Below are 57671 nucleotides of genomic sequence, written 5' to 3'. Positions count from 1 at the left end.
GCATCGACTTACAAGTTCAACAGGGCGATTTCTTTGCTTTACTTGGTCCGAACGGTGCCGGTAAATCAACTACCATTGGTGTTATCTCATCGTTAGTGAACAAAAGCGCTGGCCGTGTCCAGGTGTTTGGGCATGACATTGATACAGATTTGGAAGCCGCTAAGTCTGAACTAGGTTTAGTGCCGCAAGAGTTTAATTTTAGCCAATTTGAAACACTGAACCAAATTTTGGTTAACCAAGCGGGCTATTATGGTGTACCAAGAAAGCTGGCGCATGAGCGTGCTGAAAAGTATCTAAAGCAACTAGGTTTATTTGAGAAAAAAGATAAGCAAGCGCGTACGCTGTCAGGTGGTATGAAGCGCCGTTTAATGATTGCTCGTGCACTGATGCATGAACCTAAATTACTTATTTTAGATGAGCCAACAGCCGGTGTTGATATTGAGCTACGCCGCTCGATGTGGGACTTTCTTCGCGAGATTAATAAGCAAGGTGTGACCATCATCTTGACTACTCACTACCTAGAAGAAGCTGAGCTGTTATGTAAAAACATCGCGATTATCGACAGTGGCGTGATTGTTGAAAACACCACTATCAAAGCGCTACTTGCCAAACTTGATAAAGAGACCTTTGTACTTGATTTAAAGCAGCCAGTGCAGCCAATTAGCATTGAAGGTTACCAATACACACTAACTGATGACCACACTTTAGAAGTTGAAGTGGCGAAGTCTCAGGGCTTAAACCAAGTATTCAGCGCGTTGACCGAACAAGGTAATACCGTGCTCAGTATGCGAAATAAAGCAAATCGTTTAGAAGAACTTTTTGTAGGCTTATTAGAACAAGGGCGAGGCGAATAATGTTTAAATATGGAGTAGCGCTAAAAAGTATTTGGATCAAAGAGTGTATTCGCTTTTTACGTATTTGGGTGCAAACCTTAGTTCCGCCAGCAATCACGATGAGCCTTTATTTTGTTATTTTTGGTAACCTGATTGGTTCGCGTATCGGTGATATGGGTGGCTTTACTTACATGGAGTTTATTGTACCGGGTCTGATTATGATGTCGGTGATCACTAACTCTTACTCGAATGTAGCTTCAAGCTTTTATTCGACCAAGTTCCAAAAGAGTATTGAAGAGCTATTAGTTGCACCAGTGCCAAATTACATTATCGTACTTGGCTACATGGGCGGTGGTATGACCCGCGGTATGCTAGTTGGCTTAATTGTTACCTGTGTATCATTGCTGTTTGTTGATATACAAATTCATAATATTTTTGTGATCATGGCGACGGTTATTTTAACCTCAGCGGTATTTGCTTTAGGTGGCCTTATTAACGCAATTTATGCAAATAGCTTTGATGATATTAGTATTATTCCAACCTTCATTCTTACTCCACTAACTTATCTCGGTGGAGTGTTTTACTCAATCAGCTTGTTGCCAGAATTTTGGCAAGGTGTATCGCAAGTAAACCCAATTATTTATATGGTGAATGCATTTAGATTTGGCTTTTTAGGTGTGTCTGATGTCGATTTATCGGTAGCATTTGGTGTACTTGGTTTATTTATTGTGGGTTTATTTACTTTAGCGTTAACGCTTATTAAACGTGGTGTGGGGCTTAGACACTAATGACGGATGCAAATTCGAGAAGTATTGTATCGAATCAGCCTGGCTTACATGAAAAGTTAGACGAAATAGTTTTAAAGCACTTAAGTGCGGATTTTAAGAAGCCGATTGCACAACATACGCAAGCGGCTTTTGATGAGGTAAATGAAAAGGTTCAAGCGTTTAACGGGCCTATAATCCTTGATTCGTGTTGTGGTGTAGGTGAAAGTACGGCTAACTTAGCTAAGCGTCACCCTGATGCGTTGGTGATTGGTATCGATAAGTCATCTCATCGCTTAGAGAAGCATGAGATAGAGTACAAGCAAACCGATGCGGGCCAGTATATTTTAGTGCAAGCAGACTTAAACGACTTTTGGCGTTTAGCGGTAGCTGCTAATTGGCAACCGACGCATCATTATTTGCTATACCCAAATCCATGGCCGAAAGCAAAGCACTTGCAAAGGCGCTGGCATGGCGCTGCTATTTTTCCGTTTATCATTAAATTAGGCGGTCGTTTAGAGCTCAGAAGCAATTGGGATATTTACGTGAAGGAATTTGCCCGCTCGCTCGAGCTTGCAGGACATCCTTGTGATGTTCAATTATATGAGAGCGATACAGCAATCACGCCATTTGAACGTAAATACTGGGCTAGCGGTCAGCAAAGCCACCGTTTAGTGATCAACCTTTAATGAATGTAGGGAGCTGGCGATGAAAAGTGGCTCCCCTGCATTAAATTAATCCCCGCACGAGACAGCGCGTCAGCAATTTGTTCGTTATCGACTTGCTCAGCGATAACTTGCAGGTTTAGCTGATTAGCGTACTTTACTAAATTCTCAATAAACAAAAAGTTATCATTATTACTGTGAATTTGACTCACAAGGTTTTTATCGAGTTTTAAACCATCGATCTCTAATTTTAGAATATGCGGTAAGTTTGAAAAGCCTGAGCCAAACTCATTAATAAACACCTGCGCTCCCTTGTTTTTTAAAAGGCTAATAAAGGTTTTTACCTCACTAAAATAAGCAATAGCATCGCTTTCATGAAATTGAAAAATAATGTTATGAGGCTGTGGGTAGCGTCTTAGTTGCTGTTCGAAAAACTCACTTAAGCTTGGATCAAGAATATCTTGCGCGGTGATGTTAATGCTCCAGCTTAGGTTGGTTTTTCTAAAATGCTCAACACAACGGGTAAACATGGTACGTCTTAACAGCCCATCCATACGTGAGCGTTTGAGCACCGTCATAAAATAGTCAGGACTATGAATACGGCCTTGGGCACTGGCTAATCTCGCTAGACATTGGTAGTGCTCAATCTGCTCAGTGTTGGTATCATAAATAGCTTGAAAGTAAGGCACAATGCGATTGTTATCAAATGCTTCTTTCACCTCTTTGGCAAGCGTTACATTATTTCTAAAGCGCTCTTCGACTTGTTTAAAAACATTTTCATAGCGAACAACTCGCTGATTATTAAACTTTGCTTGCTGTAAGGCTATGTGGGCATTTTCGATAAGCATAAGCTTGTTGCCAGATGCAATGCCTGCATACAAGCTAACGTAAATGAACGGTTCTTTTAACACCGGGATAGCATTGTTGAAGGTGTTAATTATTTCTTCTAATTCTTTGTCAGAGCTGCGCGTTTGCAACAAAGCTATCTTATTCGTGGCAAGGCGATAGGCAAAGCAGTCATTTGGCAAACGTGCTTGGAAGTAGCCAAGTAAACTTGCCATAACTTTATCGCTGACTTCGGTACCGTAAAAGCTACTGATATCGTCTAATTCATTAATGACGATAACCGCGAGCTCCATGCGATATTTTGTTGTCTTTTTTAAGTAATACTCTAGCGCTACATGATTGGCAAAGCCTGTGCGAGCATCTGTTGATAGTGAGCGTTTGAGTTGTAAAAAATAGAGGCCTGCAATTAATACTGCTATAAAGAAAAAGAAACAGGCTGTAATTGCTGCGCGAGTAACACTGTATTGCAGTTGCTGATTAAAATCGCTAAGTGTTATGTCTGCACCGGTGATGTAGGTCTGGCCGTTGTTATCGACAAAGGTTACGAAAATACTTTTAAAGTAGCCCCATTGATCTTGTGAAATTTCATAAACAGGTTCTGTTGAATTAAAGGCTTCTTTATTTAATTCTGTTGCTTCAGAGTAGATGTCAAAAAACTCGGTAACTTTGCCTGTATTTTGATCTTTTTGAGTATAGCTTGAAGCACTGAAGTAGACGGTATCATCACGCTTAACCATGGCATAGACATAGGCAAGTTGCATTTGTTTTGCATACTCAGAGAGTGCGCGACTTTTTTCTTTGTATACAGCAGGAGAGATAGCTAAACCAGCATTAACTCGATCATGGTAATCATCACCTAAGATATGTTTTACACTCACAGCAGCATTAAATAATTTGTTATCAACATGCGTGATTATTTCATTGCGAGTGGTTTCATAGGTATAGTAAATGTAACCAAATAAGCTAACAAAAAAAGCGGCAAAGCCATAAAGTAGCCAGCTGGTTTTTTGCATTCCTTTGGGCATAAGTGCTCCCTTAGCTGTTATTACTTGATTATACTGAAAAAAGACTTAATCGATAGTATAAAATTACCGCAAATGTCATTTTTAGATCACTTTTTTGTCATCGAAGACGTGGCTTTTTTGCTTTAGACGAGACATTTTCGTGATATTCCAGTAAAGTTAGCCAATTTCGTAGCAACAGTGCCGCAAAAGTGAAAACGGTGATGTTTCAACATCTAATTCATTTTTAGCTGCTTAGAATGGGTATTAGGATGGATCAAAAGCGTTGTGCCGTCGCCTCTAAAGAAAGCTTGATTCGTATATTTACGGTGCCAGAGGCACCTGACTCAACCTTGAGTAAAATCGAATCAGAAATTTCAAGCAATCTTGCTGGGTTCTTAAATGAGAACATAGCGGCGATTGAGAAGCCCTTGCACGAGATTGAAAAAGATTTTCAGTCGGCCACTATCCCTGAAGAGCCAACTTTCGTCTCTGACTATGCACAAGACATTATGGAGCAGTTAGTTGCGCATTCTGTTCATACTGCAGCACCAAGCTTCATTGGTCATATGACCTCGGCATTGCCGCACTTCGTTTTGCCATTATCAAAATTGATGGTGGGCTTGAACCAGAACCTAGTTAAAATTGAAACATCAAAAGCGTTTACACCCCTTGAAAGACAAGTGTTAGGCATGATGCACCATCTAGCCTATAGTGAAGACGATGCTTTTTACAGCAAGTGGATGCATAGCGCTAAAACCTCTCTTGGGGCGTTTTGTTCAGGTGGCACAGTAGCCAATATCACCGCATTATGGATTGCCCGCAATCGGCTATTAAAAGCCGATGGTGATTACAAGGGAATTGCAGCACAAGGTTTAATCGCCGGTATGTTGCACTACGGCTATAAAGGGTTGGCTGTGCTTGTTTCTGAGCGGGGTCATTACTCTTTGGGGAAAACGGTCGACTTATTAGGTATTGGTCGCGATAACATTATTGCCATCGAAACTGATAAGAATAATAAAGTTGACGTTAATGCCATGCGTAAGAAGGCTTATGAACTCGAAGCGTCAGGCATTAAAGTGATGGCATTAGTAGGGGTTGCTGGCACTACAGAAACCGGCAGTATAGACCCACTCAATGAAATGGCTGATTTAAGTGCTGAACTAGGCTGTCATTTTCATGTCGATGCTGCATGGGGTGGAGCCACATTACTATCAACGAATTATCGCCACCTTCTAAGCGGTATAGAGCGTGCTGATTCGATCACTATCGATGCGCATAAGCAAATGTATGTGCCTATGGGGGCGGGCTTAGTGTTATTTAAAGACCCTGCTGCTACAGATGCGATTGAACATCATGCCGAGTATATTCTTCGTAAAGGCTCGAAAGATTTAGGTAGTCATACACTTGAGGGAAGTCGCCCAGGTATGGCGATGTTAGTGCATGCTTGCTTACGTGTTATTGGCCGTAAAGGCTATGAAATGTTGATTGACCGCGGCATAGTAAAGGCGCGTACGTTTGCACAGATGATTAAAGAAGATGAAGACTTTGAGCTTATTTCTGAGCCTGAGCTTTGTTTATTAACGTACCGCTATGTGCCTAAAGAAATTCAGGCCAAAATAAAAGACGCCGACGAAGAGACCAAGCTCGACATCTATGCGTCATTAAATCGCTTTACTGCAAGTATGCAAAAGCGTCAGCGTGAAGCCGGTCGTTCTTTTGTATCGCGTACTCGTTTGACACCTGCAAAATATGACCATCAACCAACTGTGGTATTTCGAGTTGTATTAGCAAATCCGCTCACTTCTAAAGCCATCCTTAAAGATATTTTGGCGGAGCAAAAAGAGCTGGCGAAAACCGATCCGGTATTTAAAAAGTACTTAAGTAAGTACATGGATTAAAAAAGGGAGCGTGATGCTCCCTTTTTATTATACCCAAGCCACCTCAAGATGCAGAATTCAGCGTTTCACAGGTGCTTAATATCAAGGCGTTACTTTGCAAGAATGGTAGTCCCTTTTAAGAAGTAACAACGATGAGAGTAAGTGCCTGTGAAGCGCCCGAAGGGTTGGTTTAAAAGCGATTTATACTGCGTTATTGATTTTAACAATAGAACCACTATTACTTGCAATCAATGCCTTGTCTAAATCGCTTTTAATTCCAACTGAAACTCGCATCTTGAGGTGGTTTGGGTATATTCACTAAAGCAGCTTGCTTTAATCATCTTGCTAATTATCTCTTGTGACGGTTTTATTTTTTCCATCGCTAAAAACTCATCAGGCTGGTGGGCTTGATTAATTGAACCTGGCCCCATCACAATCGTTTCGCAACCTAGTTGTTGAATAAAGGGAGCTTCAGTGCAGTAGTTTACAGCAACAGCAGGTTGTCCTGAGATTTTTTCAGCTAGTTTTACAAGCGCAGTATCTGTGCTGCCACTAAATGCAGGGATAGGTTCATGCATGTCGATAACACTCACTGCATTTGGGTATTGGGTATTTATTTCTTCAGCAGCACTTAGCAAAATCGCCTGCAGTTCTTGCACGCTCAAACCGGGCAGTGGTCGCATATCGATGTGCATTTCACAGCAGCCACAAATACGGTTGGCGTTATCGCCACCATGAATATGACCAAGGTTCAAAGTAGGGTACGGAATTTCAAAGTGGTCAACTGAATATTTATTCTTTAATTCTTCTTTAATGATTAACAATTTTGTAATCATTTTATGCATCACTTCGATGGCGTTTAAACCACGTTCAGGATCAGAGCTATGGCCTGAGCGACCAATTACCCGAATGGCTGTACTCATATGTCCTTTATGAGTGAAAACAGGAGTCATATCGGTTGGTTCACCAATAATACAGCGCGCTGGTTTCAAGTTAGGGTGGCGGCAAATTTGTTGCGCCCCCGCCATTGTGGTTTCTTCATCGGCGGTTGCTAAGATTAATAAAGGCTCTGTTTGCTTTGTTGCATCAAGCTCACTAATCGCTTGTAAAACAAAGGCAAAAAAGCCTTTCATATCAATACTGCCTAAGCCATATAATTTATTGTTATGCTCGCTGAGTTTGAAGGGATCATAATTCCAGCGGCTATCATCAAATGGCACTGTATCGGTATGACCTGCCAACATTAATCCACCGTCACCTTCCCCGCGTTTTGCCAATAAATTATAACGGCCTTTACCTTGCTCCAGTTCTGTTATTTCGCAAGTAAAACCGAGGCTTTCACACCAAGAGGCAAGCAAGGAGATCACCTCTTTATTGCTCATACATAGTGAATCTTCAATTGCACTGATTGAAGGCGCTGCAATCAATTGCTGGTACATAGATAAAAAAGACGGTAAAGACATAAAAAATCCAAAAATAATTATTCAATCTAATTGCATAACAATATAAAAGTATTTATGATGAATATCAATTCACTTTTTAAGCATAAATATTAGTGTAACTGTACTATGAACACAAAACGACGATAACCTGATTTCATTACTTTAGACAGTGTTTTTATTCGCTTTTCAGCGAGAAGTTTTAGGCGTATCGATAAATAGATTTAATAGGTAAAAGTAAGCAATGAATGTAGTGATTATTGGCGCAAGTGGTTACAGCGGCGCAGAGCTAGCAAGTTTAGTTGCTAAGCACCCTAAATTAACCCTACAAGCATGTTATGTCTCAGAGGGCAGTTTAGATAAAGGTAAATTATTAAGTGATTTATATCCTGAGCATTTAGGGCTGTTAGAGTATCCTTTACAAGCACTAACAACAGCTGCTTACAAAGATATTGAAAATAATGCTGATTATGTGTGCTTGTGTACTGATCACAAAGTAAGTGTCGACCTTGCGCCACAATTTTTAGCTATGGGTAAAAAAGTATTCGACCTTTCAGGTGGTTTCCGTTTAGCTGGGAATGAGGATTACCAAACTTATTACGGTTTCGCACATGAACACCCTGAGCTTTTAGCACAAGCTGCATATGGTTTAGCTGAATGGAATAGTGATGCGATCAGTAAAGCAAACCTTGTTGCTGTAGCGGGTTGTTATCCGACAGCAGCGCTTAACGCATTAAAGCCCCTTAAACAAGCGAACTTACTTGCTGAGCAGCCTGTTATTGTTAATGCTGTGTCAGGTGTGACAGGCGCTGGTAGAAAAGCCAGTGTTAATACGCATTTTTGCGAAGTATCACTTGCCCCTTATGGTTTATTTAATCATAGACACACGCCGGAGATTGAGCAGCATCTTGGACATCCCGTGTTATTCACCCCGCATTTAGGTAATTTTCCACGCGGCATCCTAGAAACCATTTATGTGCAGCTAAAGCCAGATGTTACCCCTGAACAGGTTAAAGAGGCATATCAAGTTTTAGCCGATGAGCCATTGATCCGCTTATTAGGTAATAAGATCCCAAGTATAAAAGGTGTTGCAAAACAACCTTATGTAGATATTGCATGGCAACAAAAAGGTCAGCAATTAATTGTAATGTCTGCGATTGATAACCTATTAAAAGGTGCTGCAGGCCAAGCGTTGCAATGTATTAATTTAGCGATGGGTGAACCTCATCATACAGGCCTTAGCGGAGCACTATGATGAAAACATGGGTTATTAAAATTGGTGGTGCAGTATTAAACACTGCCGATGCAGCAAAAGCATTGTTCGATGTTCTAGCATCGCAAGAACACGCTAATTTTGTGATTGTGCATGGCGGTGGAGCGCTTGTAGATGCATGGTTAAAAGAGGCGGGTTTTGTAACTGCAAAGCACCAAGGATTACGCATCAGTCCTAATGAACAAATGCCTTATATTGTCGGGGCGCTTGCAGGTTGTGCTAACAAACAGCTTATGAGTCAAGCTATCGGTGCGGGCCATAAGCCTGTTGGTTTGAGCCTTTATGAGGCGGGCGTTGTAGCTTCAGAAAAACTCAAAGTATTAGGCCAAGTTGGTCAATGTAGTGGAAGCTGTCATAGCGTTTTACCGAGCTTATTAGAACAAGGTCGCTTACCCCTTGTTAGTTCAATAGGCTTTGGAGAGGACGGTCAGTGGTATAACGTAAATGCCGATGAAGCAGCCGCAGCCATAGCGAAAGAGCTCAATGCAGAGCTTATTTTTATGACTGATGTAGAAGCTGTACTTGACGCAAATAAGCAGCCATTACATCAATTAAATACGCAGCAAATCGATACACTTATCCTTGAAGGAGTTATTCAGGGCGGGATGGAGGTCAAAGTAAAGACCAGCCTTCTTGCTGCCCAACATTTACGACGTGGTGTGTATATCTCAAGCTGGCTAAAGCCAGAAAACTTAGTCGCTTTATTACAAGGCGAGCACGTAGGAACGAAAATTACACCATAGGTATTTCATGTTAAATCATTTTTTATCGGGTCTAGAGTTAGACCAAAAAGGCGCACTTAAACTTCTTAACTTAGCGCAAAAAATTAAAGCAAATCCTGCAGATTTTAGCCAAGCGCTTGCAGGTAAATCAGTGGTTACTTTATTTGAAAAACCTAGTTTACGTACCCGCTTATCATTTGATATTGGTATTAATAAGCTAGGTGGTCATGCGGTCTATCTTGATTCACAAAATGGTGCCATGGGCGCACGTGAATCAGTTAAAGACTTTGCACTTAATATCTCAACGTGGGCAGATGGTATTGTTGCTCGTGTATTCGAACACAAAACACTTACCACTTTGGGTGAGTTTTCAAGCGTACCTGTTGTTAATAGCTTGTGCGACTTATATCACCCATGCCAAGCTTTGGCTGATTTCTTGACTCTTCAAGAAGTACATGGCGATGTTAGTAAACTTAAGCTAGCTTACTTAGGTGAGGGGAATAATGTAACTCACTCACTGATGCTGTTAGCAGCCACTTTAGGCACTGATTTTGTTGCAGTTTGCCCTAAAGGTAGCTCACCTGATTCGCAAATTCTTAAGCAAGCTGAGCAAATTGCAGCGATGAATGGCGCCTCTGTAATGGTCAGTGACCGAATTGAAGCGGCAGTTGGTGCAAATGCAGTCTATGCTGATACGTGGGTTTCGATGGGTGATAAAACACCGCTTGAGCAAGTTAAAGCTAAGTATATGCCGTATCAGCTAAATCAGGCATTGCTTGAGAAGACTGGCGCACAAACTGTGCTGCACTGTCAGCCGGCTCATCGAGAGTTTGAAATTACCTCTGAGGTAATGGAAGGCCCGGCATCAAAAATTATTCAACAAGCAGAGAACCGTATGCATGCGCAGAACGCTCTTCTTGTGACATTACTAAATCCAAATTTTGTTTAAGGAACACCAATGAGTTCAATTAAAAAAGTCGTATTAGCCTATTCTGGTGGTCTAGATACATCGGCAATCGTGCCTTGGTTAAAAGAAAACTATGGCTGTGAAGTAATTGCCTTTGTTGCTGATGTAGGTCAAGGCGCTGAAGAACTAGAAGGCGTTGAAGCAAAAGCGATTGCTTCAGGTGCGTCTGAGTGTCATATAGTTGATTTAAAAGATGAAATGGTAAGTGATTATATTTACCCAACATTAAAAACTGGCGCTATTTACGAAGGTACGTACTTACTAGGTACGTCTATGGCTCGTCCGATTATTGCTAAAGCACAAGTTGAAATTGCTCGTAAAGTAGGAGCCGATGCGCTTTCGCATGGTTGTACGGGTAAAGGTAACGACCAAGTGCGTTTTGAATCATGTTTCGCAGCCCTTGCGCCAGATCTAAAGGTGATTGCACCGTGGCGTGAGTGGGACTTATCAAGCCGTGAATCATTACTTGATTACCTTGCAGAGCGTAATATTCCGTGTTCTGCTTCTGCGACAAAAATTTATAGCCGTGATGCAAACGCATGGCATATTTCACACGAAGGTGGTGAGCTTGAAGATCCATGGTGCCAACCAAGTGATCAAGTATGGACTTGGACTAACTCTCCTGAACAAGCTCCTAATGAAGCTGAATATGTGACATTAAATGTTGTTGAAGGCGAAGTGGTTGCTGTGAATGGTGAATCACTAAAACCGTATGACTGCTTAGTTAAATTAAATAACATTGCTGCGCCACATGGTGTTGGTCGTGTTGATATCGTAGAAAACCGTTTAGTAGGCATGAAGTCGCGTGGTTGTTATGAAACGCCAGGAGGCACTGTGATCATGGCTGCATTACAAGCTGTTGACGAACTAGTGCTAGATAAATCAAGCCGTAAATGGAAAGAAGTACTTGGCGGTGAGTTTTCACACTTAGTGTATGACGGTCGTTGGTTTACACCGTTAAAAGACTCAATTTTAGCGGGTGCGGAGTCTCTGGCTAAATTGGCAACAGGTGAAGTAGTACTGAAGCTTTATAAAGGCCAAGTAACTGCGGTACAGAAGAAATCTCCAAACAGCCTTTACAGCGAAGATTTTGCAACCTTTGGTGAAGATGATGTTTATGATCAATCACATGCAGAAGGCTTCATTCGTTTATTCTCGCTTTCTAGCAGAATCTCAGCACTAACGAAAAAGTAATTTTATTATCGTCCCGCTTTGCGGGGCGATAGCCCAATTTGGAGACAGTTCAATGGCATTATGGGGCGGACGTTTTTCTTCGGGTCCAGATGAAGCGTTTAAACAATTTAACGACTCACTTCCTTTCGATTATCAGCTTGCAGAGCAAGATATTATTGGCTCAGTTGCATGGGCAGGTGCTTTAAAGCAAGTTGATGTTTTAAATCAGCAAGAGTATGACGATCTTGTTGCAGCACTGAATACTTTGTTAGAAGAAGTTAAAGCTAATCCACAAGCTGTAGCAGTTGCAGGTCATGAAGATATTCATTCATATGTTGAGTCAGCACTGATTGACAAAGTAGGTGATTTAGCAAAGAAACTGCACACCGGTCGTAGTCGTAACGACCAAGTTGCTACAGACTTCCGCTTATGGTGTCGTGACACCGCAGAGCACATCTTAACAGCAATTAGTGACTTAAAAGCGGAGTTTGTTGCCTTAGCTGAACGTGAACTCGGTACGATTTTACCGGGCTACACACACTTGCAGCGTGCTCAACCTGTGTTATTTAGCCATTGGTGTATGGCTTATGTTGAAATGCTTGAGCGTGATGAAAGCCGGTTAAATGATGCCAAAAACCGTATGAATTATTGCCCATTAGGTAGTGGTGCATTAGCAGGTACTGCGTACCCAATTGACAGGCAGATTCTTGCCGAGGGGCTAGGTTTTACCGGGGCAACACGCAATAGCCTTGACGCTGTATCTGACCGTGACTTTGTGGTTGAGCTATTAAGCTGTGCATCAATTTCGATGATCCACTTATCGCGTATGGCTGAAGATCTGATTTTTTATAATTCAGGTGAAGCGGGCTTTATAGAGCTTTCAGATGGCGTAACCTCTGGCTCATCATTAATGCCACAGAAAAAGAACCCTGATGCATTAGAATTGATCCGTGGTAAAACAGGCCGTGTTTTTGGTGCATTTAGCGCCATGATGATGACATTAAAAGCGTTGCCACTAGCCTACAACAAAGACATGCAAGAAGATAAAGAAGGCCTGTTTGATGCAATGCCAACTTGGCTTGCTTGTATTCATATGGCGCAAGCATGTATTAAAGGTATCAAAGTAAAAGCTGATAAAACGCTTGCAGCAGCTAAAGGTGGACACTCAAATGCGACCGAGCTTGCAGACTATTTAGTTGCTAAGGGAATTCCATTTAGAGAGGGTCACCACATTGTAGGAACCTTAGTGCAAATGGCTATTGCCCAAGGGAATAACTTAGAAGATTTAAGTTTAGAAGAATTTAAGTCTGTGCATAGTATTTTTGAGTCAGATGTTTATCCTGTACTAGAGATAGATGCTTGTATTAAAGCCCGTCGAGCTCTTGGTGGCACTTCATTAGAGCAAGTGTCGAGTGCAATTAAGCAGGCAAAAAAAAACAGCAAATAACGGTTCGTGATGCAAACTTAGGTGATGTTGAATCGATAGCAAAGCTTATCCAATATTGGGCTGCGGTAGGTGAAAACCTTCCGCGAGCTAAAAGTGATATGGTTCATTCAATCAACGAGTTTGCTGTTACACAATGTAATAACAAAATTACTGGCTGCGCATCACTATATATCTATGATACCGGTCTTGCCGAGATCCGCTCGTTAGGCGTTGATCCACAAGCAAAGGTGTCGGGACAAGGTAAGCTACTTGTTGAGCACTTACTTGTAAAAGCCAAAAAATTGGCGCTTAGCAGGATCATTGTACTTACGCGTGTGCCAGAATTTTTTGCAAAGCAAGGGTTTAGCCACTGTAGTAAAGACAGCTTGCCCGAGAAAGTTATAAAAGACTGTGAGCTTTGCTTACGAAAAGATAATTGCGATGAAGTTGCAATGGAATTCATTTTAAAGCCAAGTACTAAAGCGGTGATCCCGTGTAAAAGCGTGGCTTAAATTCCCTGGATAGAAAAAACGCACGGTTACCCCTGTGCGTTTTTTTATGTCTAATAATAAGCTGAAGATCAAAAAGATCATATGTTAACGAAAAGTTGGATCGCTAATTGCTTTTAGATTAGTGTGGTGGCAACATCACATTAATGCACAAAAAAGCGTCAAAAAAAATGAGAACGCTTAACAAGTTACATATTTCATGTAAACCTTGGTGCAACAACAATTAACTTAAAGGAATTATCTTATGCAAATTTCAAATAATAGCCAATTGCAAATGCAAGCATACAGCCAAATGCAACAAACTAAGCCAGCTTTGGAACAAACTACTAGTAATAAAACCCTGCAATCTGATACAGTAACTTTATCAAGTGAAGCACTGTCTTTATCAGGTGGTGCAGAGATTCAACGTGGCGGTGGTGCAATGCTTCCACCTAGCAAGAAAGAGTACTAGGAACTGAATGTCTTTTATAGAGCAACTAGGTTTTTTTTCCCTGTCTGCAATGAGTGCATGGGGATTTTTAATGGCGTTCTTTTTTAATATTTTTGTCTATTGCATAGACGAAAATAAAAGAAAAACCACGTTGCTCTTTAGTTCTTTTATTATGATGCTCTCTTATTTAGGGGGAGATTACTTTTTTAATTGGATAACTTACACTGCAACAACATTTCTAGATTGGGCTCTTTACGATCTGGCTACGCTAATATTCTTAGCTATTTCTTTCTTTGTTATTAAACGAACGACTCCTTCATTCATTTATCTTATTGTAGGCTTGATAATAAACACTATTTTATTCCTTGCAGTTTACTTGGACGTTGAAGTTTATAAAAATACAACTCATTGGATACTCTGGGATATTTATTCGCTTGGAGTTAACATTGTCGATTTTACGATGATTATTGCTTTAATAGTTGATCGTGACTTTCTCTTGTTAAACAAGTTAAAAAACGCAGTTTTTTCTGCTTCAAATACCCAAAGCTTAGCTTAAATATTTTCAATATGTACATAAGTGATGTTGTTGGAAGCTTGATAGGCTCCTTTATTGAGTGGGGGTTTTTGATGGCTTTTCTTTGCAATCTAGTGACTCACATAAATAAACCAGATAAACGCCTTGTTATCTTGGCATTTATCATGATGGTTTCGTACTTTTTAAGCGGTATTTTTAATTTTTCAGTTTATAGCTATATGAACTGGTTTTATTTTGACCTACTTACAATAACAGTCATATTTTCTTGGGGTTACTTTGCAAAGATCAGCTCTTTTTGCGCTCTTTATTACGCAATATTGGGATTATTTTTGAATTCCCTTTTGATGCTCTCAATTTATGTAGATATTGTACTTCTCGAAAACCGGACTCCATGGGGACTTTGGAGTATTTACTCTTTTGGTGTCAACATTATAGACATTACAATGATAATTGCATTGATAACAAACCGTGACTTTTTGTTTATTTTTAAGTTAGGTAAAGCTATAGAGAGTAAAGTTATTTTCTTTTCTAAAGAGTTTTCAAAAAGTGGTGCTAACGTTTCATAATGCCTTTTGTAAATTGAAGTCAAAAAGTTTGACGTTTGTATAATGCTTAAATTAATCCAAGAAAACTTTGGGGTCTATCTCGCCGCATTTATTATGTGGGGGTTTCTGATGTCTTTTTTATATAACATGGTGAAGAAGTCGTCTACGCCAAATGGTGACAAAACACTAATGTGGATGTCGCTGGCACTGTTTATCTCTTATATGATGAGTGATCCATTACTAAATATAGCGCTAGGCTATAATATTCTAGACTCGAGCTTTGCTTATATGATCTGGGCTGTTTCGGATCTACTAATACTTTTAATTATTAGCTTAATTGCTCGTGGCAGAAAGGTAACTTTGGTGCCAGCAAAGCTCTATATTTTTACTGGGCTTTTGATCAACACATCGCTTTTTTTAGGTATGTATTATGACATCAATTATGCCTATACGGGTGATTGGTGGTTCTGGAGCTTTTATACGGTTACAGTCAATGTCATGGACATCATGATGCTCATTGCACTTTTCTCTAATAAAGACTTTTTGGGGCTGGTGCGGCTCTATAAGGGTTTAACAGGTCAAGCTAGGCTAGCTTGACCTCAATAAGTTAAAAGCGGTATTCCCAACTGGTTCTGAGGGCCGTGTTGGTTTCGTTGTTATCGTTTAATTCATCTCTTGAAATTAATCCAGTTACTTTCCAAAGACCGTTGAGTAATGCTTGTTGATAGCCTACTTCTAACTGCAATTGGCTACTCTTAATGATATTTTCACTATCAATCCAGCGTAGTTTAGCATGTCCGCCATAGCCGTTAAGGGTGTGATAATATGCCCCAAGCACTGCTGATTTACTTTGCTCTGGTGTTGAGCTGCCAATTAAACGCGAGCGCTGGGTATAGCTGCCTGAGCCATACACACAGTCACTGGCAATATTACATTGTTGCTGAGTATTCGAGTATTCGAGATACGTTTTTAGCAAGCTATCAGTTGTACCAAAGTAGCTTTCAAAGCCAACGGTGTAAAACGGCTCACTTGGTGCCAAACCGCTTTCGTTGCGGCCCATTAATTCACCATATACGGCAATAGGAACTGACATTAAAGTGGTTGAGTATTTAACATCAATCCCCGTTAAACGATGCGTTTGCTCGTTATTCTCAAGATTAATAGGAGCTAATTCTGGAGTTGTTAAATAGTCAGAGCCAGCTGTATTAACTGCCACTTCTAAACCATTTAAAGGGGTACTAGCAAACCTCAACGCCCAATAATCACCTTTGTCGCTTGTATTCAAATATGGCTTTTGTTTGGCATAAATACCAGTCAGTTGCCAATTACCAATAAATGATAACCAACTTGGGCCTACATATTGAGTATTCGCTCTTGTGAAACGCAAACCTTTCATGGGAGCTGCATTATTTGATAGTAGTAACGCATTATCGTTACTTGGTCCCCACCAATGACTGACTTGCTCGGCACTGAGTGACCAATTACCAACCAACACCGCTAAATAGCTATCTTGGTAGTTTACATGCTGTTCGTCGAGTGCATCATCTGCGTAATTAACACTCACTTTTGCACTTACACGTTTACCCGTTATTGAACCGTAGCTATTAACACCGCTTTGCTGTTGATGGCGTTTACCAAACCCTTGTTGAGTATCAGTGCTGCCATTGTAGTTTAGTCGAACCCCTGAATCTGTTTTTTGCTTGGCAATATTTAACGCGTGTTTCACATGTTGATAAGCAAATTGAGACTGTTCATCAAGTTGATTGCTATCTACAAGGCTAAGATCGCGAGCAATACCTTGCCACATCAAAGGGTAGCTATTTATAGGCTGTTTAATCACACCTTGATTAAATAACATCTCGATTGAGGCGCGTAATAATGGATCGTCACTTTCAACCCAAGGGCCTGCTATAGTCGGTGTCGAGACCATAAAAAAGGCCCCTAGGGTAAGTATTTTTTTTAGCTTCATCCGCGAATTTTTTCCTGTAAAGCTTTAGCAACAATAGGATCAACAAACTCGCTAACATCACCATTGTGTCTTGCTACTTCTTTTACTAAGGTTGATGAGATAAACGAATTTTTTTCGGCGGGTGTTAAAAATACACTTTCTAAATCAGGGTTAAGTCGACGGTTCATATTTGCTAATTGAAACTCGTAATCAAAGTCAGAAACAGCTCGAATACCGCGAATGAGCACTTCAGCTTTATGGTCGCGAGCTAAATCTGCTAATAGTCCAGAAAAACCAATTACACTCACATTATCTAGGTGTGCCAAGATGTTATTAGCAAGTTCAACGCGCTCATCAAGCGTAAAACACGGCTGTTTACTTGGGTTGTGCGCAATAGCAACGATGACATGATCGAACATTTTCGCTGCTCGGTGAATTAAGTCAGTATGGCCATTTGTAAGTGGGTCAAATGTACCCGGGTATATTGCAGTAACGTTCATAACTATCAGCGATTTAGAAATTTGCCTGCTATATTAACAGTGTTTTAGCCTGTCTGCAGCTTAGAAAATACGCGTATCTTATTAGATTGTAAAACCCATCTAAGGTACTGCACCGATTGAGGTTATTATTTTTCAAGGTAGTATTTAATTGTCACGCATTTGTTTATACTGCTTGGCTTAGCAGGGCAATAGAATGCAATAACCACAACAACAGAGTAAACAGCATATGAGTACAAAGGATAAAATCATACACACCAGCATCGAGTTATTTAATCGCCACGGTGAGCGTGCTATTACAACCAACCATATTGCTGCACATATGGGCATTAGCCCTGGTAACTTGTATTACCATTTTAAAAATAAAGAAGACATTATCCGTCATATCTTTGCTTTGTATAGTGAACATTTACATACGCATTTTAAACCCTTGTCTCCTGATGATGATGCACTTGAAAACCTAGCTGGTTACCTTGATTCGCTGTTTGAACTGATGTGGCGTTATCAATTTTTTTATGACAACTTGGGCGATATTTTATCTCGCGATGAAGTATTAAAAAAAGATTACATTGATTTTCAAGCGGCGTTGCTAGAGCAAGTGAAAGAAGTTTTATTAGCACTTCGTGCTGGCGGTATCATCTGTATTGAAGATGATGATGTCACAGAGCTTGCACACATGTTAAAAATGACGGTTAGCTTTTGGACCCCGTATATAAAGGCGCGTCGCTTAAGTGGTGAGTTAGCAAGAGAAGATATCTACAATGGTATTTTAAAAGTGCTATTGCTATTAAAAGCGCATTGCACAGAGCAGCATTTACCACAGGTAAATCAGCTAAGGGCAAAATATTTAGCGCTCAGCGAAGCCTCAGATCCTGAACAATAACTCCAGCCAAGCAGTTTATTTCCTAGACGCTATAATTTTTGTTATAATCGCGCGCCCTTGAGGTTGGTATGCCTCGGGGCGTGTGAATCCCACAGTCTAAGAGTGAACTATGCTTAAATTTATCGTCAAATTACACCCTGAAATCGCTATCAAGAGTAAATCTGTTCGTAAGCGTTTTACCAAGTTATTAGAAAATAACATTAAGATCGTCTTACGTCGTGTTGACGAAAAAGTACAAGTTAGAAACAACTGGGATAATATTTCGGTTGTGAGCCTTTTAGATTCTGAGCAAGTTCGCCTAGATATCATCGATGGCTTAAAACGCATTCCGGGTATTGTGCAATTTATCGAAGTTACAGAAACAGACTTTGATTCGTTAGACGATATTTATCAAAAAGCCCTTGAGCTAATTGGCCACACAATCGAAGGTAAAACATTCTGTGTGCGTTGTAAGCGTTCGGGTAAACACGATTTCACTTCTAGCGATGTAGAGCGTTATGTTGGTGGCGGCTTAAACCAGCATGTTGCAGGTGCAAGCGTAAAACTATCCCATCCTGAAGTAACCATTCGTTTAGAAGTGCGAGATGATAAAGCGTATATCGTTACTGAAACTCACTTAGGTATGGCAGGCTTCCCGTTACCAACACAAGAAGATGTACTGTCGCTTATGTCGGGTGGCTTTGACTCAGGTGTAGCAAGCTACCAGATGATCCGCAAAGGCGCGCGAACTCACTTCTTATTCTTTAACCTAGGTGGGGCAGCTCACGAAATCGGTGTTAAACAAGCCAGTTATTATATCTGGAAACAGTTTAGTTCTACCCATAAAGTAAAGTTTGTCACTGTAGATTTTGAACCTGTTGTAGCTGAAATCTTAGAAAATGTAGAAAACAGTCAAATGGGTGTGGTGCTTAAGCGTATGATGATGCGTGCAGGTAGCCAAGTTGCAGAAAAGTTAGGTGTGCAAGCATTAGTAACAGGTGAAAGTATTGGCCAAGTATCAAGCCAAACACTGGCTAATCTAAGTGTGATTGACCGTGTAACTGAAACTTTAATCATTCGCCCGTTAATCCAACACGACAAGCAAGATATTATTAATATTGCTCGTAAAATTGGTACCGCAGAAATGGCAGAAAGCATGCCTGAATACTGTGGTGTGATTTCTAAAAAGCCAACGGTTAAAGCCAAAATTAAAACGATTCTTGCCGAAGAAGCTAAATTTGATTTTGACGTGTTAAATACGGTTGTTGAAAATGCCCGTGTGATGGATATCCGTGATATCGACACCGAAGCTAAGCAAGAAGTAAAAGAAGCCGAGTCTGTATCTGATTTACCAAAGGGAGCGGTTGTTGTTGATATTCGCTCACCTGAAGAAGAAGACGCAAATCCACTTGAGCTTGAAGGTATTGAAGTTGTGCATTTACCTTTCTTCCGCTTAGCGACTAAATTTGGTGACTTACCAAAAGATAAAGAATATTACTTATACTGTGCTAAAGGTGTGATGAGTCAGCTTCAAGCGCTGATCTTACACGAAGAAGGCTTCAGCAACGTCAAAGTGTATCGTCCGTAAGGGATGGTGATAAAAGCGCGACAGGTTTGCGCTTTTTTAATGCCTGAAATAATTGTCAGAAGCTAGTAACTTTACTCTTTCTTCTAGTAGCTAGCTTTTTATTTTTATCATACTCAGCATGGCTTGGTTATACGGTGTTTTTACACCTAGCTTAGCGCCTTGTTCACACACATAACCACAAATTGCATCTATTTCTGATTGTCGGTTATGGCTGATATCTTGCTGCATAGAAGAAAAGTTTTCTGCAGTTGCAGTCATCACCGAGTAGGCTTGATCAAGTGCCTCGCAGAGCTTTACATCAACACCTTGTTTATTGGCTACCAGACACGCTTCACTCAGTAAATTAATGATGCGAGTGCTAAATTGCGGTGCACGGAGTTGGCCATTTTTAACGTTATGGATTGCTGTTAACGGGTTAATGGCAATATTGACTAACAGTTTTTGCCAGCGCAATGAGTGAATATCATCACTCACTGAAAAGTGTGGCAGGCTGCTAAATAGATGGTCAAGTTCATTGAGCTTTTCAGTTGCTGCTGCATTACATGCGCCAAGCACACTTTCGCCATTTCCTGTGTGGTTTACACTATAGGGCGTTGCTTTAAAGCCAGCTAAACGAGTTGTTAGAAACGATAACCCTTGAGTGTCTAACAGTTGGGCATTAAGTTCATCGACATTACCCATACCATTGTGAGAAATAACAAGTTGGCAGTTTTTAGTAAGGTAAGGTTTTATTTGTTTAAAAGCAGCTTGCACCTGAAATGCTTTAACAGTAATTAATACCAAGTCAAAGGGCGGCGATTGATTTAATTCTGCATAATTAATAAGGCGCGCTTTAATAGGATGTGATTTGCCATTACTTGCTTGATAAAAACGCGTGGTCAGGGTTGGCTTACGAGTCAGTAATGTGATGTCATGTTGTGCAGATAAAAAATGGCTAAATAGCAGGCCTATTGCGCCATCACCCACTACTAATAAATTAGCCATTACGTTGCTTACTACCTAAATGAAAGCCAAGCTTTATAGCAAAATAGCTTACAGCACCAATAAAGTCAGCGATAAAGTCACCAACTGAGGCTTGGCGATAAGGCAGCATATCTTGCATAAATTCAATGGCGGCTCCGTAGCCTGCTAACAGTAAAATTTGTACCATTAGAGGTAACTTAAATGCCTTGTCCATCACCAAAGCGAGTATGAAGAAGATACCAAAGTGCGCTACTTTATCGACGTGAGGAAACAGGTTGCCAACCCCTTTAATTTCTTTGGCAAATAAAATCGTAAAGCCAATAATGCTGGCTAAAAAGATAACTTGGTAAACACGCCTTGTCACAATAACCCCTAAAAATGCCGAAATTGAATGGCCAGTATATCAAACAATTTTTGCATCGCACCTGAACAAATCGGATAAAAATAGAAAGAATCGACAAATAAGCGTTATAATTGCCAACCATAAACGAATTTAAAAAAGACTATGTTAGGAGAACCCCATGCCTTCATTTGATATTGTTTCTGAAGTAGAAATGAACGAAGCGCAGAATGCAGTAGATAATGCAAAGCGTGAACTAGAGACGCGTTTTGATTTTCGTGGTGTTGATGCATCAATCGAACTAAGTGACAAAGTAATTAAGTTAAAAGCTGAAGCACCACAGCAAGTGATGCAACTTTTTGACATTCTTGCAGCAAAAATTTCAAAGCGTGGTTTGGATGTATCTAGCCTTGAATTAAGAGACGAGTCACGTAGCGGCAAATACGTAATGCGTGACGTTGCACTTAAGCAAGGTATCGAAAAAGACGTAGCGAAGAAAATCGTTAAGTTAATTAAAGACTCAAAAATCAAAGTACAAGCCGCGATTCAAGGTGAAGAATTACGTGTAACTGGTAAAAAACGTGATGATTTACAAGAAGCAATGCAAGTTGTTCGTACTGCTGATTTAGGTCAACCATTCCAGTTCAAAAACTTCCGCGATTAAAACTTATAGCTTTAAGCTGTAAGCCAGTAAGTTTCTGAGCTTTACAAGGAGCGTATCATGAGACGAATATTAGGTTACAGAGAAAAAGATATCTTCTAGCTATTTTCAGCTAGAGGATATTTATGTCAGTAAAAAACAAAACAATTGACCGTAATAAATACGGTAAAATAAACAGAAAATACACAGGTCCACACAGTACTTATTTTTATCAACAAACACCAAGTTGGTGGGTAAAAATGACGATGACTAAGCCAAGAAGACGCTTAAATAAAGCACTTTGCAAGCGTGTGATGAATGGTGCTGACCCAGAAGGAATTGTTTTTCCGTTAGGAAACTCAAAACCTCATGAGTATTTCTGGTAATTATTTGTTTGATAAAAGCCAATCACCGTGTGATTGGCTTTTTTACTTTCGGCTTACGGCTTACAGCTTAAAACTTGTCTTTAGCGGTATAGCCGTCCATTGACATTCTTTCCTAAAATCATCACAATAGCAGCCTATTTTCAAGGTGCTTGCTGTATCTACAAAGATACGTGTTATTTCAAAGGGTGAAATAGTCGCAAGATAATCGGGAAGTTGGTGCGTTTTCAGGGAGAAAACAATGCCAACACTGCCCCCGCAACGGTAATGTGTATGCCATACATACGCAGAGTCCGGAGACCGGCCTTGAAGTAACTTACTATTTGCGTGTGCGGTGGGCACAGGCTAGGGGATATCATGCTAAATAAATCTGCGTTAGGCGTAGCGATTGCTGCTGCGTTGTCTTTTTCTGTATCTGCTGACGAGCAATCAATCGAGCACATCACAGTTACTGCCAATAAATTCGAACAATCAATTAATGATGTATTAGCTAGTGTTACAGTTATTGACCGTGCTGATATTGAGGCAAGCTATGTTCGTGACTTACCAAGCTTACTGGCAACTCAAGCTGGCTTTCAAATTAATGCCAATGGTGGTTTTGGGCAAAGCTCAGGTGTTTCATTACGTGGTGCAAGCTCTCGCCATACGCTTATTTTAATTGATGGTGTACGTACAGGATCAGCAACACTTGGCTATAAAAGTATTAGCAATATTCCTTTAAACAGTATTGAACGTGTTGAAGTAGTAAAAGGCTCACGTGCTGCTGTATATGGTTCTGATGCGCTAGCGGGTGTGATCAATATCATTACGCGTAAAGCACAAAATACGACTTTAGATGTCACTTTTGGCTCAGACTCTTACCAAGAGTACCAAGTAGCGACAGGCGGTCAGTTTGCGGGTGTTGATGTGGCCGTTAATGCCGGTTATGAAAAAACAGATGGGTTTGATGTCCTTCAAGGCTTAGCGCCAGATGAAGACGGCTACGAGAACAAAAACCTTGGCTTTAACCTAGGTTATCAAAATGAGCAGTTAGGTGAGTTTTTAGCGCAAGCACAATACTCAGAAGGCGAAGCAAAATACGATAGCGCTTATAGCCCTGCAGACAGCACTGTAGAAAAAGGCGAGTTCGAAAATTACCAAGCTTCACTAGGTTGGAAAAAAGCTTTCGACAAACAAAGCCATGCCATTGATATTGCCATATCAAGTGATAGTTCAGATGACTCACGTATTGATTACACAGGCGCAACGGTGGTCGATAAGTTTGAAACTGAGCGTGAGCAAATTGATTACAATGGCCAATACTTTTTCAATCAAGCGCTGACTCTTAGTGGCGGTTTGAATTGGTATAAAGATGAAGTGAACACTAACTCAGGTACTTACTTAAAAGACAGCCGTGAAGTATTCGCTGCGTTTGTTGGCGCTTATTATGATGATGAACAAGTACTTGCAAACCTAACTGTTCGCCAAGATGATGACCAGCAGTTTGGTGATGAAACCACTTACACAGCCGCTGTTGGCTATCACTTAAATGACATCGCCACATTCCGTGTAAGTCAAAGTACTGGTTTTAAATCTCCAACTTTTAATGACCTATATTATCCAGGCTCGGGTAATCCAGAGTTAAACCCTGAAACATCAGATAACCAAGAGCTAGGCCTATCACTCAATGTGAATGATATTAGCCTTGATATTGCGATTTTCCGCAGCGAAATCGACAACAAAATCGCCTGGGCGCCAAATGCAGCAGGGCAGTGGATCCCAACTAATATAAACGAAGCTCGCCATGAAGGTGTTGAGTTTAGCTTTAAAAACCAAGTGTTTGGCTTTGATCACAGCTTTAACTTCACTTACCTCTCTGCTGAAGATACCGAAACCGGTCAGTCACTAACCTATGTGTCAAACCACAGTGTGAATTGGTCATTACATAAAGCATGGGGTGATTTTGATGCCGGTATTGATATGCAATACCGTGGTGACCGTGATGGCAAGCTAACTCACTTACCTTCGTATACGTTATGGAATTTAGTCGGTCACTACCAAGCGACTGACAACTTAACTGTGTCTTTACGAGTAGAAAACCTATTCGATAAAGAGTATAACGCCGTTGATGCCTATGGCACTGACTTAGATGGTGACTTTATCAACGACGAGTTTTATTACTACAACACGGCCGAGCGCCGCTTGTTTGTAGGTGCCCGTTATCAGTTCTAATAATAAGGAAAATTATTAGTTCTGCGTCTAAAAGCTCGCTACCTACTTAGCGAGCTTTTTTCATTTTAGTTTATCAGCGAAGTATTGACCGAATTTCTCAAGTTTAGGCGCGATAAGGATACTGCAATAACCTTGATTCGGGTTTTCATTGTAATAGTCTTGGTGATATTGCTCTGCTGGGTAAAAGTTCGATATTGGGCTAAGTTCAGTGACAATTGGCTCACGAATTTGCTTCTGTAAAGCTGCTATCATCGTTTGCGCTTCAGCTTTTTGTTGCTCAGTATGATAATAAATAACACTACGATACTGTGTGCCTACATCGTTGCCTTGTCGATTTAATTGTGTGGCATCGTGTAAAGTAAAGAACATTTCAAGAAGGGTATTATAGCTCACAATACTGCTGTCAAAATCGAGCTGAACAACCTCAGCATGACCCGTTAAGCCAGTACATATTTGCTGATAACTTGGGTTTTCAATTTCACCGCCTGCATAGCCAGAACTGACATTAAGCACGCCTTTCACTCGTCTAAATGCAGCATCAATACACCAAAAGCAGCCACCGCCAAAAGTAGCTATTTGTATGTTGTTATCCATCGTTTATTCCCTCACTGTTTTGCTGACTATAGCTGAAAAAACAAAACGCCGTAAAGACGGCGTTTTATTGTTGCTTAAAGACAGTTCTAAATTTCTTCCAACGGTTTGTCTTTAGCTTGTTGTTCTAACTTGCTTTGTAAATACTCAGGCGACTGAGTATTACGGGCTAGGGCAGTATATGCTGCTGGCACAACAAATAGAGTTAGTAAGGTTGCCACTATTACACCTGTAAATACCACCACACCAATTACCATACGGCTCTCTGCACCCGGGCCACTTGCAAGTACCAGTGGTACCGAGCTCATAACTGTGGTCAGTGAGGTCATAATAATCGGGCGTAAACGCTGCGTTGCCGCTTGGGTAATCGCTTCGTTAAATTCAACGCCTTTATCACGCAGTTGGTTGGCAAACTCAACGATTAAGATACCGTTTTTCGCGCTTAAACCAATCAGCATTACGATACCAATTTGGCTGTAAATGTTCAGAGTGAGATCTGTGTACCAAAGGCCAAATAATGCGCCAACTAAGCCAAGCGGAACAGTCAACATAATCACAAATGGGTGAATAAAGCTTTCAAACTGTGCAGCAAGAACTAAGAAAGTTACTGTGAGCGCAAGAATAAACACATAGGTCATTGCTGATGCGCCTTCATAGAACAGTTGCGACTCACCTTTATAGTCAATTGCACCATCGATGTCGTTTTCTTCAGCGGCAACTTGATTTAAGAAATTAAGCGCTTCTTCTAGGGTATAACCATCGGCTAAGTTTGCACTTAACGTAATTGCGCGCATACGGTTATAACGATTTAAACGTGAAGCGGTGGCTTCTTCTTTTAAGGTAATTAAGCTATCTAGCGGCACTAATTCGCCACTGCGTGATTTTAAGTAGATATTTGAGATATCGGTCGGGTTCGCAAAGTCTTCTTTAGTACCTTTAAGTATCACATCGTATTCTTCACCACGGTCAATAAAGGTTGTTACGCGGCGCTGCCCCAACATGGTCTCGAGAGTGCGGCCTACATCAGACACCGAAACCCCTAAATCCGCTGCTTTGTTTTTATCAATGTTGATTAAAAACTGCGGGAATGTTTCTTTATAATCATGGTCGATTCTTACCAAGCCTGGGTTTTTCTCTGCACGCTTAATAATGCGGTCTCGCCAATCGGCTAGTTGGTCGTAATCATTACCTTGCAGTACAAACTCAATAGGACGTGATGAGCCACCGCCGCCAATACCACGGCGCATAATTGCAAACGCACGCACATCAGTTACTTCGGTCATTTTACTGCTTATCTCGTCCATTACTTCCCAGGTTGAGCGCTTACGCTTATCCCAGTCAGCCATGCCAATGATAGCAACACCACCTTGACCACCCCAGCCAGGCACACGAACAAGCACTCGGCTTAATTCGCCAGACTCAGAGTAAGGCATTAAACGTTCTTCAATTTTCGCCATGTTGGCTGCGTTATTTTCATAACTTGCACCCTCAGGGCCACTCATCATGATAAAGAAAGTACCACGGTCTTCTTTTGGCGTAAGCTCTGATGGCACTTTTTGGAATAGCATAAAGCTGGCAACACCGGCCAAAATCATGGTTAGTAGTAAGCTCCACTTACGGCCCATATTAGAAGTAAGTGAGTTACGATAAGCATTTTCGATTTTGGCGAAGGTTTTATCCATCCACTGGCTAAATTTACTCTCTTTTTCAGAAGCCTTGAGTACTTTTGAACACAGTGCCGGAGAAAGTGTTAATGCCGTAATACTAGAAAAGAATACAGCAGCACTAACAGCCATCGCAAACTCGGTAAATAAAGCACCAATACGGCCATCCATAAACACCAGCGGTACGAACACAGAGATGAGGACGAGGGTAGTGGCAATAATCGCAAAACCAACTTCACGAGCACCACGGAACGCAGCCAATAAAGGTGGCTCGCCTAACTCAATGCGGCGGTGAATATTTTCTAGCATAACAATCGCGTCATCTACCACTAAACCGATAGCCAATACCAGTGCTAGCAGAGTTAATAAGTTGATTGAGTAGCCCATAGCAAGCAAGAACATAAAGCTACCCACTAACGCAACAGGTACTGTCACAGCAGGGATAAGCGTTGCGCGAATATTACCTAAAAATAAGTAGATAACTAACACAACCAGCGCCATTGAAATCGCAAGCGTTCTATATACTTCGTCAATCGATTCTTTGATGAAAATTGATGAGTCGTAGCTGTCTTGAATAGTGGTGCCTTCTGGCAAGTTACGCTTAATTTTTTCGAGCTCAGCACGGGCGTTATCAACTACGGTAAGCGTGTTCGCTTTGGCTTGTTTTACAATACCCAAACCAATCATGTTACGGCCATTACCACGGAACAGGCTTTCGTCGTCAGCAGCTTCTAAATGAACATCAGCTACTTCACCTAAACGCACTAAATAGCCATCTTCACCACGTTTAATTACTAAATTTCTAAAATCTCGCTGATCTTTATAACTACGCGCAGTACGTACTGTAAAATCACGGTCGATAGATTCAATTTCACCGGCGGGTAATTCAACGTTTTCTGTACGTAATGTATTTTCAATATCGCTACTGGTAATGCCGCGTGCAGCCATCGCTTTACGGTTTAACCAGATTTTCATAGCGTATTTACGCTCACCACCAACGCGCACGTTAGAGACACCATCAACAACGGCTAATCGATCAACAATAAAGCGTTGTGCGTAATCAGATAACTGCAATGAATCCATGGTGGTACTGTTTAGTACGAACCATGCGATTGGGCTTTCATCACTGTTTGATTTAGAGACCTCAGGCGGGCGAACCTGCTCTGGTAAGCTATCAAGAGCACGGGCTACACGTTCGCGTACATCGTTAGATGCGGCATCAATGTCGCGGCTGATATTAAACTCAATGGTGATGTTAGAGCGACCATTACGGCTTGATGAGTTAATGCTTTTGATGCCCTCAATACCCGAAATGCGATTTTCGAGTACTTGGGTGATTTTAGTTTCGATAATTTCTGCACTGGCACCGGTATAGTCAGTGCTTACACTAACTATTGGCGTTTCAATATCAGGGTATTCACGCAGTGGTAGCATTGAAAATGCCACCAAACCAAAGGTGAGTAATAACAGGTTTATTACGATCGCAAAAACCGGGCGTTTAACGCTAGTATCTGTAATTTTCATGGTTTATCCCTTGATACTAACTTTACTGCCGGTACGAATTTTAATAATGCCCTCGGTTACAACTTGTTGACCATTTTCAAGACCTTTATCAATAGCAACCCAACCGTCATGACGACCAGCAACATGTACTTCTACTTTGTTTGCTACACCGTCTTCAATTTGGAATACGTAGTGTTTGTCTTGTTGAGGGATTACGGCTTTTTCTGGCACCATTAATGCCTGACTTGAGCTTAGCTCCAATGCGGTGTTTAACAGCATACCAGGTCGTAATAAACCGCTTTCGTTAATAAAGCTTGCGGTGACTTCAACGCTGCGAGTAACAGAATCTATGCGCGAGCTAATATGCGTCACTTTACCTGTGAAGGTTTTATCAGGATAAGCATCATTTTGCGTCATCACTTTCATACCCAGTTGTAATTGCGCTAAGTACTTTTCAGGTACTTTAAAATCAACTTTAATGATGCTGATGTCATCAAGGGTGGTGATGTTGGTAGTGTTGTTAACGTAAGTACCGATAGAAATTTCGCGCTTGCCAAGTAATCCTGTGAAGGGCGCTTTGATGGTCATTTCAGCAAGCTTTGTTTTTGCACTTTCAAGTTGTGCTTCGGTTGCGTCTACACGTGAAAGTTGCTCTTCTAATAACGATTTAGCGGTTGCTTGCGAGCGTGAAAGCTCGGTTAGACGGTCTAATTGGCGTTTTTCTTCGCGTAGGTTGATACTTAACTCTTTAACGGCGAGTTCTTCTTCTTGTGCTTGTAATTGTACGAGTTTTTGACCTTTACTTACTAAGTCGCCATCATTGAAAAAGATGTCAGTAACATAATCGTTTTGAGCGCTTCGTATGTAAATAGCCTGATTGGCACGTGCGCTGCCTATTGCTTCAATAAGCACTGCGTTTTCTTCAGCGGTGACTGTGTGTGCTTTTACTTGCGTTGTGCGATCGCCAAAATTTGATTGCTCGCCTTGACTTGAAGGTAAGTACAAATAAATACATAACCCTAGCAATAGTGTGATAATAAAAGGAAAAAGAGCTTTACCGGATTGTGTAGAATACATCATCGTGTTACCAGAAAATTAGTTGAGAGTAGTGTACAAAATTAGTACGTGCCACGTATGTCAGATATCTCGTTTATTTGTGAATTTGGCGTAAAAGTTAAAAGTTCGGCAAATTTGTTCCTTTTATGAGATGAAAAGAGAGGTTTTGGTGTGGGTAAAGAACCAAAGTGTAATTATTGTTTAACGATCCGAAAGATAGTTTTGGTCACTATTGTTATGTTTATTTTTTATTTTTCGTTTTATGGATAAGCAAGCCCCTATTTTGCGAGTGCGAGCCCAAGCATCTCGACATGGTATTGAATGTTTACTTGTTGGGGGCATTGGGTTGGTGTTTATTATGTTGATTAACCTGCTTAGGCCAGGTGAGATCAGCATTATCGAAATATTTTTAGCAACAAGTTGTATTGCCGCTATTTTCATTGGCTTTTTAAAGACTCAAGAACCATATTATAGTTTTACTTTTTCTGGGAAATTACTTATTTTTCATCATAAAGCTGGCAATTGGCAGCTGAATCGCGATAATTTTTACCAAAGTGGTATACCAAAAGTGCATCTAGACCTCGAATACCTTGAGTTAAACGCAGTTGGTATTAAACTCAATAATATAGATGAATTTTTAACGCAGCTCCCTCCCAGAATTGCCGGGCGATTATTGATAGAGCAACGTCATTTATTTATGCAAGTTATTAAAAATCATTGCAAAAATGGCGATTGCCCATCAGAATGGCTTATAGAAGACACGGAATACACTGCCCCAAGTGGTCAGCTTTACAAAGGATTGATTGCTATGTTTGCTAATCGCACGCAGCATTTAAGGCAATTGACTGGATATGATTTATTATTGCCTGCCAATGTTCTTGATACTGACATTTGGCAATTTAGTGCAGATTTAAATCGTTGGAAGTTAAACCCAAACAAGTTTATTAATACTCGCTTAAATAATAAGCAGTAGGTGGTAGTAAGTAGGAACAGGCTATGAGTCAAGAACGTGCTTTTATTAAAAGCGGTCGCAACACGATTATTCATAAAGATAAGAAGCTCGACTTGGTGATCGTCAATGGCGAAACTCACCCACGAATTAAAGTGACCCAAAATGGCCTAGAGCCGTTCAAAGATGAACTGCCAAAAAACCGCCGTGAAGCCAAAGAACGTTATTTAGAAATGGTTTATATTTCAAGCACTGATGTGTTTGCAGAAGAAAAGCGATTACTGTTTATTCAAGCCCTTGATGGCAGAGAGTACAAAGTAGACTACAGTAAAGTCGGTACCAAATTGTTTGTCCGTATCCACCAAGAAAGTTACCTATAACCCTTAGCTTGGCACTTAATTTGCTTGTTACTTCCTTATTTGTCAGTTCCTAATAAATTGGCGTGGTTAATTTAAGGTGGTAAATATGAGATTGGTGCTTCTTACCTTTGTTGCATTAACGGCACTATCGGCCTGTGGCGGAGGAGGTGGTTCAAGTGAAACCCCACTTGCAGCGACTGTTAATGCAGGTCTTGATCAGCAAATTATCGAAAAAAGTGAGTTTACCGTTTCTGCTAAGGGCTCTCCCGCTGATGGTACGTTTACATGGCAACGCGTCAGTGGTCCTGTTATTGAAGGCTTTCCAGCACAAGGTGCTGAGCAAACACTGACGGCTCCCGATATTAAATTAGATTCAGAGCTTATTCTGAGAGTTAATTATCAAACGACGGATGGGCAACTGGTTTCTGACGAGGTGAGTATTTTTATCACCTCTAATAATCAATTGCCGGTCGCTGTAATCACTCAAATTGCCCCTGAAGAGCTGCCATCACAATATAACGACACAATCGTACTTAGTGGTGCAGAGTCAATCGATATTGACGAAAATGGCTCGGTTGACAGCTATCTTTGGAATAAACTCGATGGCCCAGAGCTCATCGTTGATAGCTTTGAAAATCAAACAATCAGTTTTACCCACCCATTACTTGAATCAAATACGCCAATTACTTGGCGACTCACGGTGACTGATGACGAAGGCGGTTCAGCCAGTACCGAGCAAACATTTACCTTAAACAAAACCCTTGAAGTGATTATTGCCAATGCCGGTGAAGATCAACAAGTAATTGAGTTTGATACGGTCACTCTTGATGCCAGTGGTAGCGAAATTGTTACCGCAACGAAAGAGTGTTTTTGGCAGCAAATGAGTGGCGAAACAGTCACTCTTGCTAATCAAAATCAATGTATTACCACTTTTGTTGCCCCTGATGTTGATACCGATACCGAGCTTAGCTTTGAAGTAACAGTAACAGACAGTAAATCGCGTAGTGACACCGACACCGTGACTATCGATATTAGCCCAAAACCGCTTGGTTTAATTAACGATACTGGCATGAGTGATTGCTACAACAATTCACAAAAAATAAACTGTAAGAGCGGTGATTTTCCAGATCAAGATGCGGATCTTGGTCGCGATAGCGTTGCAAACCAACTGGATAAAATTGGTCAGGGCGATTTAGCATTCGATTTCACAAAAATGAATGAATTTGCTGATGAACTACCTGATGATGCGACCACATTTAGTTGTGTTCGTGATAACGTTACAGGATTAATTTGGGAAGTAAAATCCCCAAGCACAGCACTGCCTCCAGCCACAACAACTCGCGCTGCGACTAACCACTATACTTGGTATTTAACGACTTCAAACGGCATTCAAGCAGGCAGCGTTCAAGGCGCTGCAAATTCAACTTGCCCAAGTGCAACATCGTGTGGTTTACAAACTTATGTAAATGAAGTGAATGCCACTGACTTCTGCGGCGGCACGAATTGGCGTGTTCCTACTTATACTGAGTTACTCGGGTTACTCGATTATGCTAAACAAGGTGGTACAAGTTTACTATCAACTGAGTTTTTCCCCAATCAGCCAAATGCGATGCAATTAAGTACTGATGGCAGTGCATTCATGCCGTACTGGACTTCACAAACTGCAGCGGATGGTACCAGTTTGTCGCAAGCTTATATCATAAATATGAGTAACGCGAATGACTTAGCTTATCCAAAAGGCAACACGGCTTTTGTGCGTTTAGTAAGAACTCCGGGAGAGTAAAATGATGAAATATCTATCTGCAGCCGTTACTTTACTGGTTAGTGTACCGAGCATTGTCAGTGCTCAGGTCTGTTATGATGCAGCAACCGAAACAACCCCAACAAGCCGCTTTGTCACGCATATCGATGGTACTGTTAGCGATATTAAAACGGGTTTGATGTGGCAGCGTTGTACTTTTGGGCAAAGCTATAATAGCGATATTGATGCATGTGAAGGCACCAGCCAGCAATTAACATGGGGTGAAGCGCTACGAGGTGCTAAAAATGCTACATTCGCTGGTTATTCTGATTGGCATGTTCCTAATATTAAAGAACTTGCAAGCATCTTAGAGCATAGTTGTGTGCAGCCTAGCATTAACGAAACAGTATTTTTATCAACTAAGCTGCAAAACTACTGGAGTAGCACATCCGGTATAACTCGCAGTGATTTAGCGTGGGTGTATCAGTTTGATAAAGGTATCAACAGTTTACATGCTAAAACATCGGATATTTATTTACGCCTTGTACGTTACGAGAAGTAACGACTAATGGCGCTGAGCCGCGCTTGTTCGAGCGCGGTTTTTATATCCGCCCCTTTAATACCTTGTGCGATAAATTGCTGAGGGTTAACAGCCTTTGCTTGGTTTGCAGCAAGTGTTAACGACTCATGGCATGGTACGGGGTGCTGTAAACTGATTTCTAACACTTTAAGTACCTGTTGAAAACGCTCTGGGCGTCGCCATAAATCAAGCTGGTTAAAGCAGTTAAAAACCTCGTCGCAACTAGGCTGTTCGCTAGCTAAAACTGCTTGATGGGTTTGCGCGTTAATAGCCAGATCGCGTACTTCATTCGGTAAGCGAATTGTATTTGCGATACTGTTAATTTCCTGACTAGATAAACTTAGCGTTACTTGGCTAAATAAGAGTGCGGTATCATGCAACTGATGGTTATTAGCATACTCGAACCGAGCTTTGAGTGTTTTATAAATATCCTCATTCCACTGTTTTTCAAGCTCTGCACTGATCACACTCAGGCCACCAATACTTGCAAGAACATTTAAAAAATCGCTAAATGCACCATCGCTTAATGACTTTTCACACTCTAACCACACTCGCTCTGCAGTGAGAGTTGTAAGCTCACCCGCTTTAACCATAGCAATGAGTAACTGTTTAGTTTCGGGGGCAATGGTAAAGCCCAAGTAATGATACCGAGCAGCAAAACGCGCTACACGCAATATCCGTAATGGGTCTTCGCTAAATGCATCGGATACATGACGTAATACACGCTTTTTGATGTCATCTTGACCACCGAATGGGTCAACTAAGCTGCCATCTTCGGCTTGAGCAATGGCATTGACGGTTAAATCACGGCGAATTAAATCTTGCTCTAGAGTTACCTCTGGAGTGAAATCGCAGATGAACCCTGTATAGCCTTGCCCTTGTTTGCGCTCGGTGCGAGCAAGCGCATATTCTTCTTTGGTTTTTGGGTGCAAAAACACCGGAAAATCTTTGCCAACTTGTTGGAAACCTTGGTTTATTAGCTGTTCAGGTGTGGCGCCGACAACCACATAATCGCGTTCTTTAATTTCACGACCAAGTAGAGCGTCTCTGACTGCTCCACCGACTAAATAAACCTGCATAGATCACCTTCAATTTTGTGTTTTCAGTATTTTACGTTATTTGTTCAATAAAATGCGAACAAGGTTTTAAGTAGCGTTGTTTTTTGCCATTATAGGCGGTGATTTTAAACGCAAGGAATATCACGGTGTATTTAAGCTATTTCGGCTTGTCAGAAAAACCTTTTTCGATTGCCCCCAATCCTGAGTATTTATTTCTGAGTGAACGCCATAAAGAGGCGTTGGCACACCTTACTTATGGACTCGGTGAAGCGGGTGGCTTTGTGCTATTAACAGGTGAAGTCGGTACAGGTAAAACAACATTAATAAGAAGCCTGCACGAGCAGTTGCCTGAAAACACCCAAGTAGCGCAAATCCATAATCCAGCTTTGTCGCAGCTAGAGTTGCTTGCCAGTATTTGCGACGAATTGAAAATTGATTACGACAGTGACAATGCCACATTAAAAACCCTCACTGATGTGATTAAAAAGCACCTTGAGGCAAATAACCAAGCTGGTGGCCATACCATCTTAATTATTGATGAAGCGCAATTACTCGCACCAGATGTACTTGAGCAGTTGCGCTTACTGACCAACATCGAAACCGATCACAAAAAGCTGCTGCAAATTGTGTTAGTAGGGCAGCCAGAGCTACAGGAGCTTTTAAAACGTACTGAACTTCGACAACTTGCCCAGCGTATTACGGCACGTTACCACCTACTGCCACTGACTGAAGGGCAAGTATTTGCCTATGTCAAGCACCGCTTGTTTAAAGCGGGCACTGAGCAAGCCTTGTTTTCAGGTGATGCGTTAAAAGCGATTTATCAAGTTACTCAGGGCGTACCTAGATTAATCAATTTATTGTGTGAGCGTTGTTTGGTGGGGGCTTTTTCGCAGCAAAAACTTACCATAGACAGTGAGCTTGTGATGCGTTCAGCCGAAGAGGCATTGCCGCCAACCAGCACTGAAGTTATACCTAAAGGTGCTCGAGAGCCGAGCTATGTATGGCTTTATCCTGTTTCATTTTTAGCCGTATTAGGAATGGGTATTGGTTTATCCTACCTAATTTAACGAGTGATCAATTATGTCATTACTTTTAGATGCAATAAAACAATCGGCTCAACATGAGCAAACAGCCGTTGATCACGATCAGGCTGCTTTACAGCTTAAACAGCAGCAAGAGTTAACACGCTATAAGCGTTTAGCCTTTTCATTTGGGTTATTACTGGCTGCAATTTTAACGCTAATGGCTGGTTTTTCGATTGGTAAGTGGTTACAGCAAAGTAAGCCATTTGCTGAGCAGCCAGCACTAACAAATGAGAATGAAAAAGTACCCAGTGTGACAGCTGAAAATGCGTCGGGTTCTAAAGATCAAGAGCAACTTCAAACAGATAACTCTGTAGCTAAAGTACCGTCTGGTTCGCAACCTGTGGTGGCACAACAGCAAATGATGCAACAACCCCCTCAGCAACAAACCATGATGCAGCAAGTTCCTGTACAAGGTGCTCAGCAGTACCAATGGGTACAAGTACCTGTAAACACAGTGCCAGTTTATGCAAATCAAGCACAGCCGCAATATGCTCAGCCAGTGTATCAAAATCAAGCCGCTTATCAGCCGCAGCCACAGTTTTCGCAACCGATGCAAATGCAGCAAGCTGCACCACAGCCGACAAATAGTAATGGCATTGATTACAGTAAATACAAGGTACTTGGTAAGCCCCTTGATGAGAACACCAATAATCAAACTAAGCAAGCTGAGCCAGATGATGAGTTAAACGAAGTGTCGGATTCGTTAAAAAAAGCTTTTGCGCAAGCGGTTCAGGATGTTGACCAGCAACGTTCTTCGCAGGTAACGCATAGTACTAAAAATTCGTCTTATGCTGATCCGATAGAGCTGCTCCCTGAGTCTATTCAAAATGCAATTCCAACACTTAAATACCAAGCGCACATCTACGCATCTGAGCCATCAAAGCGTTGGATAAAACTCAATGGTCGTGAGCTTTATGAAGGTGATAATATCGGTGTGTTATCGTTAATCGAAATCACGCCAGAGCAGAGTTTACTTAGCTATGATGGCTATGAATTCACTTTAAAAGCACTGCAAGACTGGCCTGAGTAGCCAGTCATGACGAGTCAGCTTAAGGTAGAATAGAGCTTTTGAAAAAACGGATTAGATCGATGTTAAATTCACTCGGTCTGACTGCTGCTTCAAGGCTGTCGTGACAGCGACTGTTTGCTAAATCGATATCTTGTACTTCTGTATATCGGGTATGTTTAGCGTGATAAAAGACTTTCACTTGAGGTTTAAGTGGGCTTGTTGGGTTGCTGCGAGTAACCACACCAAGCTTTTGGCTTTCTAGCCTTACCAATGTGCCAACTGGGTGAATACCAATGCATTGAATAAATTTAGTGACCAAATCACCATCGAAACTATCTGGGCAGCCATCTTTTAATATTTTGAATGCTTTGATTGGTTCCATTCCTGCCTTGTAGACTCTTTCCGCGGTCAATGCATCATACACATCAACAATCGAGGCCATACGTACATACAGGCTTATTTCATCGCCACTTTTACCAAAAGGATACCCACTACCATCTAAGCGCTCATGGTGAAAGCCTGCAATATCAACGGCAATACCACTTAGGCCAGACTGCTCTAATATTTCTTTGCTAAAGCGCGCATGATTTTGAACGAGTTGGTACTCTTCATCAGTCAATTTACCCGGTTTATTGAGTATTTTATCGGGGATATTAATTTTGCCGATATCATGAAGTAATGCACCGGTGGCAAGTTCTTGAATAATCGATTTTTCGATACCTAAATGCTTTGCAAAAATGCTGATCAAAATAGACACGTTAATTGAATGCTCAAGTAAGTAAGCATCTTTTTCTCGCATGCGAGTGATACAGGTTAATGCATCTTGATTTCTAAACACAGAATCGATAAAACCGCTTGCTAGCTCTTGAAAAGGGGCAACATCAATTTTGTTTCCTTCTCGAATGTCTGCAAATGCTTTGCTTTGGAGTGATTTGGCTTCTGTATAAAGACTATTTGCTTTTGTCATCTCTGCCGACATACTGTGCGTAGTGTGCCATGGATCGAATGGCTCAGAAGAGACGGCTGGTGCTGCAGGTTTTGGTTTTTCAGTGATTTTATTGTCACTATCTAGATTTAGCGTTTTATCAGGATCGATTTCAATTTCTAAAATACCAGCTTGCTTAAGCTTATCAATACTGCCTTGTGTTTTTACCCAACCTTGGTTTTTTATACGGATCTTGCCTGTCTGTTTTGTCACGCCGTGAACAAACATGCCAGGTTTAAGTTGATTGATAGGGAGTGTTTTCAAGGCCTTTACTTCTGCTCAGATACAATACTATTAAACTAGCAGAAAATGTGTATTTCAGTAAATATTAATAGTACTTAATGGTGTTTTAAACTGCAGGGCAACCTTAAAAACGACTATAAAAAAAGCCCCCAGCTGACAAGCTGGAGGCCCTTAGAAGTGACAATAAGTTAGATAAACTTATTTACTCGTCGTCTTCAACCAATGTCATAAGTGATGTGTTACCACCTGACGCTGTCGTGTCGATACTGATTGTTTTCTCAGTTAGTAGACGTTTGATTAGCGTGTCGTAGTACTCAGAGCTGATCACCGGCAGGATTGCACCTTTACGTTGTGCTAACTGCTGGCTGAAATAGCCTAAGCGAGATGAACGCGCAGCAACAACGGCACCAGCAAGGTGAGGATGCGCTAAAATAGCTTGTAACTGATTAGGTTTAGCTACTTGGAATACACCCTCTGCAATACCTGTTGAGATAAACTTATCTTTAAACGCCACAGCTTCGTCATAGAACAACTCTGAAGCAACAGTGATAACAGTATTACCAGCCGCAAGTGCAGTGATAATAGAAATTGCCCAGAAGTTAAATGACGTACTCTTATCTGCATAACATACTACGCAACCACGTGGTTCTAAGTGTAGCGTGTTTGACTCACCCGTAGGCCCAGGCAACACAGTGTGTTTACGCATGTGCTTTTCAAGACGGTTAAGCTGCGCACGTGCATCAGCAAGGGTTAATGCTAAGTCATCAGCAAGCTCATCAATGATTTCAACGGTTGCAACTTTAGCAAGTAATTGACGCACAGCCGAAACTCGGTCATTTAACGGTGTTGAACGCCAGATCTTCTCATCACGTAATGAGTTTTCCATTAACTTAGCAACTTGCTCAGCCGCACCTGAATAGTGGTGAGTATCTAGCTCATCAGGTGTTAGGTTTGTCATTTGCACGTTATCTGGTGATGCTTTCTCTTTCACTAGACGTTGTAAGTAGTTAGGGCCACCTGCTTTCGGACCAGTACCTGATAGACCACGACCACCAAAAGGTTGAACGCCAACAATCGCACCAATCATGTTACGGTTGATGTAAACGTTACCTGCACGCGACATTTTCGCTAAGTATTCACAACGCTCTTCGATACGTGAATGCACACCCATCGTTAAGCCAAAGCCAGTGCCATTGATTTGATCAATCACGTTATCAAGCTCTGTACCTTTGAAACGGATGATATGTACACACGGGCCAAATACTTCACGTTTAAGCACAGATAAGTCTTTGATCTCATATAGACGAGGAGCAAAGAAATAAGCGCCATTTTCGTTGTTATCAGGAATTTCACACTCATAATGAAGTGTTGCGTTACCTTTTAGGTATTCAACATGTTCATTTAAATTTTTCAGTGCTTTTTCGTCGATTACAGGACCAATGTCAGTCGAAAGTAACGAAGGATCGCCAACATGTAGCTCTTTTAATGCGCCTTTAAGCATTTCGATAATGCCATCAGCAACATCTTCTTGTAAGAACAACACACGAAGTGCAGAACAACGTTGACCGGCACTTTGGAAACCTGAGCTGATCACATCGTCAACAACTTGCTCTGGTAGAGCCGTTGAGTCAACGATCATACAGTTTTGACCACCGGTTTCAGCAATTAGTGGTACTTGAATATCGTTACGCGCAGCAAGTGTTTGCGAAATAAGCGTACCTGTTTCTGTTGAACCTGTGAACATAACAGCTTGAATTCGCTCATCAGGAACAATTGTTTTACCTACATCGCTACCACGTGCGATAACAGGTTGTACAACGTGCTCAGGTAAACCAACAGATAACATAAGCTCGATAGTACGTAAGGCAATTAAGCTTGTTTGCTCAGCTGGTTTTGCAATAACTGTGTTACCAGTCACGATTGCAGCAGCAACTTGGCCTAAGAAGATAGCTAATGGGAAGTTCCATGGGCTGATACATAAGATCACACCACGTGCTTCAAAACGCTCATCTTGTGCTAATTCTTCAGCTCGAGCTGCGTAATAGCGGCAGAAATCAACGGCTTCACGAACTTCATCAATACCATCTTTGGTAATTTTACCCGCTTCTTTAATACAGATAGCAACTAGCTCATCGTGATGACGTTCTAGAATATCAGCAATACGGCGTAGTAAGTTAGCACGCTCTTTAACCGGCGTTTGTGACCATGATTCAAATGCTTTTTCTGCATTTTCTAATAATGCTGTCATCTCTTCAGAAGAGTGAAGTTTTACATGACCAATCACTTCTTTGTGATTTGCTGGATTCTTCACTGCTAGAGAGCCTTCAGGCACATCATTTAAATCAATACGATGCTCTGCAAACCACGCATCTAGATTTTCTTTAAATGGAGTGATGACATTGATATCAGTTAAGTCCATGCCTTTTGAGTTAGCACGTTCTTCACCATATAAATCAATTGGCATTTTAATTTGCGTGTTGTACTTGTTACGTAAACCTTGCAGTGTTTCTACTGGGTCAGGTAAAAGTGATTCAACAGGCTTAGTGGTATCAACAATCGCATTTACGAATGATGAGTTAGCACCGTTTTCTAATAAACGACGAACTAAGTATGCAAGTAAGTCTTCGTGTTGACCAACAGGCGCATAAACGCGACATTGAATTTTTTCTTGGGTTACGATTTGGTCGAATAACGACTCACCCATACCGTGTAGGCGTTGGAATTCAAAGCCTTCGTGGTCGCCTTTAGCAACTTCTAAAATAGTTGCTGCAGTGTAAGCATTGTGCGTTGCAAATTGCGGGTAAAGCACATCACGCGCTTCAAGTAGCTTGATAGCACAGGCTTTGTAAGAAACGTCAGTTGTCGCTTTACGAGTAAATACAGGGTAGTGATCTAAACCATCTTGCTGAGTAGTTTTGATTTCTGTATCCCAGTATGCACCTTTAACAAGGCGAACCATTAATTTACGGCCAACGCGACGAGCAAGATCAGCAACCCACTCAACCACAAAAATAGCGCGTTTTTGGTATGCTTGAACAGCTAAACCAAAACCATTCCAGTTACCTAAATCGTCATCACTAAATACAGCTTCAATAACATCTAGTGAGATATCTAAACGATCAGCTTCTTCAGCATCAACAGTGAAGCCGATGTCGTAGCTTTTCGCTGCAAGGGCAAGTTCTTTTAACTTAGGTACGATTTCAGCAATTACGCGCTCGCGATGAGTGAATTCATAGCGCGGGTGAATTGCAGAAATCTTAACTGAGATACCTGGGCTCTTGATAGGACCACGGCCATTTGCCGCTTTACCAATTGCATGGATAGCCGTCATGTAGCTGTTGAAGTAACGCTCTGCATCTTTCATTGTGCGAGCGCCTTCACCTAGCATATCGTATGAGTAAACGTAGCCTTTTTGTTCTTTATCTGCCGCACGTTCAATCGCTTCGTCAATGGTACGACCCATAACGAATTGCTTACCCATGATCTTCATCGCGAAGTTCACAGATTTACGAATAACAGGCTCACCTAAGCGACCAATGGTCTTTTTCAGCACACCAAATTGTTGTTCTTTAGACTTGTCGCTGTAGTTAACCATTTTACCAGTTACTAACAGACCCCAAGATGATGCATTTACAAATAATGAGTCACTGCTACCTAAGTGCGAACTCCAGTCACCTTTAGCAAGCTTGTCACGAATTAGCGACTCTTGCGTTGCTTTATCTGGTACGCGTAGTAGTGCTTCAGCAAGACACATTAAAACAACGCCTTCTTCACTTGATAGTGAAAATTCGTTAAGTAGTGCATCTACACCGCTTTGACCATCCTGATCGCGACGGATATTTAAAACCATTTGACGAGCACGTTCCCACGCTCGGCTACGCGCTTTCACGCCTACTTCAGCCAAAGGCAAAATATGATCAATTACCGCGTTTTCATCAATACGGTAAAAATCACGGATTTTTTGTCTTATTGGACATTCAGTTGTCAAATCGCCATTAAATAGCATATGTAACCCTCTGGTGTGTGGAGTCGAGAAATACAATTAACGCATTTCTTGCCATTGATATATTTCGTGCATTCTAATTAAAATCCAGCAGAATATGCTGGTTATATTTTTCGATTTACGATAATTTACAGGGCATACCGTTAACTTAGCCGCATAAAATTCTGTTATGACTAGTCCGAATAGATTACGCATGTTAGATCGCATCGATTTAGCAATTTTAGACGCTCTGCAAAAAAATGGCAGAATATCTAATGTGAACCTGGCAAAACAGGTAAATTTAAGCCCAAGTCCATGTCTTGACCGTGTAAAGCGTCTTGAACAAGAGGGCTATATTGAAGGCTATTATGCCAAGCTAAGTGAAGCAAAACTAAATCAAAGTTTATTAGCGCATGTACAGGTATCACTTGTCACATCGAATACATCGGTGTTTAAAGTATTTCGCGAATATATTTTAAATATTCCACAAGTTGTTGAGTGCGATATGGTCGCAGGTGGCTACGATTACTTATTAAAAGTACGAGTTTCAGATATGGATGAATATCGTCAGGTATTGGGTGATTTAGTTGATATACCGGGGGTAGGCACCCATCACACTTATATGGTGATTGAGAAAATCAAGCAAGACAGTGGTTTGCTCTTTGATATCTAAATTAAACAGACAATAAAAAAGCACCTAACGGTGCTTTTTTATTGTTGATAGATTATGCCCAGCCATCATATCGCTTACGGCGCGACAACATAATGGTAAGGATAATACCTAACAATAAACCAATAAATGCAATTGCGCCGCCATAGGTAAGTAGCTGACGTTTTTCTTTTGCACTTGCTGTTTGTTTAGCGTTGCGCTCAGATTCAATTGTGTTTTTAAGCGCTTGGATTTGCTCACTTAGTGCTTGGTTTTGCTCTGTGAGGGTTTTATTTTGCTCTTGTAACTGAGGCAGTTCAATTTCTGCTTGGCGTAGTTGCTCTTGCATTAAAGTCATATCATTACTCAATGCTTGAAACTGCTGTTGAATACCTGCATTTTCAGTCACAAATTTTGCTTCTACCCAGCCTTCACGATCTTTGTCGTCACGGATTTTAAAATAACCATTATCTTCAGCTGACAGTAAAGTAACTTGAGTACCTGCATCAACCGAACCTAAAATACGGTAGTTTTTACTCGGACCAGAGTGCATAAAGGTGTAGAGGTTATCGACTATGTATGCGGTGTTTTCGTTACTGCTTGGCGCTTCTTCTGCGTAACTAATAAAAGAGGTGGCCGCTAGGAGCAACCCAAAAATACACTGTTTTAACATCAATCTACCTTGTTAACGTAACCATTGCCTAGAAATGGCCAAATTTATAATTTCTTTATGTATAGAGATAGTAGGGATTTCAACTATTAATAGCAAGGAAGATATTGTAATCCATAGCCAAGCTCAAGATTAAAATTCAGGAAAAAGTTTGCATTAAGTAGCTGCTTTGTTTATTTTGATCACTTAATTATTTTAAATGTACTCCGCAAAGCGAATGGATACTGAGATAGAACTGAAGTTTTTGGTGTCAGATGCCGTTGTTCCACTGATCCCCGCATTAATTACTCAATTTGCAAAAACCGTTACAAACAAGCCCTCACGTAGCTTACAAAATGCTTATTACGATACACCAAGCCGAGAATTGCGCGCATTAGATATTGGTTTACGTACGCGTTGCTGCGATAACCAATGTGAGCAAACCATTAAGCTTGCAGGCGAAGTGGTTGGTGGTTTACATCAACGCCCTGAATACAACTTACCGCTTGAGGGTACGCGCCCTGATTTACTTGCTTTTGATGCTGCAATTTGGCCGCATGGTATGCAAGTTGGGTCAATAGCCGATAACCTATACCCAATTTTTAGTACTAATTTTATTCGCCGTACATGGTTAATAGAAACTGACAGCGGTGCAAAGATTGAAGTCGTGCTTGATAAAGGTGAGATTTCTGCGTCGGGCAAAGTTGAACTCATTTCTGAACTAGAAGTTGAGCTAGTAGAAGGTAGTCGCCAAGAGTTATTTGCTTTAGCCGATAAGCTAGTGCGCGAAAGTAATGTGCGTTTAGGCTTATACTCAAAAGCAGCTCGTGGTTATCGCCTTGCTGATGACAATCCGTTAAAAGCAAGCAAATCAATTGGTTTTGTGCCGTTAAAGCGTGATGCAACGCAAGAGCAAGCGCTTATAGAAAGCATCAACTATGCAATTCGCTTTGTGCAAAAACATGAAGCTTGTTACTTCATCAAGCCAAGCCTAAAAACCCTTAAACGTGTGACCGATGGAATTCGTTTGATTCGCCACACCTTCTGGTTGTTTGATGACATAGTAAGTAAAGATGACACTGATTTATTACGTACAGAGCTAAAATGGCTGCTAAGTGAACTAGCGTGGGTAGAAAATGCAATTCAGTTAAAAACCTACACGTCTAAACGCCACGCTTATTATAAAAAAATTAATAGTGCGCCAGAACTCACGCAAGTTATCAACGACTTAAAACAGTTACAACCAAGCATCGAAGATGTACAAGAGCTGTTTCATAGTACTCGCTATAATCGTTTATTGTTACAACTAACTACATGGTTGATAGAAAAACAGTGGCGTAAATCATGGGGACAAGCTGAGTTTAAAGCGGCTGAAGAGCCCGTTGCTGATATTGCAAAGCGATTATTTGCAAAAGATTGGCACGATATGCATGAGCTCATTCCAGAGCAAAAAGTGTTTACAGACAAAGATTACTTAGCACTGCGCACGCGCCTAGAAAACTCTCTGCTTAGTGGAAATTGTTTAGGAGCGCTATTTAACAAAGACGACCGTAGTGAGTTTCGTATTCCATGGTTAGATATCTCTCATGGTATTTATGAACTAAGTACACTTGAGTATCTAAAACAGCTGTGTGCTGGTCATGAAGATTTAGAACTTGCAAAAATACAGTCTTGGTTGGATCAAAAATCTGAATTTTTAGTAAGTGCAATGGAGCAAAGCCGTCACGCTACATTCGACACAGACCCTTACTGGCTATAAATAAAGTGCGTTTTTGCTTAATAGTTGGGTTAGCTTGGCTGAGTTTATCTGCCTGTGCTAACCCAATTGAATGGCAAGTCTACAAGCAACAAGACGACATCAAGGTTAGTTATAAAAAGCATGATACCGGCATAATAGAAATTAATGCTTCTGTGCTGGTTAAAAACGCCAAAGCGAGTGACTTTATGGCGTTATTAAGTGATACAGAAAACGCGCCTAATTGGCTCGAAAACGTGAAAAGCGTAACCTTAATGGAGCGCTTAAGTCCCTCAGAAACTCTTGTTTATACCCACTTTAATTCGCCTTGGCCGGTATCAGATCGAGACTTGGTGAGTTACTCTTGTTATCGCGCTTTAGGTGAGCATAAAACTGAGCTACAAATTAAAAGCCAGCCCTATGCAAAAGCAGAAGTGGCAGGGGTTGTACGAATTAAAAACCTCACTGCATATTGGCGCTTAGAACAGCAACAAACTAATTTATTAGTGAGCCATCAAGCTTATGCAGATCCGAGTGGCTCTATCCCTTATTGGTTAAGTAACAAAGTGTCATTAAAAAGTGTTTATAAAACACTACAATCGCTCAGAGAGCAGTTAACTAATAATCAGTTTTCGCGCACCAAAACCAGCAGCATCCCCGGTAATTGCTAGCAATTAAAACAAGGGTCTTATGGTGACAGTGTAAGAGTTTATTATTATGATCAGGTTAATTCTGAGGCAGTAGGTAAAAAATGAAAGAACCAAAAATCCCCCTGGTCAATAAGCCAAATGGCCTTGGTGTTGGACGCATTTTAAAAGCAACTAAATGCTCGATTAAAGGCTTTAAAGCGGCGTTTAAAGAAGAGTCTGCATTTCGTTCTGAAATTTATTTAGGACTGTGTTTGTTACCCTTGTCGGTCGTATTGGCGCAGTCACTTAATCACTGGTTAGTGTTGTTTATTCCCTATTTATTATTATTAATCGTCGAGTTACTTAACTCATCAATAGAAGCGCTGACTGACCGAGTTGGCATTGAGTATCATGTATTATCAGGGCGAGCCAAAGATATGGCCTCTGCGGCGGTGACATTGTCGCTGGTGGTTTTAGCCTTGGTATGGGGTGTGGCTGTTTACGAAAAAATAGTTTCCTACTTTTAAATCAAACACAAAAAAAGCGCCAAATGGCGCTTTTTTCATTTTATTTAACCTATTACAGGCCAGCAGCTGCGCGAAGTGCGTCTGCTTTGTCTGTGCTTTCCCAAGGGAACTCATTACGACCGAAGTGACCATAAGCCGCAGTCGGTTGATAGATAGGACGCTCAAGATCAAGCATTTGGATTAAGCCGTAAGGGCGTAGGTCGAAGTGCTCACGCACTAATTCGATTAGACGTGCTTCATCTAATTTACCTGTACCAAATGTTTCGATGCTGATAGATGTTGGCTCTGCAACACCGATAGCGTAAGAAACTTGTAGCTCACACTTGTCAGCAAGACCAGCAGCAACCACGTTTTTAGCAACGTAACGTGCAGCATATGCAGCTGAGCGGTCAACTTTTGATGGATCTTTACCAGAGAAAGCACCACCACCGTGACGAGCCATACCACCGTATGTATCTACGATGATTTTACGGCCTGTAAGACCACAGTCACCCATAGGGCCACCGATTACGAAACGGCCAGTTGGGTTGATGAAGAACTTAGTCGCGCTTGAGATAAGCTCAGCAGGAAGAACCGGCTTAATGATAGTTTCCATTACCGCTTCAACTAAGTCGTTTTGTGAGATTGAATCACAGTGTTGAGTTGAAAGAACAACTGCATCAATACCAACAGGCTTGCCATTTTCGTATGCAAACGTTACTTGAGATTTTGCATCTGGACGTAACCAGTTAAGCTCACCGCTCTTACGAACTTCAGCTTGACGCTGAACTAGACGGTGTGAATAAGTGATTGGTGCAGGCATTAAAACGTCAGTTTCATTACATGCATAACCGAACATTAAACCTTGGTCACCAGCGCCTTGGTCTTCTGGACGAGCACGGTCAACACCTTGGTTAATATCTGGAGATTGTTTACCGATAGTGTTTAGGATTGCACACGAGTCAGCATCGAAGCCCATGTCTGAGTGCGTGTAACCGATTTCACGTACAGTTTTACGTGTAATTTCTTCGATATCTACCCAAGCGCTAGTAGTGATTTCACCACCAACCATAACCATACCAGTCTTTACGTATGTCTCACATGCAACACGGGCATGAGAATCTTGCTCTAAGATAGCATCTAGAACCGCGTCAGAGATTTGGTCCGCGATTTTATCCGGATGACCTTCAGAAACAGATTCAGAAGTAAATAAATGTTTTGCCATTGTATTTCTGCTCACAAATATTGCGCTCCACAAACGTCGGTAATAGCGCTAAAAAAATAAGGGGCGTATTTTATCTAAAACAAATATGTTTGCATAGTAATTTTACGCCTAGACGTCCATTTAAAATTACTAATAACGTATTGTTCTTAACAAACGCCCATAAACGGTGCATTTAATGCGGATTTTTAATTGCACTGTACCCTTACAATAAGTAAGAATGGAGCTTCATAAACAACCAGCGCAAATACATAAAGGTAGGAGAATTCATGCCATCACGCAAAGAACTTGCAAATGCTATTCGCGTCTTATCAATGGACGCAGTACAACAGGCCAAATCTGGCCACCCTGGCGCCCCTATGGGCATGGCAGATATCGCAGAAGTACTATGGCGCGATTATCTAAAGCACAACCCTACGAATCCAGAGTGGGCAGACCGCGATCGATTTATTCTTTCGAATGGTCACGGTTCAATGCTGATCTATTCTCTACTGCACTTAAGTGGCTATGACTTACCACTCGAAGAAATTAAAAACTTCCGCCAAATGCACTCAAAAACACCGGGCCACCCAGAATATGGTTATGCGCCTGGTATTGAGACCACTACGGGTCCATTAGGTCAAGGGATCACAAATGCTGTGGGTATGGCAATTGCTGAGAAAGCACTTGCTGCACAGTTTAACCGTGAAGGCCACGATATTGTTGATCACTACACCTATGCATTTATGGGTGATGGCTGTTTAATGGAAGGTATTTCTCACGAAGCCTGTTCATTAGCCGGTACATTAGGCCTAGGTAAACTAGTTGCGTTTTGGGATGACAACGGCATCTCAATTGATGGTGAAGTAGAAGGGTGGTTCAGTGACGATACACCAGCGCGCTTCAAAGCATACGGTTGGCACGTAGTAAGCGATGTAGACGGTCATAACCCTGATGCAATTCGCGCCGCTATCGAAGAAGCACGTAGCATTACTGATAAACCATCACTAATTTGCTGTAAAACAATCATTGGTTACGGTTCACCTAATAAATCAGGTAGCCACGACTGTCACGGTGCACCACTAGGTGAAGACGAAATCAAAGCATCTCGTGAGTTCCTAGGTTGGACAGGTGATGCATTTGAAATTCCAGCTGAAATCTACAGCGAGTGGGATGGCAAAGAAAAAGGTAAGCAACTAGAAGCTAGCTGGGATGAAAAATTTGCCGCTTATGCAAGTGCATACCCAGAGCTTGCAGCTGAGTTTAAACGCCGTACAAACGGTGAGCTACCAGCTAATTGGGCTGAAAAGTCACAAGCTTACATCGAAGAGCTACAAGCAAACCCTGCAAACCCAGCAACACGTAAAGCATCACAAAATGCACTAAACGCGTTTGGTCCGTTACTACCAGAATTCATGGGCGGTTCTGCTGACCTAGCTGGCTCTAACTTAACACTTTGGGATGGCTCAAAAGGCTTAGAAGCAAACGATGCAAGTGGTAACTACATTTTCTACGGCGTACGTGAATTTGGTATGTCAGCGATTATGAATGGTATTGCACTGCATAAAGGTTTTATTCCTTACGGTGCTACATTCTTAATGTTCATGGAATACGCACGTAACGCAGTACGTATGGCTGCACTAATGAAGCAACCAAGTATCTTCGTATACACGCACGATTCAATTGGTCTAGGTGAAGATGGTCCGACGCACCAACCAGTAGAGCAAATTGCAAGCATGCGTTTAACGCCTAACCTAGTGAACTGGCGTCCATGTGACCAAGTAGAGTCTGCGATTGCATGGCAACAAGCTATCGAGCGTAAAGATGGCCCAACGTCACTTATTTTCACTCGTCAAGGCCTTGAGCAACAAGCGCGTACTGCACAGCAGTTAGCTGATGTGAAAAAAGGTGGTTACGTACTTAGCTGTGACGGTGAGCCAGAGCTTATCCTTATCGCAACAGGTTCTGAAGTACAGCTTGCACAAGATGCAGCTGCAGAGCTTCGTTCACAAGGTAAAAAAGTACGTGTGGTATCTATGCCTTCAACAGACTTATTTGATGAGCAAGACGCTGCATATAAAGAAAGCGTACTACCAGCAAGCGTAACACGCCGCGTAGCAATCGAAGCGGGTATCGCAGACTACTGGTACAAGTATGTAGGCCTAAATGGCGCAGTAGTAGGTATGACGACCTTCGGTGAGTCAGCACCTGCAGGCGAGCTATTCAAGCACTTTGGTTTCACTGTTGAAAACATCGTAAATAAAGCAAACGCTTTGTTCTAAGCTTAAGCCACTAAAATTTAAAAGCCCGCCCTGTATGCCACGGTGCGGGTTTTTTTATACCCCGTAGGTTGGGTAGAACGGAGTGAAACCCAACACATTCGCAGCTTTCAGCCGTCAGCCATCAGTTTTAACCCCCCTCACCGTAGGCGTGAAATTTATTTCGCGTGAAAAGTTATGCTTTTTGGTTGAATACTTGAAGTCAAATTTGTTTAAGATGAAGTGAGATACAAACGAGCGATAATGCTTTTGTGTTACTTTTTATTAAGCCAGTAGTTTAAGCGTGTTTCAGGATTTTCAAGAACGGATTTACATATCAAACCATATTTCTCGATTAGAATTGCAGAATTGGAAAAGTTACTGCCTGTTTCTTCTACGAATTGTTGATAACTTAACTTTACACGAGACTTTGTGACTTTTTTATTTGAAAGCATTACTGCACCCTCAAAGGCTAATATTCCCATTCTAGTCAGCTGAGAACTATCAGAGTCACTGGCTTCAAGGCCTTTGGCCATGAATAGATAATATGCTGCACAAGTGGCATAGTCTGATGATAAATTTGCTATGGCTCTTTCTGAAGAATAAGCGTGTGACAATACGCTGAATGTGCACAAACAGATTGTAAGCAATTTTTTCATTACTTCACCAATTATTATGATAGCTTGTCTAGCAAAATTCACAGTTTTCTGCTTGATTGAAAATTTATCGATAAAAGATTTATTTTCAGAAAGTTAGTCCATTTTGTATTAAAATCAACGTCTAACACTTAAAATATCTTAAGAGTGACCCCTTTTAATTTGTTAAGAGGGAAACAAGTGTTATTCAAATGAACCTATTGCGATTGAAGAGCCAGTAAACCATTACCACACTCTGTCGCGCTAAAGCACGACCTACCACAATTGCACGATCGGCTTAAAACTGACAGCTAACCCGACTTGATTATTTCTCACCCAGCCACTCTTGAATGCTAAACCGACAACTGGCAATGTTTATACGTTAATAATAAAACATAACAGGAGTAAGTATGACTCAGTTTGACAGTGTAAGTGTTGTAAAAAAAGCGAATGTCTATTTTGATGGTAAAGTTTCGAGCCGTGTTGTGCTATTCGCCGATGGCAGCACTAAAACATTGGGCTTTATGCAGCCGGGAGAATTTGAGTTTGGTACAAATCAGAAAGAGCATATGGAGTTACTAGCAGGAGAGTGGCAAGTATTACTGCCTGGCGAAACTGAGTGGCAAGCCATGAAAGCTGGAGATTCATTTAACGTAGACGCACACGTGACATTCCGCGTGAAGGTATCAGACTTTGCTGACTACTGTTGCTCGTACACTTAATGAACTGTTGTTAACCTTTATAAAAAGCCCGTGTGATGCGGGCTTTTGCATATTTTATCCGCAACGCATGATCTAAATCATCTGTGGTTACAATCAATTACTAATTATCTGCAATTTTCGCTTGTGTTAATTCAATTCGCCCCCAATACTAACTGTCAGGTAACAAGAAAAAAGGATACCCTATGAAGATTAATATTTCTGGTCATCATGTTGACGTTACTGAGGCTGTTAGAGCTCATATCAACGAGAAGTTCTCGAAAATTGCTAGCCATTTTCCATCATTAATATCTCTCGATATTATTCTTTCAAAAGAGCATCACAAATACCAAGCTGAGATAAGCACGACCTATGAAGGCGCACGCTTATCAGTAAAAGGTGAAGACGAGGTGATGTACCCAGCAATTGCAAATGCTGCAAAAAAACTAGATGCATCATTGAAACATCGTAAAGGGCAAATGAAAGCCAAACTACACGAAAAGCCGGTCAGTACAACTCCGGAAATTGCCCACGAAATTATTCAGGAAATGGATTTAACTTAATTTTACTTAATAAAGTGCCGCGCTAGGTTTAGCTAGAATCTAGCGTTTACAATCAAACTAAGAAAGCCAACCGTTGTGAAACGTTTGGCTTTTTTGGTTTTAATATTCAGCCGTCAGATTGAAGTTCCAAAAGTTAGCGAGTTACTTGATTCGTTAGCTAACTTGCTAACGTGCTCTGCTTCCAATCTCACCTAAAACGCTGTAAGTTGCTTGTTACTAAGAATAAAACACACAAAGCATATGCAATCAGCAGTATCAAATTGGCAATCTAAATTAAATGCATTAGGGCCGGGTATTTTAATGGCCACAGCTGCCATTGGTGGCTCACACTTAGTGGCATCAACACAAGCCGGGTCGTTATTCGGTTGGCAATTATTTTGGCTAATCATAGTAGTTAATGTATTGAAGTACCCATTCTTTCGATTTGGCATGGAGTACACGCTTGCGACCAAACAAAGTTTAGTTGAGGGCTACAAGCAAAAAGGGCCGGGGTATTTCTATAGTTTTATTGCGCTTAATATTGTTGCCGCTGTGGTGAACACCGCTGGGGTTTTGTTATTAACGGCCAGCCTGCTGCACTACGCATTGCCTGTTACGGTTTCTGTAACGCTATTATGCTGGCTGATTTTAGCTGTGTGTTTGCTTATTTTATTGTTGGGGCATTTTAAGGCGCTCGATAATGTTTCAAAGCTAATTATGGGGCTGTTAACGGTTACCACCTTAGCTGCGTTAGTTGTCGCTATTAATAATGGTCCTATGGCTCCTGTTGACTACGTGGGCCCGTCGCCTTATGAGCTTGCCATGCTTGGCTTTATGGTGGCGCTTATGGGCTGGATGCCTGCTCCTATCGAAATATCAGCAATTAGCTCACTGTGGCTAAAAGAAAAGCAGCACCAACAAGCGCTGACAAAACAACAAGGCTTGTTTGATTTTAATTTGGGTTACTGGCTTACCGCAGCACTTGCATTAGTATTTTTCTCACTAGGTGTATTAGTGCAATACGGTCAAGCCCAGGCTGTGCAATTAGGTGGCGTTGCCTTTGCAAAGCAGCTAATTGATATGTACGCCCTCACTATGGGCGAGTGGGCAAGGCCACTGGTTTCAGGTATCGCTTTTTTATGTATGTTTGGCACCACGCTAACAGTGCTTGATGGCTACGCCAGAACATTAAATGAGTCGCATAAACTGCTACCGATTAAACAGTCTAAACACAGTTTAAATATGTGGTTATTATTGCAAGCATTTGCTGGCATGGCTGTGATTTTATTCTTTAAATCGGCCCTAGGCCCAATGCTTACTTTTGCAATGACCCTCGCTTTTGTCACGACCCCTGTCTTTGCGTGGCTGAACTTTAGCTTAGTGCGCTCAGAAGCCAGTATTCATCACTCACCTTTATTACGCACCCTAAGCTGGCTAGGCTTGGTTTATTTAGTAGGCTTTGCGCTGGTGTTTTTGGTTTGGAAGATAATGTAGGTTGGTTTGAGCGAAGCGAAACCCAACGGTGAAACTGTCGTAAGCCTTAAGTTATTAGTAAAGTTTGCGCGATGTAAAATCGCGCCTACAATCTTAACTCAACTCCCTAATTGCATTACTAATCCCATCTAGCGTGAGTGGGTACATGCGGTTATCCATTAACTGCTTTATCAAATCAATTGATTGATAATAGCGCCAGTGTTCAACGGGTTGCGGGTTGAGCCAAGCGACTTTATCAAAGTGATTAGTTATGCGGTTTAGCCAAGCGCTGCCGGGTTCTTCATTCCAATGCTCAACGCTGCCACCGGGGTAGGCGATTTCGTAGGGGCCCATGGTGGCATCGCCAACAAAGATCACCTTGTAGTCGCTGGTGAACTTGTTAATCAAGGTCATGGTATCAATTACGTTTGAGTGACGACGCTGATTATCTTGCCAAACATGCTCATATAAACAGTTATGAAAATAGTAAAACTCTAGGTGCTTAAATTCGCTATGAGCGGCGCTAAATAGCTCTTCGCAGGTATGAATGTAATCATCCATTGAACCGCCGATATCAAACAGCATCAATACTTTTACTGCATTGTGGCGCTCAGGTGCCATTTTTACATCGAGCATGCCGCCTTGCTTTGCAGTTGCGCGGATGGTTTCGGTTAAATCGAGGGTATCGCTGGCACCAGTACGGGCAAATTTACGCAGTTTTTTTAGGGCAAGCTTAATTGTGCGTGAGCCAATTTCACGGTCGCTATCAAGGTTACGGTAGCTGCGCTTATCCCATACTTTAACGGCACGGCGATGTCGGTTACCGTCTTGACCAATGCGCACACCTTCAGGGTTATAACCATAGGCGCCAAATGGTGAAGTGCCACTGGTACCGACCCATTTATTCCCCCCCGCATGGCGCTTTTGCTGCTCTTCAAGGCGCAGCTTGAGGGTTTCCATGAGTTTATCAAGGCCGCCCATGGCTTGTAATTGCGCTTTTTCTTCTTCGCTTAAGTGCTTTTCAAACTCTTTACGCAGCCAATCATCAGGCAAGGCATGTTGCTGTTTTAAGCTTTCGAGCAGATCAAGGTCGGCCACGCCACTAAAGTAATCAGCAAAGGCTTTATCAAAGCGATCAAAGTGGGTTTCATCTTTAACCATGATGGTACGCGCTAAGTAATAAAACGCGTCAACGTCGGCAAAAATAACCCCTTGCTTGAGCGCATTGATCAAATCAAGTAGTTCTCGCAAACTAACAGGTAAGCGGTATTCGCGAAGCTTAAAGAAAAACGCAATTAACATCTTAACGGCGGCTCATAAACGCAAGTTTTTCGATTAAGCTAATGTCTTGCTCGTTCTTTAATAACGCGCCAAACATTGGCATTAAACCGCCTTTTTGGCTTTTATCATGCAGTGTTTTAGCGTCTATATCTTCAGCCATCAGTAGCTTTAACCAATCGAGTAATTCACTGGTAGATGGTTTTTTCTTAATGCCATTAACTTCACGTAGATTAAAGAACACCTCAAGTGCTTGGCGTACTAGATCTTGTTTAACATGCGGGTGATGCACATCGATAATTTGCGCCATTTCTTCACTACTAGGAAAATCAATGTAATGGAAAAAACAACGACGTAAAAAGGCATCTGGCAGCTCTTTTTCGTTATTTGACGTGATGATCACAATAGGACGTTGCTTAGCAACAACGCGCTCACCGGTTTCATAAACATGAAACTCCATTTTATCGAGCTCTAATAGCAAGTCGTTGGGAAATTCAATATCGGCTTTGTCAATTTCATCAATCAATAATACAGGGCGTTTGTTATGTTGCTCACCATAAGTAAAGGCTTGCCATAATTTCCCTTTTACAATGTAGTTGCTGATATCGTGCACACGCTCATCACCTAATTGGCTGTCGCGAAGACGAGATACTGCATCATATTCATACAGGCCTTGCTGCGCTTTAGTGGTTGATTTGATGTGCCATTGAATTAGCGTGGTGTCTAAGCTTTTGGCAAGCTCTTCGGCCAGCATGGTTTTACCTGTGCCGGGTTCACCTTTTATAAGCAGGGGCTTTTCGAGCAAGATAGCTGCGTTAACCGCTTGTTTTAATGAATTACTGGCAATGTAGTTATCGGTTGAATTAAAAAGCACGATGTCACCTTATCTGGTCTGAGCAGTGATTAATAACGTCATGATGCCACAGTTAGTCGGCGTCTGAAAGGTATGCAAAGCGTGGTACGGTTTTACCCTCTACTGTGACCGTTTCTGTAAACATACTAAGCGGGCGTGCCCACATACCAAATTCTCCGTATAGCGCTTGGTAAATAACAAGTGGCTCATTGCTTTCGCTGTGTGTGGCAACATACTCTACTTTGTATTTTGGGCCTTTATAGTGTTGGTAAATGCCGGGTTTGATTGTCATGTGTTTATCTCGCATCTTGGAGTCATTTGGGTATAATTGCAGTTTGCACATTTTACCCTGAAACAAACTGCCTAAACTATGAATTATATTTCGTTAGATGAATACAAAAAAGCCTGGGTTTTTCGTCATAAAGATATGCCGATAAGCGCAGAAGATGCCGCACAAATAAAACCAATGACAGCTGAGCGCGCAGCGGTTTTATGGACCACTATGGTAAGCCGTGAGCATGATCACCCTGACTTTTTTGATAAAACAGATTGGTGCGGTAAAGATGACAGTTTTTCTGAAACTGTTAACTGGGAAAATGCATGGGAAGCGGGTGATGAGCAACTACCTGAAGAAATCCTTAACCATTTAGAGTGGGAAGCCAATACGACCGTGTATTTTTGTATGGCGCGCGACAATATTATCGAAACCAGCTTTGCCGTATTTAAGCGTTGTTGGCAAAACTTTATGTTTTTAGCCGATGGTAGTTTATTACTAGGTAAAAAGCGTGATGCTGTGGTGCAGTTTTTAGAATCTGGTAATGCAAAACTGGGTAAAAAAGGTGCAGTAAAGTAGCGCTCAATAAACGCTCTATGCTATAAAACAGTCAAGCAATTGTTTTATAAGAGCGCGCATTGTCTATTTCTCATTCACAAAGTGAAACGTCACAACAAGCTGAAATTTGGCAAACAGATGCCGAACGAGCATTGTATGCACAGTTATGTAACGCGTTTTATGCTCGTGAGATCCCACGGTTAGTTGATGAACCAGATGCAGCAAGGCTAAAACGCTTATTAGCAAGTTTGCCTTACTACATAGAGCGTTTAGCGATGCGTATCGTAAGCGGTGATGCACCATTACAACTTGATTCGCAAAATGGTAGTTGGCTCGAGAAACAAAAGGCATCGCCTCCGGTCTACAGTAAAGAAGACTCAAAAAATTTTTACACTAAATATGCTAAGCGCGGGTTAATTGTTCCTGTGTTAATTAATGATGAGCAATGTACAAGGGTGCGCATAGACAGCTTAGATCAAGTAAGCGACAATAAGGTACATTGTAATGAGCTAGGTTGGTTTGATGTGTCGGGAGAGTCACTAGAACACATACCAGCGCAAATATTAAAGCCATCAAAATTGGTTATGACAGCTGCATGCTGTGGTCATCAGTGGCAATACAATAAGCGCATAACACCTAAGCGTTTGTCATTAAGAGAAATGCTACTAGCAAGTAATATAAATTGGCGTAATCTAAAACGCCCTTTGACTTAATTTAACCGCGAAGGAGTGTTCAATGCGGGTTTTTCAATTCGCCTTGTTATGTTTGGCATTATTTATTCAGTACCGTTTGTGGTTTGGCCATAATGGAGTGCAAGATTACACTCGTTTAAAACAAGCCGTAGCATCACATCAAGATACGAATGCTAAATTATTAAAACGTAATACGGTACTAAAAGCCGACATTAAAGATTTAAAGCTTGGTCAAGAGGGTATTGAAGAACGAGCGCGTAACGAATTAGGAATGATTAAACCTGGTGAAACCTTTATTCGAGTATTACCAGGTCAGCAGTATAATGAACAATAAACAAATTATTACCGCAATTGTTCCCGCTGCGGGAGTAGGGAGTCGAATGCAACATTCGGCGCCTAAACAATATATCGAGCTTGCGGGTAAAACTATTTTAGAGCATACCTTAAGCAAGCTTGCTGAGCTTGAATGCCTTAATACCATAAAAGTCGCTATTAGTGATGATGATGGCTATTTTGCCGATTTACCGTATATAGATGCGCGAATTGAACGTGTGAGTGGTGGTAAAGAACGCGCCGATTCAGTGCTAAACGCCTTGCTATCACTTGCTGACAACCCACCTGACTGGGTACTTGTTCACGATGCGGCAAGGCCGTTAGTGTGCTTGGCAGATATTCAGCGTTTAATCGCTGAATGTACTGCTGCCAATGAAGGCGGTATTTTGGCATCAAAAGTAAAAGACACCATAAAGCGCGGCTATACCCACAGTGAGCAAACAGTGCCACGTGACGATTTATGGCAGGCGCTAACCCCTCAGTTTTTCCCTTACAAATTGCTGACCGATGCGCTATCAAATGCCCTTCAAAGTGGTGTGACTATTACTGATGAGGCATCGGCAATTGAATGGGCCAAACAGCCTGTTAAGCTGGTTGCTGGTCGCAGTGATAATATTAAAATCACCACCCCTGAAGATTTAGATTTAGCAGCATTTTTATTGCAAAAACAACAAAACGAGAGTACCTCATGATTCGAATTGGCCATGGCTTTGATGTACACAAATTTGGTGGCGAAGGGCCACTGGTGATTTGTGGTGAAAAAATTGATTATCCACAAGGCTTTTTAGCGCATTCTGATGGTGATGTGGCAATTCATGCTTTATGCGATGCAATATTAGGTGCACTTGCAATGGGCGATATTGGCAAGCACTTCCCTGATACTGCGAGCGAATACGAAAATATTGATAGCCGAATTTTGCTACGCCACGTGGTTGGGCTTGCTAAAGAGCAAGGTTACGTTCTTGGCAATGCCGATGTCACGATTGTTGCTCAAGCCCCCAAAATGTTGCCACATATTCAAGCAATGCGTGAAAACTTATGCCAAGACCTTGAAGCAGATATTTCACAAGTGAATGTAAAAGCAACAACTACAGAGAAGTTGGGCTTTGAAGGTCGTAAAGAAGGTATCTCAAGCCATGCTGTTGTAATTATGAGAAAACAAGATTGATGAGTGAACTAAATTACCTTTACGGCAAACCTCTTTCGAAAGCTGATTTTAAAACCACTGCCGAAGATTTTATGGTTGATGAAGACTTGGGCATTGAGTTTACAGGCTCTGGTGAGCATGTCTGCTTACAAGTGGTAAAAAAAGGTGAAAACACTCAGTTTGTTGCTAAACGTATTGCTGAAAAAGCCGGTGTTTCCCCGCGTGATGTGAGTTATGCGGGCTTAAAAGACCGTCATGGTGTATGTACACAATGGTTTAGTGTGCCAGTGCCAATTAAAAAGCATATTGAATTTAG

At 41.4% G+C, this 57671-nt stretch carries 55 protein-coding genes, 1 pseudogene and 1 riboswitch (2 of these 57 running past the window's edge); of the genes and pseudogenes, 38 read left to right on the top strand and 18 right to left on the bottom strand.

Annotation, left to right across the window (positions count from 1 at the left end):
- The 3 genes in view from QL229_RS01045 to QL229_RS01035 are tightly spaced (each overlapping or abutting the next) and all read left to right on the top strand, a layout consistent with a single transcriptional unit that may run on beyond the window.
- Window positions 1-854, top strand: the 3' portion of a protein-coding gene (locus QL229_RS01045; protein WP_055021568.1) for an ABC transporter ATP-binding protein. Its footprint begins 76 nt before the window's first position; the window shows 854 of its 930 coding nt (coding positions 77-930); the start codon falls outside the window, past its left edge; its stop codon occupies window positions 852-854.
- Window positions 854-1621: an ABC transporter permease gene (locus QL229_RS01040; RefSeq protein WP_135926064.1), complete on the top strand. Its 768-nt coding sequence runs from the start codon at window positions 854-856 to the stop codon at window positions 1619-1621. The genes QL229_RS01045 and QL229_RS01040 overlap by 1 nt, the downstream gene beginning before the upstream one ends.
- Window positions 1621-2286, top strand: coding sequence for a methyltransferase domain-containing protein (locus QL229_RS01035; protein WP_281546418.1), 666 nt, complete (start codon window positions 1621-1623; stop codon window positions 2284-2286). The genes QL229_RS01040 and QL229_RS01035 overlap by 1 nt, the downstream gene beginning before the upstream one ends.
- Here QL229_RS01035 and QL229_RS01030 read toward each other — a convergent pair.
- A complete protein-coding gene (locus tag QL229_RS01030; RefSeq protein ID WP_235383310.1) occupies window positions 2283-4133 on the bottom strand; it encodes a GGDEF domain-containing protein in 1851 nt (616 codons plus the stop codon). The genes QL229_RS01035 and QL229_RS01030 overlap by 4 nt on opposite strands.
- 248 nt (window positions 4134-4381) lie before the next feature.
- Between QL229_RS01030 and panP the strand changes: the two genes are divergently transcribed.
- On the top strand, window positions 4382-6010 hold the full coding sequence (panP, locus tag QL229_RS01025) for a pyridoxal-dependent aspartate 1-decarboxylase PanP (protein WP_135926061.1): 1629 nt from the start codon (window positions 4382-4384) through the stop codon (window positions 6008-6010).
- A 239-nt stretch (window positions 6011-6249) separates the two neighbouring features.
- Here panP and argE read toward each other — a convergent pair whose 3' ends face one another.
- Window positions 6250-7452, bottom strand: coding sequence for an acetylornithine deacetylase (argE, locus tag QL229_RS01020; RefSeq protein ID WP_281546417.1), 1203 nt, complete (start codon window positions 7450-7452; stop codon window positions 6250-6252).
- A gap of 220 nt (window positions 7453-7672) precedes the next feature.
- Here argE and argC point away from each other — a divergent pair, with 220 nt between their 5' ends.
- From argC to QL229_RS00975, 9 genes and pseudogenes are all read left to right on the top strand, one after another.
- On the top strand, window positions 7673-8683 hold the full coding sequence (argC, locus tag QL229_RS01015; protein ID WP_135926059.1) for an N-acetyl-gamma-glutamyl-phosphate reductase: 1011 nt from the start codon (window positions 7673-7675) through the stop codon (window positions 8681-8683).
- Complete coding sequence (gene argB / locus QL229_RS01010; RefSeq protein WP_281546432.1) at window positions 8683-9444, top strand: acetylglutamate kinase; 762 nt, start codon at window positions 8683-8685, stop codon at window positions 9442-9444. Before argC ends, argB begins: the two co-directional genes overlap by 1 nt.
- Window positions 9445-9451: 7 nt before the next feature.
- Window positions 9452-10372, top strand: coding sequence for an ornithine carbamoyltransferase (locus tag QL229_RS01005; protein WP_281546416.1), 921 nt, complete (start codon window positions 9452-9454; stop codon window positions 10370-10372).
- 9 nt (window positions 10373-10381) lie between these two features.
- Window positions 10382-11584 carry an argininosuccinate synthase gene (locus QL229_RS01000; RefSeq protein WP_135926057.1) on the top strand — a complete coding sequence of 401 codons (1203 nt, stop codon included), beginning with the start codon at window positions 10382-10384 and terminating at the stop codon, window positions 11582-11584.
- Between the two features lie 52 nt (window positions 11585-11636).
- Window positions 11637-13501 (top strand): annotated as a pseudogene (gene argH, locus QL229_RS00995) (argininosuccinate lyase).
- A gap of 241 nt (window positions 13502-13742) precedes the next feature.
- Window positions 13743-13949, top strand: coding sequence for a hypothetical protein (locus QL229_RS00990; RefSeq protein ID WP_135926055.1), 207 nt, complete (start codon window positions 13743-13745; stop codon window positions 13947-13949).
- A 7-nt stretch (window positions 13950-13956) separates the two neighbouring features.
- A complete protein-coding gene (locus tag QL229_RS00985) occupies window positions 13957-14484 on the top strand; it encodes a hypothetical protein (RefSeq protein ID WP_135926054.1) in 528 nt (175 codons plus the stop codon).
- A 71-nt stretch (window positions 14485-14555) separates the two neighbouring features.
- Window positions 14556-15029 (top strand): hypothetical protein, encoded by a 474-nt coding sequence (locus tag QL229_RS00980; RefSeq protein WP_235404141.1) that lies wholly within the window; start codon window positions 14556-14558, stop codon window positions 15027-15029.
- Between the two features lie 108 nt (window positions 15030-15137).
- On the top strand, window positions 15138-15605 hold the full coding sequence (locus QL229_RS00975) for a hypothetical protein (protein WP_135926052.1): 468 nt from the start codon (window positions 15138-15140) through the stop codon (window positions 15603-15605).
- A 10-nt stretch (window positions 15606-15615) separates the two neighbouring features.
- Here QL229_RS00975 and QL229_RS00970 read toward each other — a convergent pair whose 3' ends face one another.
- Both QL229_RS00970 and coaD read right to left on the bottom strand, forming a co-directional pair.
- Complete coding sequence (locus tag QL229_RS00970) at window positions 15616-16938, bottom strand: capsule assembly Wzi family protein (RefSeq protein ID WP_281546415.1); 1323 nt, start codon at window positions 16936-16938, stop codon at window positions 15616-15618.
- 35 nt (window positions 16939-16973) lie between these two features.
- Window positions 16974-17456, bottom strand: a complete 483-nt coding sequence (coaD, locus tag QL229_RS00965) for a pantetheine-phosphate adenylyltransferase (protein ID WP_135926050.1) — start codon at window positions 17454-17456, stop codon at window positions 16974-16976.
- A gap of 226 nt (window positions 17457-17682) precedes the next feature.
- Between coaD and QL229_RS00960 the strand changes: the two genes are divergently transcribed.
- Window positions 17683-18336: a TetR/AcrR family transcriptional regulator gene (locus QL229_RS00960; protein WP_135926049.1), complete on the top strand. Its 654-nt coding sequence runs from the start codon at window positions 17683-17685 to the stop codon at window positions 18334-18336.
- Between the two features lie 109 nt (window positions 18337-18445).
- Window positions 18446-19903 carry a tRNA uracil 4-sulfurtransferase ThiI gene (gene thiI / locus QL229_RS00955; protein WP_135926048.1) on the top strand — a complete coding sequence of 486 codons (1458 nt, stop codon included), beginning with the start codon at window positions 18446-18448 and terminating at the stop codon, window positions 19901-19903.
- Window positions 19904-19993: 90 nt separating this feature from the next.
- Here the strand turns inward: thiI and QL229_RS00950 are convergent, their stop codons facing one another.
- Together QL229_RS00950 and QL229_RS00945 are read right to left on the bottom strand one after the other, a co-directional pair.
- The gene (locus tag QL229_RS00950) at window positions 19994-20887 is read right to left on the bottom strand and encodes a 2-dehydropantoate 2-reductase (RefSeq protein ID WP_138557244.1); all 894 of its coding nucleotides are present in this window, start codon (window positions 20885-20887) and stop codon (window positions 19994-19996) included.
- A complete protein-coding gene (locus QL229_RS00945) occupies window positions 20880-21230 on the bottom strand; it encodes a VanZ family protein (RefSeq protein WP_138557245.1) in 351 nt (116 codons plus the stop codon). Before QL229_RS00945 ends, QL229_RS00950 begins: the two co-directional genes overlap by 8 nt.
- Before the next feature lie 157 nt (window positions 21231-21387).
- Between QL229_RS00945 and QL229_RS00940 the strand changes: the two genes are divergently transcribed.
- From QL229_RS00940 to QL229_RS00930, 3 genes are all read left to right on the top strand, one after another.
- The gene (locus QL229_RS00940; RefSeq protein WP_063703177.1) at window positions 21388-21870 is read left to right on the top strand and encodes a YajQ family cyclic di-GMP-binding protein; all 483 of its coding nucleotides are present in this window, start codon (window positions 21388-21390) and stop codon (window positions 21868-21870) included.
- Between the two features lie 122 nt (window positions 21871-21992).
- On the top strand, window positions 21993-22232 hold the full coding sequence (locus QL229_RS00935; protein ID WP_135926045.1) for a hypothetical protein: 240 nt from the start codon (window positions 21993-21995) through the stop codon (window positions 22230-22232).
- Window positions 22233-22398: 166 nt separating this feature from the next.
- Window positions 22399-22553, top strand: a riboswitch (cobalamin riboswitch).
- Window positions 22554-22586: 33 nt separating this feature from the next.
- Window positions 22587-24440 (top strand): TonB-dependent receptor, encoded by a 1854-nt coding sequence (locus QL229_RS00930; RefSeq protein WP_281546414.1) that lies wholly within the window; start codon window positions 22587-22589, stop codon window positions 24438-24440.
- A gap of 60 nt (window positions 24441-24500) precedes the next feature.
- Here QL229_RS00930 and msrA read toward each other — a convergent pair whose 3' ends face one another.
- The 3 genes from msrA to QL229_RS00915 all read right to left on the bottom strand — a co-directional run bounded on the left by msrA (window position 24501) and on the right by QL229_RS00915 (window position 29275).
- Window positions 24501-25034, bottom strand: a complete 534-nt coding sequence (gene msrA / locus QL229_RS00925; protein ID WP_135926043.1) for a peptide-methionine (S)-S-oxide reductase MsrA — start codon at window positions 25032-25034, stop codon at window positions 24501-24503.
- An 86-nt stretch (window positions 25035-25120) separates the two neighbouring features.
- Window positions 25121-28219 (bottom strand): efflux RND transporter permease subunit, encoded by a 3099-nt coding sequence (locus QL229_RS00920; RefSeq protein WP_253038281.1) that lies wholly within the window; start codon window positions 28217-28219, stop codon window positions 25121-25123.
- Window positions 28220-28222: 3 nt separating this feature from the next.
- Window positions 28223-29275 carry an efflux RND transporter periplasmic adaptor subunit gene (locus QL229_RS00915; RefSeq protein WP_135926312.1) on the bottom strand — a complete coding sequence of 351 codons (1053 nt, stop codon included), beginning with the start codon at window positions 29273-29275 and terminating at the stop codon, window positions 28223-28225.
- 241 nt (window positions 29276-29516) lie between these two features.
- On the opposite strand from QL229_RS00915, the gene QL229_RS00910 reads away from it, so the two are divergent.
- The 4 genes from QL229_RS00910 (at window position 29517) to QL229_RS00895 (ending at window position 32865) form a co-directional block, all read left to right on the top strand.
- A complete protein-coding gene (locus QL229_RS00910; protein ID WP_138557249.1) occupies window positions 29517-30227 on the top strand; it encodes a DUF2982 domain-containing protein in 711 nt (236 codons plus the stop codon).
- A 23-nt stretch (window positions 30228-30250) separates the two neighbouring features.
- The gene (locus QL229_RS00905; RefSeq protein WP_135926040.1) at window positions 30251-30583 is read left to right on the top strand and encodes a hypothetical protein; all 333 of its coding nucleotides are present in this window, start codon (window positions 30251-30253) and stop codon (window positions 30581-30583) included.
- An 85-nt stretch (window positions 30584-30668) separates the two neighbouring features.
- Entirely contained in the window at window positions 30669-32345 is a 1677-nt protein-coding gene (locus tag QL229_RS00900) for a DUF1566 domain-containing protein (protein WP_199526314.1), read from the top strand.
- Window positions 32346-32349: 4 nt separating this feature from the next.
- Window positions 32350-32865: a DUF1566 domain-containing protein gene (locus QL229_RS00895; RefSeq protein ID WP_135926311.1), complete on the top strand. Its 516-nt coding sequence runs from the start codon at window positions 32350-32352 to the stop codon at window positions 32863-32865.
- Here QL229_RS00895 and QL229_RS00890 read toward each other — a convergent pair.
- The gene (locus QL229_RS00890; protein ID WP_281546413.1) at window positions 32853-33962 is read right to left on the bottom strand and encodes a tRNA nucleotidyltransferase; all 1110 of its coding nucleotides are present in this window, start codon (window positions 33960-33962) and stop codon (window positions 32853-32855) included. The genes QL229_RS00895 and QL229_RS00890 overlap by 13 nt on opposite strands.
- 125 nt (window positions 33963-34087) lie before the next feature.
- On the opposite strand from QL229_RS00890, the gene QL229_RS00885 reads away from it, so the two are divergent.
- Complete coding sequence (locus QL229_RS00885; protein ID WP_135926037.1) at window positions 34088-35008, top strand: AAA family ATPase; 921 nt, start codon at window positions 34088-34090, stop codon at window positions 35006-35008.
- 13 nt (window positions 35009-35021) lie between these two features.
- On the top strand, window positions 35022-36056 hold the full coding sequence (locus tag QL229_RS00880; RefSeq protein ID WP_281546412.1) for a general secretion pathway protein GspB: 1035 nt from the start codon (window positions 35022-35024) through the stop codon (window positions 36054-36056).
- A 19-nt stretch (window positions 36057-36075) separates the two neighbouring features.
- On the opposite strand, the gene QL229_RS00875 is transcribed toward QL229_RS00880, so the two are convergent.
- Window positions 36076-37284, bottom strand: a complete 1209-nt coding sequence (locus QL229_RS00875; protein ID WP_253038284.1) for an HD-GYP domain-containing protein — start codon at window positions 37282-37284, stop codon at window positions 36076-36078.
- Between the two features lie 181 nt (window positions 37285-37465).
- Complete coding sequence (gene putA, locus QL229_RS00870) at window positions 37466-41269, bottom strand: bifunctional proline dehydrogenase/L-glutamate gamma-semialdehyde dehydrogenase PutA (RefSeq protein ID WP_135926034.1); 3804 nt, start codon at window positions 41267-41269, stop codon at window positions 37466-37468.
- Between the two features lie 166 nt (window positions 41270-41435).
- On the opposite strand from putA, the gene QL229_RS00865 reads away from it, so the two are divergent.
- A complete protein-coding gene (locus tag QL229_RS00865) occupies window positions 41436-41918 on the top strand; it encodes a winged helix-turn-helix transcriptional regulator (RefSeq protein ID WP_135926033.1) in 483 nt (160 codons plus the stop codon).
- Window positions 41919-41970: 52 nt separating this feature from the next.
- Here the strand turns inward: QL229_RS00865 and QL229_RS00860 are convergent, their stop codons facing one another.
- A complete protein-coding gene (locus tag QL229_RS00860) occupies window positions 41971-42567 on the bottom strand; it encodes a TIGR04211 family SH3 domain-containing protein (RefSeq protein WP_135926032.1) in 597 nt (198 codons plus the stop codon).
- A gap of 214 nt (window positions 42568-42781) precedes the next feature.
- On the opposite strand from QL229_RS00860, the gene QL229_RS00855 reads away from it, so the two are divergent.
- From QL229_RS00855 to QL229_RS00845, 3 genes are all read left to right on the top strand, one after another.
- A complete protein-coding gene (locus tag QL229_RS00855; protein ID WP_281546411.1) occupies window positions 42782-44302 on the top strand; it encodes a CYTH and CHAD domain-containing protein in 1521 nt (506 codons plus the stop codon).
- 5 nt (window positions 44303-44307) lie between these two features.
- On the top strand, window positions 44308-44949 hold the full coding sequence (locus tag QL229_RS00850; RefSeq protein WP_281546410.1) for an START domain-containing protein: 642 nt from the start codon (window positions 44308-44310) through the stop codon (window positions 44947-44949).
- 80 nt (window positions 44950-45029) lie between these two features.
- Window positions 45030-45434 carry a diacylglycerol kinase gene (locus tag QL229_RS00845; RefSeq protein WP_281546409.1) on the top strand — a complete coding sequence of 135 codons (405 nt, stop codon included), beginning with the start codon at window positions 45030-45032 and terminating at the stop codon, window positions 45432-45434.
- A 52-nt stretch (window positions 45435-45486) separates the two neighbouring features.
- Here QL229_RS00845 and metK read toward each other — a convergent pair whose 3' ends face one another.
- The gene (metK, locus tag QL229_RS00840) at window positions 45487-46638 is read right to left on the bottom strand and encodes a methionine adenosyltransferase (protein WP_135926028.1); all 1152 of its coding nucleotides are present in this window, start codon (window positions 46636-46638) and stop codon (window positions 45487-45489) included.
- Window positions 46639-46904: 266 nt separating this feature from the next.
- On the opposite strand from metK, the gene tkt reads away from it, so the two are divergent.
- Entirely contained in the window at window positions 46905-48896 is a 1992-nt protein-coding gene (tkt, locus tag QL229_RS00835) for a transketolase (protein ID WP_281546408.1), read from the top strand.
- A gap of 251 nt (window positions 48897-49147) precedes the next feature.
- On the opposite strand, the gene QL229_RS00830 is transcribed toward tkt, so the two are convergent.
- Window positions 49148-49573, bottom strand: coding sequence for a hypothetical protein (locus tag QL229_RS00830; RefSeq protein WP_281546407.1), 426 nt, complete (start codon window positions 49571-49573; stop codon window positions 49148-49150).
- 344 nt (window positions 49574-49917) lie between these two features.
- On the opposite strand from QL229_RS00830, the gene QL229_RS00825 reads away from it, so the two are divergent.
- The 3 genes from QL229_RS00825 (at window position 49918) to QL229_RS00815 (ending at window position 52241) form a co-directional block, all read left to right on the top strand.
- On the top strand, window positions 49918-50229 hold the full coding sequence (locus tag QL229_RS00825) for a pyrimidine/purine nucleoside phosphorylase (RefSeq protein WP_135926026.1): 312 nt from the start codon (window positions 49918-49920) through the stop codon (window positions 50227-50229).
- Between the two features lie 182 nt (window positions 50230-50411).
- Complete coding sequence (gene raiA / locus QL229_RS00820) at window positions 50412-50768, top strand: ribosome-associated translation inhibitor RaiA (protein ID WP_135926025.1); 357 nt, start codon at window positions 50412-50414, stop codon at window positions 50766-50768.
- A gap of 240 nt (window positions 50769-51008) precedes the next feature.
- Window positions 51009-52241, top strand: a complete 1233-nt coding sequence (locus tag QL229_RS00815; RefSeq protein ID WP_281546406.1) for a divalent metal cation transporter — start codon at window positions 51009-51011, stop codon at window positions 52239-52241.
- Window positions 52242-52334: 93 nt separating this feature from the next.
- Here QL229_RS00815 and QL229_RS00810 read toward each other — a convergent pair whose 3' ends face one another.
- The 3 genes from QL229_RS00810 to QL229_RS00800 are packed head-to-tail and all read right to left on the bottom strand — an operon-like array spanning window position 52335 to window position 54643.
- Window positions 52335-53522 carry a VWA domain-containing protein gene (locus tag QL229_RS00810; protein WP_281546405.1) on the bottom strand — a complete coding sequence of 396 codons (1188 nt, stop codon included), beginning with the start codon at window positions 53520-53522 and terminating at the stop codon, window positions 52335-52337.
- Between the two features lies 1 nt (window position 53523).
- Entirely contained in the window at window positions 53524-54372 is an 849-nt protein-coding gene (locus QL229_RS00805; RefSeq protein ID WP_135926022.1) for a MoxR family ATPase, read from the bottom strand.
- 52 nt (window positions 54373-54424) lie between these two features.
- On the bottom strand, window positions 54425-54643 hold the full coding sequence (locus tag QL229_RS00800; RefSeq protein WP_138558398.1) for a DUF1653 domain-containing protein: 219 nt from the start codon (window positions 54641-54643) through the stop codon (window positions 54425-54427).
- Window positions 54644-54721: 78 nt separating this feature from the next.
- Between QL229_RS00800 and QL229_RS00795 the strand changes: the two genes are divergently transcribed.
- The 6 genes in view from QL229_RS00795 to QL229_RS00770 are tightly spaced (at most 59 nt apart) and all read left to right on the top strand, a layout consistent with a single transcriptional unit that may run on beyond the window.
- Window positions 54722-55204 carry a DUF2947 domain-containing protein gene (locus tag QL229_RS00795; protein ID WP_135926021.1) on the top strand — a complete coding sequence of 161 codons (483 nt, stop codon included), beginning with the start codon at window positions 54722-54724 and terminating at the stop codon, window positions 55202-55204.
- A 59-nt stretch (window positions 55205-55263) separates the two neighbouring features.
- Window positions 55264-55896 carry a hypothetical protein gene (locus QL229_RS00790; protein ID WP_135926020.1) on the top strand — a complete coding sequence of 211 codons (633 nt, stop codon included), beginning with the start codon at window positions 55264-55266 and terminating at the stop codon, window positions 55894-55896.
- A 22-nt stretch (window positions 55897-55918) separates the two neighbouring features.
- Entirely contained in the window at window positions 55919-56209 is a 291-nt protein-coding gene (ftsB, locus tag QL229_RS00785) for a cell division protein FtsB (RefSeq protein WP_135926019.1), read from the top strand.
- Complete coding sequence (gene ispD / locus QL229_RS00780; RefSeq protein ID WP_281546404.1) at window positions 56199-56900, top strand: 2-C-methyl-D-erythritol 4-phosphate cytidylyltransferase; 702 nt, start codon at window positions 56199-56201, stop codon at window positions 56898-56900. The genes ftsB and ispD overlap by 11 nt, the downstream gene beginning before the upstream one ends.
- Entirely contained in the window at window positions 56897-57376 is a 480-nt protein-coding gene (gene ispF, locus QL229_RS00775) for a 2-C-methyl-D-erythritol 2,4-cyclodiphosphate synthase (RefSeq protein WP_135926017.1), read from the top strand. Before ispD ends, ispF begins: the two co-directional genes overlap by 4 nt.
- On the top strand, window positions 57376-57671 hold the start of the coding sequence (locus QL229_RS00770; protein WP_135926016.1) for a tRNA pseudouridine(13) synthase TruD. It continues 733 nt past the right edge of the window; only the first 296 of its 1029 coding nucleotides appear in the window; the start codon lies at window positions 57376-57378; its stop codon lies beyond the right edge, outside the window. The genes ispF and QL229_RS00770 overlap by 1 nt, the downstream gene beginning before the upstream one ends.

It is taken from the genome of Pseudoalteromonas sp. PAR1, assembly GCF_947311895.1.
Classification (GTDB): Bacteria; Pseudomonadota; Gammaproteobacteria; order Enterobacterales; family Alteromonadaceae; genus Pseudoalteromonas; species Pseudoalteromonas lipolytica_C.
Note: the sequence above shows the minus strand (reverse complement) of the source record. Positions and strands in the feature narration are given on the sequence as shown.

Excerpts from the sequence above, each read along its gene's own strand:
- QL229_RS01040 (WP_135926064.1), top strand. The coding sequence starts at position 854 with ATGTTTAAATATGGAGTAGCGCTAAAAAGTATTTGGATCAAAGAGTGT.
- QL229_RS01035 (WP_281546418.1), top strand. The coding sequence starts at position 1,621 with ATGACGGATGCAAATTCGAGAAGTATTGTATCGAATCAGCCTGGCTTA.
- QL229_RS01030 (WP_235383310.1), bottom strand. The coding sequence starts at position 4,133 with ATGCCCAAAGGAATGCAAAAAACCAGCTGGCTACTTTATGGCTTTGCC.
- panP (WP_135926061.1), top strand. The coding sequence starts at position 4,382 with ATGGATCAAAAGCGTTGTGCCGTCGCCTCTAAAGAAAGCTTGATTCGT.
- argE (WP_281546417.1), bottom strand. The coding sequence starts at position 7,452 with ATGTCTTTACCGTCTTTTTTATCTATGTACCAGCAATTGATTGCAGCG.
- argC (WP_135926059.1), top strand. The coding sequence starts at position 7,673 with ATGAATGTAGTGATTATTGGCGCAAGTGGTTACAGCGGCGCAGAGCTA.
- argB (WP_281546432.1), top strand. The coding sequence starts at position 8,683 with ATGAAAACATGGGTTATTAAAATTGGTGGTGCAGTATTAAACACTGCC.
- QL229_RS01005 (WP_281546416.1), top strand. The coding sequence starts at position 9,452 with ATGTTAAATCATTTTTTATCGGGTCTAGAGTTAGACCAAAAAGGCGCA.
- QL229_RS01000 (WP_135926057.1), top strand. The coding sequence starts at position 10,382 with ATGAGTTCAATTAAAAAAGTCGTATTAGCCTATTCTGGTGGTCTAGAT.
- QL229_RS00990 (WP_135926055.1), top strand. The coding sequence starts at position 13,743 with ATGCAAATTTCAAATAATAGCCAATTGCAAATGCAAGCATACAGCCAA.
- QL229_RS00985 (WP_135926054.1), top strand. The coding sequence starts at position 13,957 with ATGTCTTTTATAGAGCAACTAGGTTTTTTTTCCCTGTCTGCAATGAGT.
- QL229_RS00980 (WP_235404141.1), top strand. The coding sequence starts at position 14,556 with ATGGCTTTTCTTTGCAATCTAGTGACTCACATAAATAAACCAGATAAA.
- QL229_RS00975 (WP_135926052.1), top strand. The coding sequence starts at position 15,138 with ATGTCTTTTTTATATAACATGGTGAAGAAGTCGTCTACGCCAAATGGT.
- QL229_RS00970 (WP_281546415.1), bottom strand. The coding sequence starts at position 16,938 with ATGGTCTCGACACCGACTATAGCAGGCCCTTGGGTTGAAAGTGACGAT.
- coaD (WP_135926050.1), bottom strand. The coding sequence starts at position 17,456 with ATGAACGTTACTGCAATATACCCGGGTACATTTGACCCACTTACAAAT.
- QL229_RS00960 (WP_135926049.1), top strand. The coding sequence starts at position 17,683 with ATGAGTACAAAGGATAAAATCATACACACCAGCATCGAGTTATTTAAT.
- thiI (WP_135926048.1), top strand. The coding sequence starts at position 18,446 with ATGCTTAAATTTATCGTCAAATTACACCCTGAAATCGCTATCAAGAGT.
- QL229_RS00950 (WP_138557244.1), bottom strand. The coding sequence starts at position 20,887 with ATGGCTAATTTATTAGTAGTGGGTGATGGCGCAATAGGCCTGCTATTT.
- QL229_RS00940 (WP_063703177.1), top strand. The coding sequence starts at position 21,388 with ATGCCTTCATTTGATATTGTTTCTGAAGTAGAAATGAACGAAGCGCAG.
- QL229_RS00935 (WP_135926045.1), top strand. The coding sequence starts at position 21,993 with ATGTCAGTAAAAAACAAAACAATTGACCGTAATAAATACGGTAAAATA.
- QL229_RS00930 (WP_281546414.1), top strand. The coding sequence starts at position 22,587 with ATGCTAAATAAATCTGCGTTAGGCGTAGCGATTGCTGCTGCGTTGTCT.
- msrA (WP_135926043.1), bottom strand. The coding sequence starts at position 25,034 with ATGGATAACAACATACAAATAGCTACTTTTGGCGGTGGCTGCTTTTGG.
- QL229_RS00920 (WP_253038281.1), bottom strand. The coding sequence starts at position 28,219 with ATGAAAATTACAGATACTAGCGTTAAACGCCCGGTTTTTGCGATCGTA.
- QL229_RS00915 (WP_135926312.1), bottom strand. The coding sequence starts at position 29,275 with ATGTATTCTACACAATCCGGTAAAGCTCTTTTTCCTTTTATTATCACA.
- QL229_RS00910 (WP_138557249.1), top strand. The coding sequence starts at position 29,517 with ATGGATAAGCAAGCCCCTATTTTGCGAGTGCGAGCCCAAGCATCTCGA.
- QL229_RS00905 (WP_135926040.1), top strand. The coding sequence starts at position 30,251 with ATGAGTCAAGAACGTGCTTTTATTAAAAGCGGTCGCAACACGATTATT.
- QL229_RS00900 (WP_199526314.1), top strand. The coding sequence starts at position 30,669 with ATGAGATTGGTGCTTCTTACCTTTGTTGCATTAACGGCACTATCGGCC.
- QL229_RS00895 (WP_135926311.1), top strand. The coding sequence starts at position 32,350 with ATGAAATATCTATCTGCAGCCGTTACTTTACTGGTTAGTGTACCGAGC.
- QL229_RS00890 (WP_281546413.1), bottom strand. The coding sequence starts at position 33,962 with ATGCAGGTTTATTTAGTCGGTGGAGCAGTCAGAGACGCTCTACTTGGT.
- QL229_RS00880 (WP_281546412.1), top strand. The coding sequence starts at position 35,022 with ATGTCATTACTTTTAGATGCAATAAAACAATCGGCTCAACATGAGCAA.
- putA (WP_135926034.1), bottom strand. The coding sequence starts at position 41,269 with ATGCTATTTAATGGCGATTTGACAACTGAATGTCCAATAAGACAAAAA.
- QL229_RS00865 (WP_135926033.1), top strand. The coding sequence starts at position 41,436 with ATGACTAGTCCGAATAGATTACGCATGTTAGATCGCATCGATTTAGCA.
- QL229_RS00860 (WP_135926032.1), bottom strand. The coding sequence starts at position 42,567 with ATGTTAAAACAGTGTATTTTTGGGTTGCTCCTAGCGGCCACCTCTTTT.
- QL229_RS00855 (WP_281546411.1), top strand. The coding sequence starts at position 42,782 with ATGGATACTGAGATAGAACTGAAGTTTTTGGTGTCAGATGCCGTTGTT.
- QL229_RS00845 (WP_281546409.1), top strand. The coding sequence starts at position 45,030 with ATGAAAGAACCAAAAATCCCCCTGGTCAATAAGCCAAATGGCCTTGGT.
- metK (WP_135926028.1), bottom strand. The coding sequence starts at position 46,638 with ATGGCAAAACATTTATTTACTTCTGAATCTGTTTCTGAAGGTCATCCG.
- tkt (WP_281546408.1), top strand. The coding sequence starts at position 46,905 with ATGCCATCACGCAAAGAACTTGCAAATGCTATTCGCGTCTTATCAATG.
- QL229_RS00825 (WP_135926026.1), top strand. The coding sequence starts at position 49,918 with ATGACTCAGTTTGACAGTGTAAGTGTTGTAAAAAAAGCGAATGTCTAT.
- raiA (WP_135926025.1), top strand. The coding sequence starts at position 50,412 with ATGAAGATTAATATTTCTGGTCATCATGTTGACGTTACTGAGGCTGTT.
- QL229_RS00815 (WP_281546406.1), top strand. The coding sequence starts at position 51,009 with ATGCAATCAGCAGTATCAAATTGGCAATCTAAATTAAATGCATTAGGG.
- QL229_RS00810 (WP_281546405.1), bottom strand. The coding sequence starts at position 53,522 with ATGTTAATTGCGTTTTTCTTTAAGCTTCGCGAATACCGCTTACCTGTT.
- QL229_RS00800 (WP_138558398.1), bottom strand. The coding sequence starts at position 54,643 with ATGACAATCAAACCCGGCATTTACCAACACTATAAAGGCCCAAAATAC.
- QL229_RS00795 (WP_135926021.1), top strand. The coding sequence starts at position 54,722 with ATGAATTATATTTCGTTAGATGAATACAAAAAAGCCTGGGTTTTTCGT.
- ftsB (WP_135926019.1), top strand. The coding sequence starts at position 55,919 with ATGCGGGTTTTTCAATTCGCCTTGTTATGTTTGGCATTATTTATTCAG.
- ispD (WP_281546404.1), top strand. The coding sequence starts at position 56,199 with ATGAACAATAAACAAATTATTACCGCAATTGTTCCCGCTGCGGGAGTA.
- ispF (WP_135926017.1), top strand. The coding sequence starts at position 56,897 with ATGATTCGAATTGGCCATGGCTTTGATGTACACAAATTTGGTGGCGAA.